This window comes from Nocardia sp. NPDC056952, assembly GCF_042674185.1.
GTDB lineage: Bacteria > Actinomycetota > Actinomycetes > Mycobacteriales > Mycobacteriaceae > Nocardia.
The window spans coordinates 852,393-907,408 of the sequence record NZ_JBHURA010000002.1 but is presented as its reverse complement, the minus strand read 5'-3'; the positions used below and the strand labels follow the sequence as shown (position 1 = coordinate 907,408).

General features: G+C 67.3%; 58 protein-coding genes and 3 tRNA genes (1 of these 61 only partly in view). 28 read left to right on the top strand and 33 right to left on the bottom strand.

All coding sequences use genetic code 11. The features are described 5' to 3' along the window. The 5 genes from ACFTS5_RS11455 to ACFTS5_RS11435 form a co-directional block, all read right to left on the bottom strand. Window positions 1-182: the 5' portion of a DUF5130 domain-containing protein gene (locus ACFTS5_RS11455; protein ID WP_378629927.1), read on the bottom strand. Its footprint begins 283 nt before the window's first position; only the first 182 of its 465 coding nucleotides appear in the window; it begins with the start codon at window positions 180-182; its stop codon lies beyond the left edge, outside the window. Beyond that, on the bottom strand, window positions 169-447 hold the full coding sequence (locus tag ACFTS5_RS11450) for a hypothetical protein (RefSeq protein ID WP_194829561.1): 279 nt from the start codon (window positions 445-447) through the stop codon (window positions 169-171). Before ACFTS5_RS11450 ends, ACFTS5_RS11455 begins: the two co-directional genes overlap by 14 nt. Window positions 448-521: 74 nt before the next feature. Then, on the bottom strand, window positions 522-2,123 hold the full coding sequence (locus ACFTS5_RS11445; protein WP_378629925.1) for a glycoside hydrolase family 13 protein: 1,602 nt from the start codon (window positions 2,121-2,123) through the stop codon (window positions 522-524). Window positions 2,124-2,330: 207 nt separating this feature from the next. After that, window positions 2,331-2,741 carry a globin gene (locus ACFTS5_RS11440; RefSeq protein WP_101464033.1) on the bottom strand — a complete coding sequence of 137 codons (411 nt, stop codon included), beginning with the start codon at window positions 2,739-2,741 and terminating at the stop codon, window positions 2,331-2,333. Continuing rightward, entirely contained in the window at window positions 2,729-2,887 is a 159-nt protein-coding gene (locus ACFTS5_RS11435) for a hypothetical protein (RefSeq protein WP_378630042.1), read from the bottom strand. The genes ACFTS5_RS11440 and ACFTS5_RS11435 overlap by 13 nt, the downstream gene beginning before the upstream one ends. Before the next feature lie 18 nt (window positions 2,888-2,905). On the opposite strand from ACFTS5_RS11435, the gene ACFTS5_RS11430 reads away from it, so the two are divergent. Then, entirely contained in the window at window positions 2,906-3,619 is a 714-nt protein-coding gene (locus tag ACFTS5_RS11430) for an HNH endonuclease (protein ID WP_378629923.1), read from the top strand. Window positions 3,620-3,636: 17 nt separating this feature from the next. Here the strand turns inward: ACFTS5_RS11430 and ACFTS5_RS11425 are convergent, their stop codons facing one another. Continuing rightward, window positions 3,637-4,206 carry a helix-turn-helix domain-containing protein gene (locus tag ACFTS5_RS11425; protein WP_101464034.1) on the bottom strand — a complete coding sequence of 190 codons (570 nt, stop codon included), beginning with the start codon at window positions 4,204-4,206 and terminating at the stop codon, window positions 3,637-3,639. Window positions 4,207-4,273: 67 nt separating this feature from the next. Between ACFTS5_RS11425 and ACFTS5_RS11420 the strand changes: the two genes are divergently transcribed. Both ACFTS5_RS11420 and ACFTS5_RS11415 read left to right on the top strand, forming a co-directional pair. After that, window positions 4,274-4,966, top strand: coding sequence for an AzlC family ABC transporter permease (locus tag ACFTS5_RS11420; RefSeq protein ID WP_378629921.1), 693 nt, complete (start codon window positions 4,274-4,276; stop codon window positions 4,964-4,966). After that, a complete protein-coding gene (locus ACFTS5_RS11415) occupies window positions 4,963-5,283 on the top strand; it encodes an AzlD domain-containing protein (protein WP_358068729.1) in 321 nt (106 codons plus the stop codon). The genes ACFTS5_RS11420 and ACFTS5_RS11415 overlap by 4 nt, the downstream gene beginning before the upstream one ends. Before the next feature lie 122 nt (window positions 5,284-5,405). Here the strand turns inward: ACFTS5_RS11415 and ACFTS5_RS11410 are convergent, their stop codons facing one another. The 7 genes from ACFTS5_RS11410 to ACFTS5_RS11380 all read right to left on the bottom strand — a co-directional run bounded on the left by ACFTS5_RS11410 (window position 5,406) and on the right by ACFTS5_RS11380 (window position 17,132). After that, a complete protein-coding gene (locus ACFTS5_RS11410) occupies window positions 5,406-6,080 on the bottom strand; it encodes a hypothetical protein (protein WP_378629918.1) in 675 nt (224 codons plus the stop codon). 4 nt (window positions 6,081-6,084) lie between these two features. Beyond that, window positions 6,085-6,510 (bottom strand): acyl-CoA thioesterase, encoded by a 426-nt coding sequence (locus ACFTS5_RS11405; protein WP_378630034.1) that lies wholly within the window; start codon window positions 6,508-6,510, stop codon window positions 6,085-6,087. A gap of 41 nt (window positions 6,511-6,551) precedes the next feature. Further along, window positions 6,552-11,438: an NAD-glutamate dehydrogenase gene (locus tag ACFTS5_RS11400; RefSeq protein ID WP_378629916.1), complete on the bottom strand. Its 4,887-nt coding sequence runs from the start codon at window positions 11,436-11,438 to the stop codon at window positions 6,552-6,554. A gap of 232 nt (window positions 11,439-11,670) precedes the next feature. Then, window positions 11,671-13,347: an energy-dependent translational throttle protein EttA gene (gene ettA, locus ACFTS5_RS11395; protein WP_378629915.1), complete on the bottom strand. Its 1,677-nt coding sequence runs from the start codon at window positions 13,345-13,347 to the stop codon at window positions 11,671-11,673. A 69-nt stretch (window positions 13,348-13,416) separates the two neighbouring features. Further along, window positions 13,417-13,983, bottom strand: a complete 567-nt coding sequence (locus ACFTS5_RS11390) for a single-stranded DNA-binding protein (protein ID WP_378629913.1) — start codon at window positions 13,981-13,983, stop codon at window positions 13,417-13,419. Between the two features lie 126 nt (window positions 13,984-14,109). Beyond that, window positions 14,110-15,087: a serine/threonine dehydratase gene (locus ACFTS5_RS11385; protein WP_378629911.1), complete on the bottom strand. Its 978-nt coding sequence runs from the start codon at window positions 15,085-15,087 to the stop codon at window positions 14,110-14,112. Then, window positions 15,084-17,132, bottom strand: coding sequence for a cytochrome c oxidase assembly protein (locus ACFTS5_RS11380; protein WP_378629910.1), 2,049 nt, complete (start codon window positions 17,130-17,132; stop codon window positions 15,084-15,086). Before ACFTS5_RS11380 ends, ACFTS5_RS11385 begins: the two co-directional genes overlap by 4 nt. A 136-nt stretch (window positions 17,133-17,268) precedes the next feature. On the opposite strand from ACFTS5_RS11380, the gene ACFTS5_RS11375 reads away from it, so the two are divergent. Then, window positions 17,269-17,342 (top strand) — tRNA-Arg (locus tag ACFTS5_RS11375). 100 nt (window positions 17,343-17,442) lie between these two features. Here ACFTS5_RS11375 and ACFTS5_RS11370 read toward each other — a convergent pair. Both ACFTS5_RS11370 and ACFTS5_RS11365 read right to left on the bottom strand, forming a co-directional pair. Further along, on the bottom strand, window positions 17,443-18,414 hold the full coding sequence (locus ACFTS5_RS11370; protein ID WP_378629907.1) for an antibiotic biosynthesis monooxygenase: 972 nt from the start codon (window positions 18,412-18,414) through the stop codon (window positions 17,443-17,445). Window position 18,415: 1 nt separating this feature from the next. Then, window positions 18,416-18,982 (bottom strand): nucleoside deaminase, encoded by a 567-nt coding sequence (locus ACFTS5_RS11365; RefSeq protein ID WP_378629905.1) that lies wholly within the window; start codon window positions 18,980-18,982, stop codon window positions 18,416-18,418. A gap of 376 nt (window positions 18,983-19,358) precedes the next feature. Between ACFTS5_RS11365 and ACFTS5_RS11360 the strand changes: the two genes are divergently transcribed. The 5 genes from ACFTS5_RS11360 (at window position 19,359) to ACFTS5_RS11340 (ending at window position 24,548) form a co-directional block, all read left to right on the top strand. Then, a complete protein-coding gene (locus tag ACFTS5_RS11360) occupies window positions 19,359-20,978 on the top strand; it encodes an MFS transporter (RefSeq protein ID WP_378629903.1) in 1,620 nt (539 codons plus the stop codon). A gap of 61 nt (window positions 20,979-21,039) precedes the next feature. Beyond that, window positions 21,040-21,582 carry an OmpA family protein gene (locus ACFTS5_RS11355; RefSeq protein WP_378629901.1) on the top strand — a complete coding sequence of 181 codons (543 nt, stop codon included), beginning with the start codon at window positions 21,040-21,042 and terminating at the stop codon, window positions 21,580-21,582. A gap of 275 nt (window positions 21,583-21,857) precedes the next feature. Continuing rightward, a complete protein-coding gene (locus ACFTS5_RS11350; protein WP_378629899.1) occupies window positions 21,858-22,721 on the top strand; it encodes an ABC transporter permease in 864 nt (287 codons plus the stop codon). Further along, window positions 22,714-23,547: an ABC-2 family transporter protein gene (locus tag ACFTS5_RS11345; protein WP_266298325.1), complete on the top strand. Its 834-nt coding sequence runs from the start codon at window positions 22,714-22,716 to the stop codon at window positions 23,545-23,547. Before ACFTS5_RS11350 ends, ACFTS5_RS11345 begins: the two co-directional genes overlap by 8 nt. Before the next feature lie 2 nt (window positions 23,548-23,549). Further along, window positions 23,550-24,548: an ATP-binding cassette domain-containing protein gene (locus tag ACFTS5_RS11340; RefSeq protein ID WP_378629897.1), complete on the top strand. Its 999-nt coding sequence runs from the start codon at window positions 23,550-23,552 to the stop codon at window positions 24,546-24,548. A 2-nt stretch (window positions 24,549-24,550) separates the two neighbouring features. Here ACFTS5_RS11340 and ACFTS5_RS11335 read toward each other — a convergent pair whose 3' ends face one another. Then, window positions 24,551-24,871 (bottom strand): hypothetical protein, encoded by a 321-nt coding sequence (locus ACFTS5_RS11335; RefSeq protein WP_378629895.1) that lies wholly within the window; start codon window positions 24,869-24,871, stop codon window positions 24,551-24,553. Window positions 24,872-25,204: 333 nt separating this feature from the next. Here ACFTS5_RS11335 and ACFTS5_RS11330 point away from each other — a divergent pair, with 333 nt between their 5' ends. Next, window positions 25,205-25,735, top strand: a complete 531-nt coding sequence (locus ACFTS5_RS11330; RefSeq protein ID WP_378629894.1) for a DUF4254 domain-containing protein — start codon at window positions 25,205-25,207, stop codon at window positions 25,733-25,735. Between the two features lie 4 nt (window positions 25,736-25,739). Here ACFTS5_RS11330 and ACFTS5_RS11325 read toward each other — a convergent pair whose 3' ends face one another. Genes ACFTS5_RS11325 through ACFTS5_RS11315 form a run of 3 tightly spaced genes read right to left on the bottom strand, consistent with a single transcriptional unit; the run spans window position 25,740 to window position 28,336 of the window. Then, complete coding sequence (locus ACFTS5_RS11325) at window positions 25,740-26,057, bottom strand: hypothetical protein (RefSeq protein WP_378629891.1); 318 nt, start codon at window positions 26,055-26,057, stop codon at window positions 25,740-25,742. Beyond that, window positions 26,058-27,206, bottom strand: a complete 1,149-nt coding sequence (locus ACFTS5_RS11320; protein ID WP_378629890.1) for a fatty acid desaturase family protein — start codon at window positions 27,204-27,206, stop codon at window positions 26,058-26,060. Between the two features lie 38 nt (window positions 27,207-27,244). Next, a complete protein-coding gene (locus ACFTS5_RS11315; RefSeq protein ID WP_378629887.1) occupies window positions 27,245-28,336 on the bottom strand; it encodes a ferredoxin reductase in 1,092 nt (363 codons plus the stop codon). Between the two features lie 143 nt (window positions 28,337-28,479). Between ACFTS5_RS11315 and ACFTS5_RS11310 the strand changes: the two genes are divergently transcribed. After that, window positions 28,480-29,127 (top strand): TetR family transcriptional regulator, encoded by a 648-nt coding sequence (locus tag ACFTS5_RS11310; RefSeq protein ID WP_378630033.1) that lies wholly within the window; start codon window positions 28,480-28,482, stop codon window positions 29,125-29,127. A 51-nt stretch (window positions 29,128-29,178) separates the two neighbouring features. Here ACFTS5_RS11310 and ACFTS5_RS11305 read toward each other — a convergent pair whose 3' ends face one another. Continuing rightward, window positions 29,179-30,516, bottom strand: a complete 1,338-nt coding sequence (locus ACFTS5_RS11305) for an MFS transporter (RefSeq protein WP_378629886.1) — start codon at window positions 30,514-30,516, stop codon at window positions 29,179-29,181. 109 nt (window positions 30,517-30,625) lie between these two features. Between ACFTS5_RS11305 and ACFTS5_RS11300 the strand changes: the two genes are divergently transcribed. Both ACFTS5_RS11300 and ACFTS5_RS11295 read left to right on the top strand, forming a co-directional pair. Then, window positions 30,626-31,180 carry a PadR family transcriptional regulator gene (locus ACFTS5_RS11300; protein ID WP_378629883.1) on the top strand — a complete coding sequence of 185 codons (555 nt, stop codon included), beginning with the start codon at window positions 30,626-30,628 and terminating at the stop codon, window positions 31,178-31,180. Then, window positions 31,177-33,207, top strand: a complete 2,031-nt coding sequence (locus ACFTS5_RS11295; RefSeq protein WP_378629882.1) for an FAD-dependent oxidoreductase — start codon at window positions 31,177-31,179, stop codon at window positions 33,205-33,207. Before ACFTS5_RS11300 ends, ACFTS5_RS11295 begins: the two co-directional genes overlap by 4 nt. A 241-nt stretch (window positions 33,208-33,448) precedes the next feature. On the opposite strand, the gene ACFTS5_RS11290 is transcribed toward ACFTS5_RS11295, so the two are convergent. Continuing rightward, window positions 33,449-34,609 carry a phosphotransferase enzyme family protein gene (locus ACFTS5_RS11290; protein ID WP_378629880.1) on the bottom strand — a complete coding sequence of 387 codons (1,161 nt, stop codon included), beginning with the start codon at window positions 34,607-34,609 and terminating at the stop codon, window positions 33,449-33,451. Window positions 34,610-34,718: 109 nt separating this feature from the next. Here ACFTS5_RS11290 and cmrA point away from each other — a divergent pair, with 109 nt between their 5' ends. Further along, entirely contained in the window at window positions 34,719-35,522 is an 804-nt protein-coding gene (gene cmrA / locus ACFTS5_RS11285; RefSeq protein ID WP_378629878.1) for a mycolate reductase, read from the top strand. A 142-nt stretch (window positions 35,523-35,664) separates the two neighbouring features. After that, window positions 35,665-36,954, top strand: a complete 1,290-nt coding sequence (locus tag ACFTS5_RS11280; protein WP_378629877.1) for a diaminopimelate decarboxylase family protein — start codon at window positions 35,665-35,667, stop codon at window positions 36,952-36,954. A 55-nt stretch (window positions 36,955-37,009) separates the two neighbouring features. Here the strand turns inward: ACFTS5_RS11280 and ACFTS5_RS11275 are convergent, their stop codons facing one another. After that, window positions 37,010-38,737: a helicase HerA-like domain-containing protein gene (locus tag ACFTS5_RS11275; RefSeq protein ID WP_378629876.1), complete on the bottom strand. Its 1,728-nt coding sequence runs from the start codon at window positions 38,735-38,737 to the stop codon at window positions 37,010-37,012. Window positions 38,738-38,934: 197 nt separating this feature from the next. Here ACFTS5_RS11275 and orn point away from each other — a divergent pair, with 197 nt between their 5' ends. The 3 genes from orn (at window position 38,935) to ACFTS5_RS11260 (ending at window position 41,101) form a co-directional block, all read left to right on the top strand. Beyond that, window positions 38,935-39,573: an oligoribonuclease gene (gene orn / locus ACFTS5_RS11270; protein ID WP_266298291.1), complete on the top strand. Its 639-nt coding sequence runs from the start codon at window positions 38,935-38,937 to the stop codon at window positions 39,571-39,573. A 55-nt stretch (window positions 39,574-39,628) separates the two neighbouring features. Next, window positions 39,629-39,701 (top strand) — tRNA-His (locus tag ACFTS5_RS11265). A gap of 89 nt (window positions 39,702-39,790) precedes the next feature. Then, complete coding sequence (locus ACFTS5_RS11260; RefSeq protein ID WP_378629875.1) at window positions 39,791-41,101, top strand: FAD-binding oxidoreductase; 1,311 nt, start codon at window positions 39,791-39,793, stop codon at window positions 41,099-41,101. 93 nt (window positions 41,102-41,194) lie between these two features. Here the strand turns inward: ACFTS5_RS11260 and ACFTS5_RS11255 are convergent, their stop codons facing one another. Further along, window positions 41,195-41,719, bottom strand: coding sequence for a CGNR zinc finger domain-containing protein (locus ACFTS5_RS11255; RefSeq protein ID WP_378629873.1), 525 nt, complete (start codon window positions 41,717-41,719; stop codon window positions 41,195-41,197). 25 nt (window positions 41,720-41,744) lie between these two features. On the opposite strand from ACFTS5_RS11255, the gene ACFTS5_RS11250 reads away from it, so the two are divergent. Both ACFTS5_RS11250 and ACFTS5_RS11245 read left to right on the top strand, forming a co-directional pair. Continuing rightward, entirely contained in the window at window positions 41,745-41,915 is a 171-nt protein-coding gene (locus tag ACFTS5_RS11250; RefSeq protein ID WP_378629872.1) for a hypothetical protein, read from the top strand. Window positions 41,916-42,024: 109 nt separating this feature from the next. Beyond that, window positions 42,025-42,369 carry a hypothetical protein gene (locus ACFTS5_RS11245; protein WP_378629871.1) on the top strand — a complete coding sequence of 115 codons (345 nt, stop codon included), beginning with the start codon at window positions 42,025-42,027 and terminating at the stop codon, window positions 42,367-42,369. A 69-nt stretch (window positions 42,370-42,438) separates the two neighbouring features. On the opposite strand, the gene ACFTS5_RS11240 is transcribed toward ACFTS5_RS11245, so the two are convergent. Continuing rightward, a complete protein-coding gene (locus ACFTS5_RS11240; protein ID WP_378629870.1) occupies window positions 42,439-43,647 on the bottom strand; it encodes an Ig-like domain-containing protein in 1,209 nt (402 codons plus the stop codon). Window positions 43,648-43,963: 316 nt separating this feature from the next. Between ACFTS5_RS11240 and ACFTS5_RS11235 the strand changes: the two genes are divergently transcribed. Continuing rightward, window positions 43,964-44,039 (top strand) — tRNA-Lys (locus tag ACFTS5_RS11235). A gap of 86 nt (window positions 44,040-44,125) precedes the next feature. Here ACFTS5_RS11235 and ACFTS5_RS11230 read toward each other — a convergent pair. Next, complete coding sequence (locus ACFTS5_RS11230; protein WP_378629868.1) at window positions 44,126-44,272, bottom strand: hypothetical protein; 147 nt, start codon at window positions 44,270-44,272, stop codon at window positions 44,126-44,128. Then, the gene (locus ACFTS5_RS11225; RefSeq protein WP_378629867.1) at window positions 44,269-45,300 is read right to left on the bottom strand and encodes an MFS transporter; all 1,032 of its coding nucleotides are present in this window, start codon (window positions 45,298-45,300) and stop codon (window positions 44,269-44,271) included. Before ACFTS5_RS11225 ends, ACFTS5_RS11230 begins: the two co-directional genes overlap by 4 nt. A 117-nt stretch (window positions 45,301-45,417) precedes the next feature. Here ACFTS5_RS11225 and ACFTS5_RS11220 point away from each other — a divergent pair, with 117 nt between their 5' ends. From ACFTS5_RS11220 to ACFTS5_RS11210, 3 genes are all read left to right on the top strand, one after another. Then, the gene (locus ACFTS5_RS11220; RefSeq protein WP_378629866.1) at window positions 45,418-46,389 is read left to right on the top strand and encodes a LysR family transcriptional regulator; all 972 of its coding nucleotides are present in this window, start codon (window positions 45,418-45,420) and stop codon (window positions 46,387-46,389) included. Window positions 46,390-46,885: 496 nt separating this feature from the next. Next, a complete protein-coding gene (locus tag ACFTS5_RS11215) occupies window positions 46,886-47,515 on the top strand; it encodes a transglycosylase SLT domain-containing protein (protein ID WP_378629865.1) in 630 nt (209 codons plus the stop codon). Between the two features lie 75 nt (window positions 47,516-47,590). Continuing rightward, window positions 47,591-47,929, top strand: coding sequence for a hypothetical protein (locus ACFTS5_RS11210; protein WP_378629863.1), 339 nt, complete (start codon window positions 47,591-47,593; stop codon window positions 47,927-47,929). 9 nt (window positions 47,930-47,938) lie between these two features. On the opposite strand, the gene ACFTS5_RS11205 is transcribed toward ACFTS5_RS11210, so the two are convergent. Further along, on the bottom strand, window positions 47,939-48,559 hold the full coding sequence (locus tag ACFTS5_RS11205) for a LysE/ArgO family amino acid transporter (protein ID WP_378629861.1): 621 nt from the start codon (window positions 48,557-48,559) through the stop codon (window positions 47,939-47,941). Between the two features lie 72 nt (window positions 48,560-48,631). Between ACFTS5_RS11205 and ACFTS5_RS11200 the strand changes: the two genes are divergently transcribed. Further along, entirely contained in the window at window positions 48,632-49,525 is an 894-nt protein-coding gene (locus ACFTS5_RS11200; RefSeq protein ID WP_378629859.1) for a LysR family transcriptional regulator ArgP, read from the top strand. A 5-nt stretch (window positions 49,526-49,530) separates the two neighbouring features. Here the strand turns inward: ACFTS5_RS11200 and ACFTS5_RS11195 are convergent, their stop codons facing one another. From ACFTS5_RS11195 to ACFTS5_RS11180, 4 genes are all read right to left on the bottom strand, one after another. After that, window positions 49,531-49,662 carry a hypothetical protein gene (locus ACFTS5_RS11195; protein WP_378629857.1) on the bottom strand — a complete coding sequence of 44 codons (132 nt, stop codon included), beginning with the start codon at window positions 49,660-49,662 and terminating at the stop codon, window positions 49,531-49,533. Window positions 49,663-49,685: 23 nt separating this feature from the next. Continuing rightward, entirely contained in the window at window positions 49,686-50,492 is an 807-nt protein-coding gene (locus tag ACFTS5_RS11190; protein WP_378629856.1) for an alpha/beta fold hydrolase, read from the bottom strand. 27 nt (window positions 50,493-50,519) lie between these two features. Continuing rightward, window positions 50,520-51,368: a hypothetical protein gene (locus ACFTS5_RS11185; protein ID WP_378629854.1), complete on the bottom strand. Its 849-nt coding sequence runs from the start codon at window positions 51,366-51,368 to the stop codon at window positions 50,520-50,522. Window positions 51,369-51,433: 65 nt separating this feature from the next. Then, the gene (locus tag ACFTS5_RS11180; RefSeq protein WP_378629852.1) at window positions 51,434-51,898 is read right to left on the bottom strand and encodes a MarR family winged helix-turn-helix transcriptional regulator; all 465 of its coding nucleotides are present in this window, start codon (window positions 51,896-51,898) and stop codon (window positions 51,434-51,436) included. A 71-nt stretch (window positions 51,899-51,969) separates the two neighbouring features. Between ACFTS5_RS11180 and ACFTS5_RS11175 the strand changes: the two genes are divergently transcribed. Further along, entirely contained in the window at window positions 51,970-52,947 is a 978-nt protein-coding gene (locus ACFTS5_RS11175; protein WP_378629850.1) for a pirin family protein, read from the top strand. Between the two features lie 134 nt (window positions 52,948-53,081). After that, window positions 53,082-53,378: an excalibur calcium-binding domain-containing protein gene (locus tag ACFTS5_RS11170; protein ID WP_378629849.1), complete on the top strand. Its 297-nt coding sequence runs from the start codon at window positions 53,082-53,084 to the stop codon at window positions 53,376-53,378. A gap of 67 nt (window positions 53,379-53,445) precedes the next feature. Here the strand turns inward: ACFTS5_RS11170 and ACFTS5_RS11165 are convergent, their stop codons facing one another. Continuing rightward, window positions 53,446-53,679, bottom strand: a complete 234-nt coding sequence (locus ACFTS5_RS11165; RefSeq protein ID WP_378629848.1) for a DUF3618 domain-containing protein — start codon at window positions 53,677-53,679, stop codon at window positions 53,446-53,448. Between the two features lie 75 nt (window positions 53,680-53,754). Between ACFTS5_RS11165 and bcp the strand changes: the two genes are divergently transcribed. Continuing rightward, the gene (gene bcp / locus ACFTS5_RS11160; RefSeq protein WP_101468144.1) at window positions 53,755-54,228 is read left to right on the top strand and encodes a thioredoxin-dependent thiol peroxidase; all 474 of its coding nucleotides are present in this window, start codon (window positions 53,755-53,757) and stop codon (window positions 54,226-54,228) included. Here bcp and ACFTS5_RS11155 read toward each other — a convergent pair. Continuing rightward, window positions 54,225-54,950, bottom strand: a complete 726-nt coding sequence (locus tag ACFTS5_RS11155) for a TetR/AcrR family transcriptional regulator (RefSeq protein WP_378629846.1) — start codon at window positions 54,948-54,950, stop codon at window positions 54,225-54,227. The two genes, bcp and ACFTS5_RS11155, sit on opposite strands and share 4 nt — an antisense overlap. Between the last annotated feature and the right edge of the window lie 66 nt (window positions 54,951-55,016).

Sequence of the window (55,016 nt, the reverse complement as noted above, 5' to 3'; positions counted from 1 at the left end):
TTGGTGGCGCGGGTCGCCTCGGTGAGCGCGTTGTCGAGGGAGATGCGCTCATGATCGGTGAACGGCACCTCGTCGAACACGGTGCCGGGCTCGTGCACACCGGACACACGGCCGCTGCTGGTGAGGGCGAACCCGTGCGGCAGGTCGGCCTCGACCACCGCGGGCCAATTAGAACTTGCCACTTGCCCGGCCTCCGATCAGCTCCGCATGCGCGGTTTCGAGAGCCGCATGACTGCCATGCGGCTCGGCGGTGTGGTGCCCCGCCGCGGCGGTCACCTCATCGGTAGCACTCCACAGCACCGGCCGGTGGGTCCACTTCTGCCCGAGTGCGAAGTGGGCCGGCTTCTCACCGGGGAATGGCTTACCGAGATAGGACAAACCCGCGATCGCGAAGTAGATCGCGGCCGGGATGCCGACGAAGATCAGCACTGTCTCGAGAATGCTCACGCACCAACGGTAGACGATGCTGTGTAGTAGTTCATCCTCCGGCTGGCAGTTCCCGCACCGCGTGTCCGGCGCGGCTACACCAACCAGGCCGCCGCGTTCGGTGGCAACCGGTCGTCGGCGACCGGAGCGCTCGACAACAGCACCTCCCCCGGCGGCAGCTGGATCGGGCCGTCCGAGGCGTTGAGCACGCAGATCAGCCCGCCCGGCCGACGGAAGGCGAGGCAGCCGTCGGGACTGCCGTACCACTCGATCCGCTGGCCCGCGAACTCCGGCCGGGTGGCACGCAGGTCGATCGCCAGCCGGTACAGCGACAGCGTCGAGTGCAGGGTTTCCAGCTGCGCCTCGACGGTGCGATCGGCCCAGTCGGCCGGGATCGGCAACCACGGCGTGCCCACGGTGAAACCGAACGGCGTGGTCGGGCCTTCCCACGGCATCGGGACCCGGCAACCGTCACGCCCACGTTCCTTGTGGTTCGTGCGCTCCCACACCGGATCCTGCAAGACCTCCTCGGGCAGGTCGTCGACGTTGGGCAGGGCCAGTTCGGCGCCGTTGTAGATGAACACCGCACCGGGCAGGGCGAGTTCGACCATCATCATCGCCCGTGCCCGCGCGACGCCGGTCCTGCCGCCGCCGTATCGAGTCACCTCACGTTCGATGTCGTGATTGGACAGCGTCCAGGTGGGCGGGGCGCCCGCGTCGGCGACCGCGTCGAGGGAGTGCGTGATCGCGTCGTGGACGCCCTGCGCGGTGAAGGGAGTCTCGGCGAGGCGGAAGTTGAACGCCAGGTGCAGCTCGTCGGGACGGACGTATTCACCGAAGCGGACGTTGTCGTCGACCCACACCTCGCCGATCGACACCGCGTGCGGATAGTCGTCGAGCACCGTGCGGATGCGGCGGTGGATGGCGTGCACGCCCGGGTTGTTGAAGCGGGGATCGTCGTCGTCGTGGACGAGCATCTTGGTCTCGACCCGGTCCATGTCGGGCAGGCCCTCGGGTTTGGCCATCCCGTGGGCGACATCGAGGCGGAAACCGTCGACGCCACGGTCGAGCCAGAAGCGCAGGGTCTTCTCGAAATCGTCGGCGACCTCCGGGTTGTCCCAGTTCAGGTCGGGTTGTTCGGGCGCGAAGATGTGCAGGTACCACTGTCCTGGAGAGCCGTCGGGTTCGGTGATCCTGGTCCAGGCGGGGCCGCCGAAAATGCTCGGCCAGTTGTTGGGTGGCTCCTGCCCGTCCTTGCCGCGACCGTCCCGGAAGATGTAGCGAGCCCGTTCCGGGCTGCCCGGAGCAGCCTCCAGCGCCTCGGCGAACCACGCGTGTTCGATGCTGGTGTGGTTGGGCACCAGATCCATCGTCACTTTGATCTCGCGGTCGTGCGCCTCGGCGATCAACTCGTCCAGCGCCCCCAGCCCGCCGAAGAGCGGGTCGATATCGCGCGGATCGGACACGTCGTAACCACCGTCGGCCTGTGGTGACCGCATCACCGGACAGATCCACAGCGCGTCGACGCCCAATAGCTCCAGGTATCCCATCTTCTCGCGTACCCCGCCCAGGTCACCGACACCGTCACCATCGGAGTCGGCGAACGAACGCGGATAGACCTGATAGAACACGGCGGTTTTCCACCACGGAGCGGTGCTTGCTTCCCCCGGCACCGGCGAGGCAGGTGTCTGTGTCACACCCGCAATATTGCCAAAGATCGCCCGCAATATTCATGCGGGGCGAGACTTTCTGCGAATCCGGCAAATCACCAGCGTTCGCCACGCCACAGCGAAACATCGTGGTAAAGGGCGGCATCGATGCGAAACCGGGCGGCCATCTGCTGGTCATCAGCGAACAGCGGGCACCCGTAGGCTCAGGTGAGCCCTAATAGGGCTCTCGTACCGCTACGGAGCGTTTTGCAGGGAGGCCGCTGCCATCTGGAAGTAGTCCAGCAGGGCTTTGCGGTGTTCGTCGTCCAGGATCGACGGTTCGATCTCACCGACCGCGATCCGCATGCACCGCATCCAGGCGTCGCGCTCGAGCGGCCCGATGACGAACGGATTGTGGCGCATGCGCAGCCGCGGGTGCCCACGCTCGTCGGAGTAGGTGCGCGGCCCGCCCCAGTACTGTTCGAGGAACATCCGGAACCGGCGCTCGGCCGGACCCAGGTCCTCCTCCGGGTACAGCGGGCGCAGGATCTCGTCGGCCGCGACCTCGCGATAGAACACCGACACCAGGCGGCGAAACGTCTCCGCGCCGCCCACGGCTTCGTAGAAGGAGGTCGTTGTCTGCTCACCGGAAGTCACGCGCTCCATTGTGCCCCGATCACCACGGTCACGAACGCGCTGCCCTTCAACCACAGTTCATCCGGAAGTTTGAAAAATAGCCGTGCAATACCGCCGGAACCATGGTCAACTGGGGTCAGTATCGGCCCCAGATACCACATGATCCTGCCAATCATGAAATTGAGGTCAAGAGGATGAAGCAGCGACCGAGCGCCCGTTCACACGAGGCGCGCACGCACCGACAACTCCAGCCCGCCGACGTCCACAATCGTGGCTCGGGGGCTGTTCCGCTGCATATCCTGTCCGATCACCATCCGGGCGCACACGGTCTTCACGACCTGCCGCATCTCCCCGCGCCTCTGCATCTCGCCGGAGACCACGACGCCGCCGCATGGCGCAAACGCCGCGTCCTCCTCCTCAACGCCACCTACGAGCCGCTCACCGCGCTGTCCGCACGTCGCGCTGTCGTGCTGCTGATCTGCGCCAAAGCAGACGCCGTCCACGACAATCCCGAAGGACCGGTCCTGCATTCCGCGGGCTCCGAAGTAGCGATTCCGTCCGTCATCCGCCTGCGCACCTATGTGCGGGTGCCCTACCGCGCCCGCGTGCCGATGACCCGCGCCGCGCTCATGCATCGCGACCACTACCGATGCGGGTACTGCGGCGGCAAGGCCGAGACCATCGACCACGTGATCCCCCGCAGTCGCGGCGGCGAGCACTCGTGGGAGAACTGCGTCGCCAGCTGCGCCCCCTGCAATCACCGCAAGGCCGACAAGATGCTGGCCGACCTGGGCTGGCACCTGCGCCACCCGCTGGTCTCGCCCAAGGGCCCGCATTGGCGGCTGCTGTCCACCACCGCCGATCTGGATCCGATCTGGTTGCAGTACCTCGGCGAAGGGGCCGCCTGACACCGCGCTCGATCGGCTCAGGCGCTCTCGATGACCATCGTCGCCCACGTCCCCGGCTCGAGAGCTTCGAAGATGTGGGGAAGATCGCCCAGGTAGCGGATGTAGTCGCCGGGGCGCATCTCCACGGGCTCGTCCGCCGGGCCCGCCATGGCGCGGCCCGCCGCCAGGACGACATGCTCGACCACGCCGGGGCTGTGCGGATCGGAGCGACGGGTGTGGCCGGGTTCGGCCGCGATGCGGTACACATCACAGCGCGTGTGTGACTGGCCCGCTGCGAGCAATGTCACCCGATAGTCAGCATCAGCAGAGGGGACGGGCGCACCCTCGTCGGCGCGAATCACCTGAACATTGGCCCGCGGCGGATCGAGCAGCCGGGAGAACGGCATTTCGAGTGCGACACACAGCGCCCACAGGGTTTCCAGGCTGGGATTGCCGGTGCCCGATTCCAATTGCGACAGTGTGGATTTCGCGACTCCCGCCCGATGAGCGACCTCGGTGAGCGAGAGACCGGCGCGGGCGCGCTCACGACGCAGCGCCGCGGCGATCACCGCCTGGGGCGGTCCGACGACGGGGTCCTGCCGGTCCATCTACGCCTCCTGAGGGCTGGCGATACCGCGTTGACTTTACCCACCCCGTGCGTTCAATATAAACAACATGCGTTCGATTTGGCGAACACTCGACCGGAGAACCGTGGCTGCCGTAGCCGCGGCGTGCCTTGCCGTCGGCCTGTTCGGTGTGTCCTATGGCGCGTCGACGATCGCGGCCGGGTTCCCGATGTGGATGCCGATCGTGATGGCGGTCACGGTGCTGGCAGGCGGATCGGAATTGCTGTTCTTCGGGATCGTCGCGGCCGGCGGTAGTCCGCTGGCGGCGGTGGTGGCCGGACTGCTGCTCAACGCGCGCCACCTGCCGTACGGATTGTCGGCGCCCGAGGTGTTCGGGCGCGGCTGGAAGCGAGTGCTCGGCATCCACGTCCTCAACGACGAGTCGGTCGCCTTCGCCACGGCCCCCGGTGATCAGGAACGCAAACGCGCCGCGTACTGGGCCTGCGGTATCGGCGTCGCACTGTGCTGGCCGCTGGGCGCCACCCTCGGCGCGGCACTGGGTTCGCTCGTGCCCGACACCTCGGCGCTCGGCTTGGACGCGGTGTTCCCCGTGATCCTGCTGGCGCTGATCCTGCCCGCCCTGCGCGATCGGGCGACATTGCGCCCGGTACTGGTCGGCGCCGGATTGGCCGTGTCGGTCGCGCCGTTCGTTCCAGCGGGGCTTCCGGTGCTGATCGCCCTGGGCGGACTGGCCTTCGCCCTGCGCCCACCGGCCCCCGCCGCCGAGCAGGCAGCCGCATGAACGCGCCGTATCTGCTGCCCGCCATGTTGGCGCTCGCCGTGGGAACCTACGCACTGCGATGGACCGGCCCCGCGATGCGCCATCGGCTGCGGCTGTCCCCCAGGGCAATCCATCTCCTGGACACCGGCGCCCTCATTCTGCTCGCGGCACTGGTGGCAACAGCCACGCTGCCGACCGGCTCCGGCCACTTGGGCATCGCCCTACCCGCCGGTGTCGGTGTGGGCGGAGTCCTCGCGTGGCGGCGCGCCCCTCTACTCGTCACCGTGCTGGCAGCAGCCACGACAACCGCTCTGCTACGCCTAATCGGCGTGCACTGACCGCCGAGCGACCGCACTGCCGACCACGCTGTCCACCCATGACCGCCACGTTGGCACTCCCAGCCCGCGCCGCGGCCCCTCGGGTGCGGGGTTACCGCACCCGAGACCCTGATCCGCCCAACTCAACTGGGCGACAACGGAATTCCGCCACCCAACCGGCGCGCGACAGACCCGTACCGGGCATCCAACCGCAACCACGTCCGAGTAGTCCGCACCCGCACCAGCTCCGACGGCTGAATCCGACGCGACTCCGCCTTCTCCCCCGCGTGCGGAATGAAATCCATCGCAGTGAGCGCGAAGACAACGCGCATCGGCACCTGCACCTCGAGATCACCGGCCCCGGTAACCGTGAGAACCGACTGGTCGAGAAGAGACGCGGGCGGCCCTTTGGGCCCGCCGTGTTCGCGCGCCACATCCGCGCCACGTTCAGCCAGCTCCACCAGGGTGCGCGCCGGAACGTCATCCACATGCGAAAAGCCATCGGTCGGTGGAAGGGCACCGCGCCAGGCGGAGTCCATCGAGTAACCGAGGTCGATCGGATGACCGGTACCCAGTCCCGCGAGCACCGAGTCCGCACCGACGGTGACATCGTCGACACCGAGTTCCGCGGTGATCGTGCGTACCGCCAGAGTCTCGAACCCCGTCGCCACCCACGCGGATACGAGACTGGATCCACGCCGCCGCAATCGGACGACAGCGGCCGGGTCCAGCCGGAGGGCACGGCCGAGGAAGGTGGCCAGGTTCTCGCGTTCGGCCGGGTCGGGCGTGTGGAGCACCCGCTGTTCGGAGGAGCTCACGAAATCAGGCCCGCCACAGTGTCAGGTAGTCGCGTTCGGTCTCGCTGAGCCTGCGCAGCCGCTGGGTGTCGATGTCGAACGCGGCGAGCTGGGTGGTCGCGATGACCGCGGGCGGCGAATCAGGGGCCGCGCCGTTGGCCCGCACCTCGTAACCGATGGTGAAATCGACCGCGCGCAATTGCTTGACCCACATGGCGATGTCGAGCGGGGTGTCCTCGTGCCGCAACTGCCCGCGGTACTTCACATGCAGGTCGACCAGCACACACCCCTGCCGCCCCATCGACGCCGTCGGCTTGTCGTCGTCGAACAGCCACGGAATCCGCGCCTCTTCCAGCAGGGTCACCATCCGAGCGTGGTTGACGTGCTGGAATACGTCCATATCCGACCAGCGGATCTCGACCTTCGCGTGAAAACGCTGCGGCAACACCAGCTCCGGTGCGGGCGTGGCGGTGTTGCCGTTCGGCGAACTCGTCACCGTGGTACCTCCGATTGGGCGCCCACCCCGCTCACCATGCTCCGCACCTGTCGCGCGGCAACCGACAGTGTGGCGAGGTCGTGGGTCCCGGACTCGAACAGTTCCGACAGTGCCGCGCGCGCACGGCCCAGCCGGGACTGGTTCTTCGACTCCCAGTATGCAATTTTTTCGTCGGGAGTTTCTTCTGGGTCACCCGCGGACAGCACATCGAGGGTGAGCGAACGCAACGAACCGTACATGTCGTCGCGCAGCGCGAGCCGGGCCAGCGCGTGCCAGCGATCGCCGCGTTCGAGATGGCTCACCGCCTCGAGCAGCCAGTCGATCTTGAGGTGATCGTTGAGCGCGTAGTACAGGGCGCCCACCTCGGCGCCGTCGCGATCGGTGATGTCGGCGATGTCGACGATGTCGAGCAGCGGGAACAACCCGAGCAGCCCGAACACCTCGGTGGCCAGGTCGGTCGGCGCGCCGCGGGCGATCAGCTCGGCGGCGCCCTGGGTGAGGGAGGTGACATGGTGCCCGCGCAACCAGCCCGGCACCTGCGGCGCCAGTTCCTGCACCCGGCGGTGATAGCGGTTGATCTCGGCGCCGACCGCGATCGGCTGCGGCCGGTTGCTCAGCAACCAGCGCGATGCGCGGTCCAGCGTCCGCTTGGATTCCAATTCGAGCAGGTCACAGACTCCGGCGGCGGCATCGGCGCCGCGGATGCGCGACCACACGTCATGGAGCTGGAAGATCTCGGTGGCCGCGGCGAACGCGCGCACCGTATCGGTGGTGGTGGCGCCGACCTCTTCGTTGAGGCGGTGGGCGTAGGTGATGCCGCCGTAGTCGACGACCTCGTTGACGATCATCGTGGTGACGATCTCGCGGCGCAGCCGGTGCTTCTTGATGGCGGCGCCGAACTGTTCCCGCAGCGGCGTCGGGAAGTACAGGGGCAGCTTCCTCGCGAAATAGGCGCTGTCGGGCAGATCGGTGTCGAGCAGGTCGGCCTTGAGACCCAGCTTCACGTGCGCGAGCAGGTTGGCCAGCTCGGGTGAGGCGAGCCCGGCGCCCTCCTCGCCACGGCGAGCCAGCTCGGCGGTCGACGGCAGCGCCTCGAGCTCCCGGTCGAGGCCGCGTCGCTGTTCGAGGTCGGCGATCACGCGACCGTGCACATTGAGCATCTGGGGTGCGTCGGTGCGGGCGATACCGATCAAGGTGTTCTGATCGACGTTGTCCTGCAACACCATTCGAGCGACCTCGTCGGTCATCGAGGCCAGCAGCGGGTTGCGGTCGGCGGGCGCGAGACCACCCGCGCTGACCACGCCGTCGAGCAGGACCTTGATATTGACCTCATGGTCGGAGCAGTCGACGCCCGCGGAGTTGTCGAGTGCGTCGGTGTTCATCTTGCCGCCCGCACGGCAGAACTCGATCCGGCCGAGCGCGGTGGCCCCCAGGTTGCCACCTTCGCCGATCACCTTGACCCGCAATTGGTTTCCGTCGACGCGCACCGCGTCGTTGGACTTGTCGCCCACCTCGGCATTGGATTCGGTGCTCGCCTTCACGTAGGTGCCGATCCCGCCGTTCCACAGCAACTGCACCGGTGCGAGCAGGATCGCGCGCACCAACTCTGGCGGCGAGAGCGTCTGCACCGAGTCGGGCAGGCCGAGCGCCGTCCGTGCCTGCGGCGAGATCGGCACCGACTTCACGGTCCGCTCGAACACCCCGCCGCCCTCGCTGATCAGGCTCCGGTCGTAGTCGGCCCACGAGGATCGCGGCAGCGCGAACAACCGCTCACGTTCGGTGAAGGAACTCACGGCGTCGGGGTTCGGGTCGAGGAAGATGTGCCGGTGGTCGAACGCGGCGACCAGCCGGATGTGCGGCGAGAGCAGCATGCCGTTGCCGAACACGTCACCGCTCATGTCACCGACGCCGACCACGGTGAATTCCTGGCTCTGGGTGTCGATGTCCATCTCACGGAAATGGCGTTTGACCGCTTCCCACGCCCCCTTGGCGGTGATCCCCATCGCCTTGTGGTCGTACCCCGCCGAGCCACCGGAGGCGAAGGCGTCGCCGAGCCAGAAGCCGTAGCGGGTGGCCACATCGTTGGCGATATCGGAGAAGCTGGCGGTGCCCTTGTCGGCGGCGACCACCAGGTAGGTGTCGTCGCTGTCGCGGCGGACCACGCGATCGGGCGGCAGCACCGCGCCGGTGGCCAGGTCGACATTGTCGGTGACGTCGAGCAGCCCGGAGATGAAGGTGCGGTAGCAGGCGACGCCTTCGGCGATACTCGCCTGGCGGTCGACGGCCGGGTCACCGATCGGGGCGGGCGGACGCTTCACCACGAAACCGCCCTTGGCGCCGACCGGCACGATCACCGCGTTCTTCACCGCCTGCGCCTTCACCAGGCCGAGGATCTCGGTGCGGAAGTCCTCGAGCCGGTCCGACCAGCGCAGGCCGCCACGCGCCACCGAGCCGAACCGCAGGTGCACGCCCTCGACCCGCGGCGAGTACACGAAGATCTCGAATTGCGGTCGCGGCTTGGGCAGTTCGGCGATCTCGCGCGGCTCGACCTTCAGCGCCAGGTAGTCACGTGGGCGACCGTCGTCGTCGAGGACATAGTTGTTGGTTCGCAGCGTGGCCTTGATCAGGCCGAGGATGGCCCGCAGGATGCGGTCGGCGTCCATGCTGACCACCTCGTCGATCCCGGCCCGCACCCGCGCCTCGAGCTCGGCGGCGGCCTCGGCGGAGACGATGGCCGGATCGAAGCGGGCGGCGAACAGGTCGACGAAATCGCGCGCGACCTCCGGATGGGCCAGCAGCACGCGGGCGATATTGACCTGGGAGTACGGGAATCCGGCCTGCTGCAGGTATTTCGCGTACGCGCGCAGGATCGCGACCGACCGCCACGGCAGGCCGGCACGCAGCACGAGTTCGTTGAGACCGTCGGCTTCGGCCCGGTCGTACCAGACCGCCTCGAAGGCATCGGTGAACCGGGTACGCAGGGCGTCGAGCTGGCCGGGGGCCTCGAGCAGTGCGGCGTCGAGATCGCCGCCCAGTGCGTTGCGCAGCAGCTCCGGACGAGCCTGCAAACCGAAATCGTAGATCCAGCGCTCGGTGCCGCCTTCGTGTTCGAGCTGGTAGGGCCGTTCGTCGACCACCTCGACACCCAGGCTCTGCAAGACCGGGAGGACCTGGCTCAGTGAGACACCGGAACCGGCGATGTAGAGGCTGAAGCGCCACGAACCGGGCGCCGCTTCGGGCCTGCGATAGAGGTGCTGCCTGATGCCGCCTTCGGTGAGTCGCTCGAGGCGCACGATGTCGGCCAGCGCGCGGGCGGGCGCGAAGTCCTCTTTGTAGCTTTCGGGCAGCGCCTCCGAATACCGTTTGACCACAGCGGGATCGAGCACGGTGGAAGAGGCGACCGCGTCACCGATCCGGTCGTCCCAGGTGTGACTGGCCGCGTTGAGCAGGCCCTGCAGACGCAGCCGGTTGTCCTCTGAGGTGTCGGGTCCTGCCTCGCCGGTGGACTCGGCGGGCATCATCACCGTGAAATACACACTGGCGAGCTCACTTTCGCTCACCCGCGCCGAGTAGTCGATATCCACGCCACCGAGTTCGGCGACCAGGATCTCCTGCATCTCCAGGCGTACGGCGGTGGTGTAGCGATCGCGCGGCAGATACACCATGCAGGCCACGAAGCGGCCGTAGCCATCGCTGCGCAGGAAGAGCCGGACCTGCCTGCGCAGGCCGACGCCGAGCACCGCGACGGCGGTGCGGCGCATGGTCTCGGTGTCGGCCGAGAACAGTTCGGTGCGCGGGAACGACTCGATCACCTCGAGCATCGCCTGCCCGGAGAAGGAGTCCTTGTCGAACCCGGCGCCCTCGATCGCGGTCCGCACCCGGCGGTTGATCACCGGGATGTCGAGCACGTTCTCGTGCACCGCGCTGACGGTGAACACGCCGATGAACAGGTGCACACCCACCTCGGCGCCCGTCTCGTCGACATCGGCGACACCGACGAAGTACGGGTACACCGAGCGGTGCACGGTCGCGCGCACCAGACCCTGGGTGAGCAGCAGCAACGGGCGGTCTTCACCGTTGATGGGCACTTTGAAATCGGTGCCGACATCGGGACGGAGCACACCCAGGCTCGCACCGGGCACCACGGTGGACACCGTGTGGCCGTCCTCGACGCCGCGTCGGTAGCGGGCATAACCCAGCAGGGTGAAGTTGCCCGCGGCCAGCCACCGCAGCAGCTGGGCGCAATCGGCCACATCGACGGCGGGGAACGGCGTGGAGCCCTGGGCGGCGGAACGGTCGAGCGCGTCGGCGAGCGAACTCTGCACCGCGGCCATGGCCTCGGTGTCGTCGATCACCTGGCGGACGTCGTCGATCACCTCGGGCATGGTGCGTTCGATGTGATCGAGCTGGGCCCGGCCGGTCGACGGGTGCAGCTGCAGGTGCATCCACGATTCGGTGAGCCCGGTCGCGCCGTGGCCGTCCACCTCGTGCGCCGCGGCGCCGGTGAGGTGGCCCTTCTCGTCGCGGACAACCTCGAAGATCGGGTGGATCACCTCGGAGACGCTCACCTGCATCCGGCCCAGCGCCGCGGTGATCGACTCCACCAGCAGCGGCATGTCGTCGGTGACGACCTGCACCGCGGCGCCCATCCCGGTCCCGTCATCGGGATGATGCACTCGCACGCTGGCCTTACCCGGCATCCGAACGGCGGCCAATTCCATGTGGTGCCGGAAGATCTGGGTGATTCCGGGGATCGGGAAGTCCACGTCACCGGCATCGACGTGTCGGAAATACGCCTCCTCGAGAGTCGCGAGATCGCCGCGCAAGCTCTGCGGCATTCCCGCGGCCCACGCCGCGCTGGAGATTTCCGACGAGACCGTCATCGTTTAGCCCACTCCCATGGATTGTGGTTCGCTTCGATTTCGCAACGCAGGTGACGCATTTTCGAGACTAGCTCCGGCTACTCGAACACGCTGAGGGAATTCGGGCTTGCCGCGCCGGTAACTTGCGGAATGCTGGGTGAACGACGGGAGCACCGATCGGCACAACGCCGACGGCCCGGCGGAGCGACCGTTCACAGATCGTTCCACCGGGCCGTCGTGCGGGCCGCGCGTATCAGTCGCGCGTCAGCTTGCGGTGCGTAACACGGTGCGGGCGAGCGGCTTCGGCGCCCAAACGCTCGATCTTGTTCGCCTCGTACGCCTCGAAGTTGCCCTCGAACCAGTACCACTTGGCGTCATTGTCGTTGTCGCCCTCCCACGCCAGAATGTGGGTGCAGGTGCGATCGAGGAACCACCGGTCGTGGGAGATCACGACCGCGCAGCCGGGGAACTGATCGAGCGCGTTCTCGAGCGAACTGAGGGTTTCGACGTCGAGGTCGTTGGTCGGTTCGTCGAGCAGGATCAGGTTGCCGCCCTCCTTGAGGGTCAGCGCCAGGTTCAGGCGGTTGCGCTCACCACCGGAGAGCACACCCGCCGGCTTCTGCTGATCCGGCCCCTTGAAGCCGAACGCGCTGACGTAGGCGCGCGAAGGCATCTCCTGGTTGCCGACCTGGATGAAGTCCAGACCTTCGGAGACGACCTGCCAGACGTTCTTCTTCGGGTCGATGCCTCCACGGTTCTGGTCGACATAGCTCAGCTTGACCGTCTCGCCGACCTTCACCTCACCGCTGTCGGGCGATTCGAGACCGACGATGGTCTTGAACAACGTCGTCTTACCGACACCGTTGGGTCCGATGACGCCGACGATACCGTTGCGCGGCAACGTGAACGACAGATCCTTGATGAGCTGACGGTCGCCGAAGCCCTTGTCCAGGTGCGACACGTTGACCACGATGTCACCCAGTCGCGGACCCGCGGGGATCTGAATCTCCTCGAAGTCCAACTTGCGGTGCTTCTCGGCCTCGGCCGCCATCTCCTCGTAGCGACCCAGTCGAGCCTTGTTCTTGGCCTGGCGGGCCTTGGCGCCGGACCGCACCCAGGCCAGCTCGTCCTTGAGGCGCTTCTGCAGCTTCTGGTCCTTCTTGCCCTGGACCTCGAGACGCTGTGCCTTCTTCTCCAGGTAGGTGGAGTAGTTGCCCTCGTAGGGGTAGGCACGCCCACGGTCGAGCTCGAGGATCCACTCGGCGACATTGTCGAGGAAGTACCGGTCGTGGGTGACGGCCAGCACGGCGCCGGGGTAATCGGCGAGGTGCTTCTCGAGCCAGAGCACACTCTCGGCGTCGAGGTGGTTGGTCGGTTCGTCGAGCAGCAGCAGATCGGGCTTGCTCAGCAGCAACTTGCACAGCGCGACGCGGCGGCGCTCACCACCGGAGAGGTTGGTGACCGGCGCGTCCGGCGGCGGGCAGCGCAGCGCGTCCATGGCCTGCTCGAGCTGGGAGTCGACATCCCAGGCGTCGGCGTGGTCGAGGAACTCCTGGAGCTTGCCCATTTCGTCCATGAGCTCGTCGGAGTACTCGGTGGCCATCAGTTCAGCGATCTCGTTGAACCGATCCAGCTTGACCTTGACCTCGCCGAGGCCCTCCTCCACGTTGCCGCGGACGGTCTTCTCCTCGTTGAGCGGCGGCTCCTGCTGCAGGATGCCGACCGTGGCGCCCGCGCCGAGGAACGCCTCACCGTTGTTCGGCCGGTCCAGTCCCGCCATGATCTTCAGCACGCTGGATTTACCCGCGCCGTTGGGACCCACCACACCGATCTTGGCGCCGGGAAGGAAGTTCAAGTACACGTCGTCGAGGATGACCTTGTCGCCGTGCGCTTTGCGAACCTTGATCATCTGATAAATGAACTCAGCCATACGCGGAAGCCTATCGGTGGGAGAAACGGGGACGGGATACGGAAGGGTCGAGTGCCGCGGAAACGACCCTCATGCGTCGACCTGCTCGGCACCGTTGGTGCTCGACACCACGTCCGGCGATCGCGCGGGGACAGGATCCGCCACGGTCGTACAGGCTACGGCAACGGCTTCGGCGGACGCATACCCGGTGGCAGCGTCGTCGGCCTTCGGTAGGGCAGCGCCGCGGGGGTCGGAAATATTCCGCACCGTCGCGTGCGGCAGTGATCGCAGGCCCTCGGACCGGCGGACAACGCTCGCGTGGCAGCGCGCCAGATCGGGCCCGACCGCCACCGCGCGCATCTCCAGATCCCGCCGCTCGGTTCCGTCCTTGCCGCGGTACTCGTGCGAGCGGAGTTGCCCGTAGGCGATCACCGGGTCGCCGCGGTGCAACGATCGATCCACCCCTGCCACCAGCCTGCGCCAGCACGAGACCGTGAGATACAACGTGCCGTTGTCGGTCCACTCCCCTGTTTTGACGTCGAATCGCCGCGAATTGCTCGCCATCCGGAACGTGAGCATCTGCTCACCGTTGCTGAGATCGCGCCGCATCGGATGGGTGATGACGGTCCCGATCACCGTCGCGTGTGCCTCGTACATCGTGCTCGCCCCCGCTCGAATCCACCGTTATCGCTCTGACCACCCAAGAATGACCTGGCGAACGGGGGTGTGGGCGGCGCGCAGTGAATCTGTGGATGAAGCGGGCAGTTGTGGACAACGCCGGTGTCAGAGCACGGGAAGCTCGGTGTTCGCTCCGCACAGCACCACGATCGGCCGTACGCCGGGCTCCGGCGTGTACACACCGCTCTGCACGGCGGCCAGCGCGGCGGCGCCTTCGAGCTCGACCACCACGCGGAACTCCCGCCAGAGGTATTCGCGGGCGGCGGCGACCGCGTCGTCGGCCACCGCGACCGCGGGCATCTGGTGCCGCTGGGCGATATCGAAGGCGATATCGCCGACCCTGGTCGCGCACAGCAGCTCGGTGGCATACGAAGCCACGTCGATATCGACCGGCGCGCCCGCCGCGAGTGCCGCCGAGAGCACCGGTATGTGCTCGGATTCGATGCCGACGATCTCCCTGCGCTTGCCCAGTGCCGCCCCGAGGCCCGCGATCAGCCCGCCGCCGCCGACCGCGGCCAGCACCGGCGGCCTGCCGCGCACCTGTTCTTCCAGCTCGAGCCCGATGACGCCGGCGCCCGCCACCACCGCGGGCATGTCGTAGGCATGCAGATGGTCGGCACCGCGCTCGGCGGCCAGGGTGAGCGCCCGGCGTTGAGCCTCGGCGTACGTCGTTCCGTGCCACAGCACTTCGGCGCCGTGCGCCCACATCGCGGCCACCTTGGTGTGCGGCGCGGATTCCGGCACGACGACCGTGCATTCCTTGCCGAGCTGTGCCGCGGCCAGCGCCACCGCGATGCCCGCGTTGCCCGCCGAGGCGACAACCACATGGTCGGTGCCGCTGTCGACCGACAACAGCGCGTTGAGCGCGCCACGCACCGTGAATGTGCCGCCGTGCTGCAGGAATTCCATTTTCAGTGACACCGGCACCGGCCCGTTCGGCCCGTCCACACTCGTGTGGAACACCGGTGTCTTGCGTACCCGCCCGGCCAGCCGCCGCCGCGCCGCCCGCACATCGGTGCGCAGCACCCGCACCGGTTCGGCCCGCTCGGTCGATTCGCTCGACGGCACACCGAATCCGCTCACCGGCGGACCTCGCCGTCACGCCGCGCCAGCTCGGCGTACATCGCGTTGTAGGCGGTCAGGTCGGCGTCGTTGTCGCGATCGGCGGCCCGGTCGGTGCGCTTGGCCAGCTTGGTGTCACTGCGCGACCACTGGATCAGCAGGGCGAGCATCACCACCACCAGCGGCACCTCACCGCTGGCCCAGGCGAAACTGCCGCCGTTGCGCTGGTCGGCGAGCAGGTCGATGTTCCAGCCGAGGTCGAGGGTGCGATAGAACCAGTCGCCCAGCACGGTGGTCATGCTCATCAGCGCGATGCCGAAGAACGCGTGGAAGGGCAGCGTGCCGAACACCATCGCGAGCTTGGTCAGCGGCGCGACCTCGCGCGGCTTGGGATCGATGCCGATCACCACCCAGTAGAACAGGTAGCCGCTGAGCAGGAAGTGCGTGTTCATCATCAGGTGGGCGGCGTGCGAGTCGACATAGGTGTCGAAGATTCCGCCCAGATACAGCGCGTAGAACCCGGCGACGAAGATCAGCGACGCCACCACGGGCTGGGTGAGGAACCGCGAGACCGGGTTGTGCACGGCTGCCAGAATCCACTCGCGTGGCCCCGGCACACCACCGCGGCCCGCGGGCGGGAGCGCGCGCAATGCCAGGGTCACCGCGCCGCCGAGGGCGAGCAGGATCGGCGCCAGCATCGACAACGCCATGTGCGCGCCCATGTGCACGCTGAACATCGCCGGCGCGTAGCGCCCGACCCCCGACGACGTGGCCAGCAACAGCACCAGGCAGCCACTGCACCAGGCGATGGTCCGCCCGACCGGCCAGGCATCGCCGCGCTTGCGCAACCGGTGGACGCCGAGCAGATAGAGCGCGGCGAGCACGATCGCCAGGGTTCCGAAGATCAGGTCGAAGCGCCAGTCGAACAGCAGGCGGCTCACGGTCGGCGGGCCCGCGAGGGTGTAGCCCAGCTCCACTTCGACCGGCGTCGGCACCGCGGTCGGTGGCGGTGGCGGGGTGCGGCCGAGGCCGACTGCCAGGCCGATGGTCGCCGCGAAGATCAGCATCTCCACGCCGGCGAAACGGACGAGCGCGCCGCGGTCGCGCGAATCGGCGGCCAGCGCGGGCAGCGCGGCCCGGCGCTGCAGGTAGCCGATGGCGCCCAGCACCAGCAGCGCGGCCGCTTTCGCGAGCACCAGCCTGCCGTACGTGGTGGTGAACAGGTCCGAAACGGGCACCCGCACCCAGGCATTGACGACGCCGCTGAGGCCGATCACCACGATCGAGACGGTCGCGGCCATCGAGAACCGGCGGGCGGCGACATCGGTGTTCGCGCCGCCACGCATCGCGTGCGCCAGCACCGCGATCAGCCCGCCCACCCAGACCGAGGCCGACACCATGTGCAGGATCAGGGAGTTGGTCGCCACGTCGTGGGAGCCACCGGAGGACGAGTGCCCGGTCAGCGCCAGCGGCATCATGGTCACCAACGCGCCTGCCAGCAGCACCGGCGTCCAGCCCCAGCGCAACGCGCACCGGCAGCCGATCGCCACGATCAGCGCGAACAACACCGTTGTCCGCCAGGCTCCCGCTACCTCGACCTGCGTGATCACCGGCCACAGCACTTCGGGTCGCCAGATGGCACTCACCGGCTGACCGGTCGTATCCGACACTGTCAACGGCACCAACAGCGCCGCGCTCGCGGCCCACACCAGCGCGGCGTCGGAGGCTCGGCGCACCGCCCGATAACCGCCGACCTCGAGCAGACCGCCGTCGCGCGGGGGCAGCAGGAACGCCGCGAACAACAGGGAGCCGACGGTCATCGCGGCGGCCAGATCGGCCACCGCGCGCAACGCGGGCAATCCATATGTTGTCAACGCCCCCGGATCGGGTATACCGAGCAAGCTGAGCGCGTGCGCCGCCGACAACCCGACCACCATGGCCGCGACAACCGCGGCGATACACCCGGCCACGACGCTGAGTACACCGAACGGCGCCGCCGGACCCGTATCCGCCGGCGGTCCGCCGTCGACGGCGGGTCCAGCGGTGGGGTCCTGCGATAACGACATGACAACGAGGGTAGTTCGACGTGCCCGGCGACGCCCCGAGGGGGCGCTCACCCGAGCCTGCGCTCGACGATCCGGTCGGTCGCTATACTTTTCGAGCTGGACAGCGTGGCCGACTTCGGCCAAGGTTGATGCGACTGCCTCCGTAGCTCAGTTGGATAGAGCAAGGGCCTTCTAATCCCTAGGTCGCAGGTTCGATTCCTGCCGGGGGCGCAACGCGGCCCTGACCTGCACGAACATTAGGTCAGGGCCGCCACGGGTTCCGAGCTTGACGCCTACCAGCCAGGGACTTTTCGCATCGGCGGGGACGACGTCACGGAAGCGTCCAGAACACCCGCGTCACCAAGTAGAAGAAGATCGCGGCGAGTGTCAGGAAACCCACCGAGCAGGCGAGACCCGCCAGGTCGGTGCGGGGGTCGGGGCGAGGGCTCGATCGCATCCAGAATCCCAGCGCGCGGGTGACGACCGGCATCACCACCCAGGTCAGCAGGCTGACCGACAGGATGTTCCCGACCAGCAGGCTGATCCACAGCTGCGCGCCCGGCCAGATCTCGGCGATGATCACGGTGAGGATCACGACCGTCGGATACAGCCCTACCAGGACCGACAGGGCCGTCTTCCACGACGCCGGACCGCCGTCCTCGCCGGTCTGGCTCGGCGGAAACCACGACCCGTAGGGGTTGGCGATCCGGTGAACCTCGAAGTCCCGGAAGTCCGGCGCTTCCTCGAGCAGGGCCTTGCGCTGGGGCGATTCGAGCCAGTGGTCGAGATGCTCGGCCGAAGCGAAGGAATAGATGATCGTCCAGTCACTCTGGACTCCGGGGATCGGCCGGTGCAGCCCGGATCCGCGAAAGCCTCGAAAAGTCCGTTCGACCTCGGTCATCCGGTCCTGCCACGCGATGAATTCCGTCTCGCGTCCGGACGCCACGGGGTGCGAGACGACGACAGTCGCTACCTCCTCGTCCGGCTCGTCGACCAGCACATGCTGCGTCGACGGCCGCTCGAAGAGCGCGGTTCCGCGCGCGAGAAGCTCTTCCCGGGTATCACTGGCGAGCCAATGCTTGAGGTTGACGATGTCGTCGAACCGATACACGACCGACCAGTCGGACCGAGCGTCACCCGGTGGCGTCACGTCGGCGCCGAGGAATCCCGGAAAGGCCGCCGCCGCGTCGTTCACCTCCGCCTGCCACCGCCGGAACTCGTCCTCGCGGCCGACACGGGGCTGCTGAGTGATGACCACCGTCGCCGCGGCGGGCCTCGGCGACGGAGCCTTCGAGGCCGTCATGTCAGTACGGGTGCTTGTCGGCCTTCTCGGCCCAGGTCTTGTACGCTTCGGCGCCCAGATCCCTGCGGAACTGTTCGATTTTCACGGACCGCTCGGGCAGCGGCCTCGTGAAGTCTTCGTATTGATACGCGTCGTCGAAGCCGATTTCGCTGGTGTCCGCCAGATCGCTCGCGAAATGCACGGCGTCGAGACGTGACCAATAGATTGCGCTCATACACATGGGACAGGGCGCGCCGCTGATGAATATCTCCATCCCCATCAACATTCTCGCGCGTTCCGGAACCTTGTCGGGAGATCCCTCGGGTCGCGGGACCAATTCCAGCGTCGACTCGTTCTGGTGCCCTTTGGAAATACTCGGAGCCTCGCCGTTGAGTACCTGGGTCGCCTTGCGGATGGTTTCTATTTCGGCGTGTGCGGTGGCATCACCGGTGAGCAGCACCCGATTCTGCCCGCGCGCGACGATCACTCCGTCCTTCGCGATCACGGCGCCGAACGGTCCACCCCAATCGTTGTCGACAGACTCTTTCGCCAGCCTGCATGCCTCTTCCATGAGTTCATCCGGTGTCATAGGTATTGCACCTCGAATTGTGGATCGGACGTACTTGACAGGCACACGGAATATTCTTCCGGCGCCACACCTGACAGCTGTTCGATGCCGTCGCGGCGACGACCGCACACGCAATTCAGCCTCTGCCGCATATCGAATCTACCTCCGGCCCGACCGCTGCGGAACAGCGTGCGCAATGGCGACGCATTTGCCTGGTTTCGGACACCGCTCCGTGTCCTGGAGCAAGGAGCGGCCGACAGCGACCATGTCGAGCGGTGTTCGCCGACTCACCCTTTTCGGGTGAGCCGCGACCGCTGCCGGTGTGTGACGCTGACTGTCGTCCACACCTTCGCCCTGGTCGCAGAAGTGAGGCCCTGATGCCCGGGAACACTGGCTCATGAGTTCGAGCGGCCCGTCGAAAGCAGTGGCCGCCGGATCCGGTCTGGTGCTGCTCGTACTGGCGTCCGGCCAGTTCCTGATGACGCTGGACAGCTCGGTGATGAACGTGTCGATGGCCGACGTCGCCGAGGACCTGGACACCCCCATCACCGGCATCCAGACGGCGATCACGCTGTACACGCTCGTCATGGCGACATTGATGATCACCGGCGGCAAGGTGGGCACCGTCATCGGCCGGCGTCGAGCGTTCGCGTTCGGGCTCGTCATCTACGGCGTGGGTTCGCTCACCACCGCGGCGGCGCCGAACCTGCTCGTGTTGCTGATCGGCTGGTCGCTGCTGGAAGGCATCGGTGCCGCGTTGATCATGCCCGCGATCGTCGCCCTGGTCGCGGGCAACTTCGCGCCCGAACGCCGCAGCTACGCCTACGGTCTGGTCGCGTCAGCCGGTGCGATGGCCGTCGCCGCGGGCCCGCTGATCGGCGGTGCGGTGACGACGTTCGCGTCGTGGCGCTATGTGTTCGCCGGCGAGGCGGTTCTGGTCGTGGTCATCCTTGTCGCGCTACGGCGGATCGACGACGTCGCGCTGGCGAAGGTCCGGATCGACCTGCTCGGTTCCGTGCTCTCGGTGCTCAGCCTCGGCATGATCGTCTACGGCGTCCTGCGTTCGAGTGAGTGGGGTTGGGTCCAACCCAAACCGGGCGGCACCGCGCTCGGCGGGCTCTCGCCGGTCGTCTGGCTGTTGCTGGGCGGACTGCTGCTGCTGTATGTGTTCGCGCGCTGGCAGAACCATCTCGCCGAGACCGGTGGCGAACCGCTGGTCGACCCGGCGCTGTTCCGCAATCGCCAGCTCACCGGCGGCCTCACGATGTTTCTCGGCCAGTTCACCGTGCAAGCCGGGGTGTTCTTCACCGTCCCGCTGTTCTTGACGGTGGTCCTCGAGCTCGACGCTCTGCAGACCGGGTTGCGCCTGGTTCCGCTCTCGGTGGCATTGCTGCTGGCCGCGGCCGGAATACCGAAGATCTGGCCGCGGGCCGACCCGCGCCGCGTCGTGCGCGCCGGGATGACCGCCATGATCGTCGGCATCCTCTTCCTCGTGGCAGGCATGAATCCCGGCGCCAACGCGAGCGTGGTCGCCGTCCCCATGGTGTTGATGGGGCTGGGATTGGGAGCCTTGGCCTCTCAGCTCGGCGCGGTCACCGTGTCGGCCGTGCCGGACTCGCAGAGCGCCGAGGTCGGCGGGCTGCAGAACACGGCCTCCAATCTCGGTGCGTCCCTGGGAACGGCGTTGGTCGGCTCGGTACTCATCGCGACACTGAGCACCTCGGTCATCGCGGGGATCAACGACCACCCCGATGTGGCGCCCGCGATGAAACAACAGGCCTCCACCGAATTGGCCGCAGGTGTCCCCTTCCTGTCCGACACCCAGCTACGGGAGGTGTTGGGCGAGAACGCAGTCCCCGAGCAGCGGGCAGCCGAGATCCTCGACCTCAACGAGGCGGCGCGCCTGGATGCCCTGCGCGTCGCGTTCTTCGTCACCGCGCTGCTCGCCATCGCGGCGCTGTTCTGCACCGGGCGGATACCCCGGCGCCCGCACGGCGAATCCGATCCAGCGAACTGACCGAAGCACAACTCTCTTCCGCACAACCCACTGTCCGGCACTCACGAACAAGGAGAATCCGATGAAGATCAGAAACAGCGTCTGCGGGATCGCATCGATCGCGGTGGTTCTGTTGATGACCGCGGCGTGTAGCTCCGATGACGACTCTTCCGCACCGGCAACCACCTCGACCACCTCGACCACCTCGACCACCCAGGCCGACACCATGCGCAGCAGCGTCGCCGCGACCGCGTCGTCGATGATGAGCACGGTCCGCGATACCGCGGAGCAAGCGGTGCAGGACGCGATCAACACGGTCTTGGCTGCCGCACCGATCACCTTCGACGCGGGTAGTTCCGATCTCAGCGCGGCCGCCGTCGCGACGCTCAAAGCGGTAGCCGTCCCGTTGCAGGGCAACGACACCGAGATCCAGATCACGACCTACGCCGAGGATTCGAATATCGCCTCGGCCAAATCCCTGGCCGAGGCACGCGGTGACAACATCGCGGCCGCGCTCGAGGGCGACGGCATCGACAAGTCGCGCATCACGGTGAAGTCCGACGCGAATCCCTCCGACCCGGAGATCGACGCCAACGAGGCCGCGATCACGGTGGTCGACGAATAGCGGGCTGCCGCCGGCCTCTCAGACACCGCCGTGACCTGCACTGATGCCGGTCACGGCGGTGCGATGCCGGGGTGGTGGCCCGGGCCGGGTAATCTTTCGCCCCATGTGGATCATCCTTGCCATCTCCGTGGTCAGCTCGGTCGCCATCGCGATCTTGTTCGCGACGGGCTTCCCCAAGGACTGAGCATGTGCCGATAGCCCTGTGCGCGGCGGGCGTCGGCGATCCGTGCCGTTCTCGTCCTGATTCGTGGCGATCGGCCTAGAGTTGACTGATTGTGCGGGGCAATGTGGCGGGGGATGGTGGGCTTGCCTTCGCGGTGCGGCGACGTCGCAAGCCTGGGGCTTTCCGGGTGTATTGGACGCTGGCGCGGGCGGGATTCAAGCGGCAGGCCCAATACAAGCTGGCGATGTTCGCCGGGCTGTTCACCAACTGTGTGTTCGGGTTCGTTCGTGCGGCGGTAATGGTCGCGGCGGTGCGTGCCGCCGGTGATTTCGGCGGGTACGACGAGGGCACCATCGGGGCCTATGTGTGGTTGTCGCAGGCGTTGCTGGGCGCCACTCAGTTCATGGGACCGCAGATCGACCTGGTCGACCGGATCAAGTCCGGTGACGTCGCGATCGACTTCCTGCGTCCGATCGACGTGCAACTCGGCTACCTGGCCACCGACATGGGCCGCGCCGCCTGCACGATCCTGCCGCGCGGTGTCCCGAGCATCGTCATCGGCGCCGCCACCTTCGGTTTGTCGATGCCGAGTACGCCGGTGGCCTATCTGCTCGGCCTGATCAGTGTGCTGCTCGCGGTGGCCCTGTCGTTTCTGTGCCTGTTCGCGGTGGCGCTGATCGGGTTCTGGGTGGTCGAGATCCGCGGCATCCGGGTGCTGTACCAGATCGTCGGAACGTTCCTGGCCGGGCTTTTCGTCCCGGTGCACATGTTCCCCGACTGGTTGCGTGTCGTCGCCATGTCTACGCCGTTTCCCTCCATCCTGCAGGCCCCGATCGATACGCTGTCAGGGCGGGCCGCCGGGTCGGATGCCTTGATCATCGTTGCGATACAAGGCTTCTGGGTGTTGGTGATCGGACTGCTCGGCAGGGTGTTGCTGCGGGCGGGACAACGCAGGCTGGAGGTACAGGGTGGCTGAACCGGATTCCGCGCGCGTTGTTGCCGGGACCTGGTTCACTCCCTATCTCGCAGTATTGCGTTCGCGTGTGAAAGCACAGCAGGTGTACCGCCTCTCGTTCGCCACCGAGGTGTTCAGCGCCTTCCTGATCGGGCTGGTGGAGTTCGCCGAGGTGTGGGTCATCTTCCACAACGTGAAGACCCTCGGCGGCCTCGATGTGGATGCGGCGCTGCTGCTGTTCGGGCTGTCCAACACCTCGTTCGCGCTGGCCCAGGTCGCGGTCGGGCATCTGGATTCCCTGCCCTCGATGATCCGGATGGGCACCCTCGACGCGTATCACCTTCGCCCACAACCGTTGCTGTTGCAGCTGGTGACCAGTGACATCTCGTTACGCAGACTCGCGCGGGCCGCGGTCGCGGTGATCGTGCTCGGGATCGGGCTGTGGCGCAACGATATCGACTGGGGCATCGCCCCGGTTACCTTGATCGTGATCACCCTGATCAGTGGAATCGCGCTGTTCTGTGGCCTTTTCGTATGCGCGGCCGGACTACAGTTCTTCTTGATCGACGGTGCCGAGCTCACCAACAGCTTCACCTACGGCGGTTCGTTCGCCGCGATGCAGCCGGCCTCGGTGTTCCCGACACCGCTGAAACTGTTGTTCGGGTTCGCGATTCCCGTCGCGTTCACGGCATACGTGCCGACGATCGCCCTGCTCGGTCTGCCGGGCCCACCACTGTTGCCCGCGTGGTCGGCGTGGCTGACGCCACTCGCCGCGGCGTGGGTGTGGCTGCTCGCATCGGCGGCATGGCGGATCGGTACGAGGCACTATCAGGGAGGAGGGGGATAACGATGGACGAGCACGAGCACGAGCACCAGGATCCGATCATCGACATCGATGACCTCACCCGGCAATTCACCGTGTACCGCAAGAACGGCAGCCGCTGGCGCCGACATCGCGACACCATCACCGCCGTCGACCGGATGAGTTTCCGGATCGAACGCGGCTCGGCGGTCGGCTATATCGGCGCCAACGGCGCGGGCAAGTCGACGACCATCAAGATGCTCACCGGCATCCTGGTGCCGACCACCGGAACCGTGCGTACCTGCGGCCTCGAGCCGGTGCGTCAGCGTAAGGAACTCGCCTCGCGCATCGGCGTCGTGTTCGGGCAGCGTTCGCAGCTGTGGTGGGACCTGCCGCTGCACGAATCGTTCGCGATCCTGGCCGCGATCCATCGCCTCGATCCCGATATCGCCGACAAGCGGACCCACGAACTGGTGGAACAGCTGGAAATGGCCGACACCCTCGACACCCCTGTCCGCCAGCTCTCGCTCGGTCAGCGCATGCGCGCGGAAGTTGCGGCCGCACTGTTGCATTCGCCCGAGCTGGTGATTCTGGACGAGCCGACGATCGGCCTCGATGTGCTGTCCAAACAACGATTACGGGAGTTCCTGCGCGCCGAACGGATCGAGCGCGGCACCACGCTGCTGCTCACCACCCACGATATGGGCGATATCGAACGACTCTGTGATCGGGTGCTCGTCGTCGATTACGGCAGGCTGGTGTACGACGGTTCACTGGCCGGGCTCGGCGCCACCGTCGGCGCGCGCCGGGTACTGGTGGTCGACCTGGCCGCTCCCACACCGGATCTCGATGATCTGCCGTGTGGGGCACAGTTGCTCTCCAGTGAGGCGGGCGGCATGCGCCAGCGTCTGGCGTTCGACGCCGAGAAGACCACTGCCGCGGCTTTACTGGCGGCGGTGTCGGACCGGGCGCAGGTGCGCGATCTGTCGATCGAGGAACCCGATATCGAGGATGTGGTCCGCCGGATCTACGAGTCGACCCGCTGAATTCAGCTCGGTCCGTCCGGGTTTCCCGAGTACATGCTCACCTCGCCGCCCTCCCCCAGGAAGGCGTTGACCAGCATGATCCGCTGCGCGCGCAGTTCCTCGTCGTCCGGGGCGCCGGTGGTGATCGAAATCTGCGGGATGGCAGCCCAGTTCACGACGTAGCGCTCGGGGGGTCCGTCGTCGTCGGACAGGCGCGCGAGCCGGAACACCGACACCGCACGGCGTTCCATGAGGCCGCGCACGACATCGGCGATGCGCTCTGGGTCCTCCAGAGCGAACAGGAACCCGAAGGTCAGCTCGGGCGATGAGACGTAAGCGGGCACAATTATCGAGGTTAGTGCATTCGGCCCCGAAATGATTGCCGGAAATGTGCCACCGCGGTTACCCGGGAGTGCTCGCGGGGAGACCCGGCCGTAATGGTCGATAACAATTTCCGCCGACCACCGGGTTTGTACACCATACTATTGCGCGTCGGCGCCGAATCGCGCTTTCCTGAAAGGGTCCCGATTTCCCCGGGCCGTCTTCTCCACCCGCAGCGTCGCGGACTCTTGTCGACGTCCGGGCGGGGCTACGCCGGTGCCGGGGAGTGCACCCCACACCCGTCCTCCTCGGCTCTGGCGTATCCATGCACAACAGCGTTATCAGGGGGCGTGCCCATGCCGATCGATCACGGCCACCGTTCGGATGCCGCACAGCTGCCGACTCCTTCAGCGCTGTTGCGGGCCTTTCTGGAAACCGACCACCCCGACCCGACACCGCACCGGGTTCTCGACGCCGCCCGCGGGCTCGCGAGCTGTCACGATCGCCGGCGCAGAGTGCTGGAGCAGGCACGCGACCCCGCCGCGTCGAGCAGCACCGGCGCGGCGTGCGCGCGCCTGGTCGACGATATCGACAACGACCGCGGCGCGCTGATCGCCCGCATCGACGACTGGGTCGCCGCCCATGTGGAACACCGCGACGGCGCCTCGCTGCACACCGAGACCCTCGGCGCGGTGATCGACCGGATGGCGGCGAAATGGATCGACGCCCAGCAGGCCATCGCAGGACCGGCCCCAACGACAACGACACCACGGCAGCGGGAGGCTCGCACCCATCTGCAGTGGTGTCGTCTTGCCGAATTGACCGACGGCTACCGGGATCTGATCACCGATGTCACCGAGAACCGCAGGCGGTTGCCGGTGTGGTGAATCGTCAGGCCTTGTCGCCCGGTTCGGCGAACACGGGCGCCGGATCGAGATCGCCCTCGGCCGCGGCGTCGAGATCGACCGGGTCGGTCTCGACGTCGCGCGCCTTCGCGAACTCCGCCTCGGCCCGGTCCTGCGCCGCATCGCGACGAGCGGCAGCCGCGGCTTCTCGCATCTCGATCGCGTCGGTGACGAACTCACCGATCTCCCGAGCGACCTCGGCGACCGTTCCGGTGATCAGAGTCGCGATCTTGCCGACCCGCTGGGCACCGGAGGACGTCAGTTCCTGGACCAGATCCTTATTGCTTTCGAATTTGCCGACCATTTACACGCCCACTTCGGTTGCCTTCCGATTACGCATAACGATAACACCGGGCTTGGGCGCCCGATTCACGAAACGATCGGGCAGCGCGAGCTGGAAGATCTTGGCCCAGACCGAACCGATCTGCTTGGAGAAGCGACCGGTGTTGTAGGGCAGGCCGTACTTCTCGGCCAGCGCCTTCACCTCGGGCGCGATCTCCGGGTACCGGTTCGCCGGGATATCGGGGAACAGGTGGTGCTCGATCTGGTGCGACAGGTTGCCCGACATGATGTGGAACAGCCGCGAGCCGTTGATGTTGGCCGAGCCGAGCATCTGGCGTACGTACCACTCACCGCGGGTCTCGACCTCGGTCTCCTCCTTGGAGAACGTCTGCACACCCGAGGGGAAGTGACCGCAGAAGATGATCGAGTAGGTCCACACGTTGCGCACCAGGTTGGCCGCCACGTTGCCCGCCAGGGTCGACAGGAACAGCGGGCCGGTGAGCGCCGGGAACATCACGTAGTCCTTGAGGACCTGCTTACCCGCCTTCTTACCCTGGCCCTTGAGCAGCGGCTTGATGTCGGACCACTTGCGCTTGCCCTTGATGATGTTGTCGGCTTCGAGGTCGTGCAGCATCACGCCCCACTCGAAGAACGTCATCAGCAGGAAGGCGTAGAGCGGGTTGCCCAGGTAGTAAGGGTTCCACTTCTGCGCCTCGTCGATCCGCAGGATGCCGTAACCGATGTCGCGGTCCATGTCGACGATGTTGGTGTAGGTGTGGTGCATGTAGTTGTGCGAGTGCTTCCACTGGTCGGCCGGGCAGACCGTGTCCCAGTCGAATTCGCGGGAGTTGATGCCGCGCTCACGCATCCAGTCGTACTGGCCGTGCATGACGTTGTGGCCGATCTCCATGTTGTCGAGGATCTTCGACACACCGAGGGCGGCGACGCCGGCCAGCCAGAACGGCGGCAGGAAGCCCAGGTACATCAGGCCGCGGCCGGCGATCTCGAAGCCGCGCTGGGTCTTGATGATGTTGTAGATGTAGTCGCGGTCGCGTTCGCCGAGATCGTCGACGACGCGGGCGCGGATCGCGTCGAGCGCGGCGCCGAGTTCTTCGACCTGATCCGGGCTCAGGATGACCGGACCGTCTTTGCCTTCGGTGAGGATCGTCATGGCTGTATCTCCCCTTGTTGGTTCTGGGTATCGGTGGTCTAGAGCGCGATGTCGACGTCGCCGACAGGGGCGTTGATGCAGATCTGGATGGGCTTGTCGGGGTCGGCGTCGAGCTCGCCGGTACGGACGTTGCGGGTGCAGCCGGAGACCTTGGTCGCGGTGCAGGAGAAGCAGATCCCCATGCGGCAGCCGTATTCCGGGGTCAGGCCGGATGCTTCGGCCTGCTCGAGCAGCGTTGCTCCGGTGTTGTCGGCGGCGACGTCGCTGCCGGAGAAGGTGACGGTGCCGGTGGCCTCGGACGGATCGGTCGGGACCGTGGTGAGCGTGAATTCCTCACTGAGCACCCGGTCTTCGAGACCTTCGGCTTCGAAGATCGTCTTGACCGCCCGCATCAGCGGCGGCGGCCCGCACACGAAGGTCTGTGCATCGGCGTACCAGGGTGCGACCCGCTCGAGCTCCTCGTAGTCGAAGAAACCACTGCCGGTGGAGGTTTCACCGTCGATCACCGTGCCCGGCTCGACCGGGTAGCGGTACTCGATACGGAAGTTGGCGCGACGCTGCGCGATCGAGGACAGCTCGGCCCGATGCGGCACCATCTCGGGCTGACGCGCGTAGTGCAGGAAGGTGACCTGCCCGGTGTAACCCTCGGCGTCGAGGGTCCGCAACATCGACAGTACCGGCGTGATGCCGCTGCCGCCGCTGACCAGCAGCACCTTGTCGGGCCGCTGCTGCGGTAGGTGGAACACACCGGAAGCGGGCGCCAGGTCGACGACCATGCCGGGCTTGGCATTGGCGTGCAGGTAGTTCGACACCAGCCCGCCCGGGTGCGCCTTGACGGTGAGCTGCAGGTAGCGCTCGCCCTGGCTCTCGGGGTCGATCGGCGAGTAGCAGCGGGTGTGGCGCACGCCGTTGATCGAGACGCCGATCTGCACGTACTGACCGGCGGCATGGCCGCGCCACTGCCGCGAGGCGCGCAGGGTGAGGGTCACCGAGCCCGGCACCGCGTGCGAGACATGGGTGACTTCGGCGCGCAGCTCCCGGGCGGTGAGCCCGGGGTTGACGAGTTCCAGGTACCGGTCCAGCGGGTGCGGCGTCGTCAACGTCTGCACCAGGTCGATCAGTCCCACCATGTCGCGTTGCCCCTTTGAGAAGTCCTTCGACGTACGCTCCAAATTTCAGTGCACGTCTGTACACTCACCAGTGTGCCCGATGACCCCGGGCCACTGTCAACCGGCAATAATGTGAGGCGGACAACATCATGACGAAGGCCGCTATGGTGAACGGATGTATGCTCACCGATGTGACTGAGCAGGCAGGAACCCGCAACGAGCGCAAAGCGCATACCCGGGCAGCCCTCCTCGACGGCACCCTGGCCTTGGCCTCGGAGCGCGGATTCGCGGCATTGAGCCTGCGTGAGATCGCCCGTTCGGCCGGCATCGTGCCGACCGCCTTCTACCGCCACTTCGCCTCGCTCGACGACCTCGGCGCGACGATCGTCGACGAGGGCGTCACCGCGCTGCGGCTGGCATTGCGCGAGGTCAGGCGGAAACCGGACGCGCATCTGGCCGATACGGTCCGCTTCGTCTTCGAGCAGGTGCGCGCCAAACGCGCCCTGTTCGGCTTCCTCATTCGCGAGCGTCACGGCGGGCCTGCTCCGCTGCGTCAGGCGATCGCGATGGAGATGCAGCTGATCGTGCGCGAGATCGTCGCCGATCTGTCGCGCCTGCGTGCACTGGATTCGTGGAGCACCACCGAGCTGGAGATCGCCGCGGATCTACTGGTCACCACCGTGACCGACGGTATCGCTGCGTTCGTCGCGTCCACCCCCCGTGAGGAATCGGCGATCGTGGAGCGCACCGTGATGCAGATGCGCCTGATCGCGTTGGGCATCGCGGGCTGGGTACCCAAAAACGCGGATTGAACTCAGAGTACGGGCGTACACACAATTCGACGCCGCCCCACCGGTGAGGTGTCACATATCGGCGGATACCGCGCGCGACGGCGCACGCACCGGCAGCAGCACCAGCAGACCCACCGCCAGCACGACCAGAAGTCCGGCGATGCCGGCGCGGTCGCTGTGGAAGGTCGAGACGAACACCCCGAACAGGGCGGGCGCCAGGAACGACACCGCCCGGCCGGTCGTGGTGTACAGGCCGAACAGCTGACCCTCTCGTCCCGGCGGTGCGAGTCGGGCCAGGAACGACCGGGCCGACGCCTGCGCGGGGCCGACGAACACTGTGAGCGCGAGCCCGAAGATCCAGAACATCGTCGAGCCCGACACCATCAGCAGGGCGAGGCCGCACCCGAGCATCCCGACCAGTGACGCCACGATCACCCGTTTGGGCCCGATCCGGTCGTCGAACCGCCCGGCCACGACCGCGGCCGCCCCCGCGACGACGTTCGCGGCGATCCCGAACAGCAGCACATCGGCGTCGGCGAACCCGTACACCGTCACCGCGAGCACCCCGCCGAAGGTGAACACGCCTGCCAGACCGTCCCGGAACACCGCGCTGGCCAGCAGGAAGTACACCGTGTGCCGATCCTGACCCCACAGCTCCCGCACGTCACGCGCGAGCACCCGGTAGGAACCGAGGAAGCCGACTTTCGCGGCGCCGGGGTCGGCACCGGTGCGCGGCATCTCGGGGACCGCGAACAGCACCGGCAGCGCGAAGACGGTGAACCACACCGCCGCGAGCACGATCACGAGCCGGACATTGAGGCCCTGATCGGTGGGCATCGCGAGCAGGCCGCGGGTGTCACCGTCCCCGGCGAGGAACCCCGCGTAGCAGATCAGCAGCAGCACGATGCCACCGAAATAGCCCATCGCCCAGCCGAATCCGGAGACCCGCCCGACCGTGGCCGGTGTCGACACCTGCCGCATCATCGCGTTGTAGGGGACGCCGGCGAGTTCGAAGGTGGCCGAGGCGAACGCGAGCAGTGCCAGGCCGAGCCAGAGGTCGTGATAGTCGTCCCGGACGAAGAACATCAGCGACATCGCGCCGATCGTCAGCGCCGTCAGGGTCGCCAAGGCCCGTTTACGGGAACCGACCGCGTCGAAGTACTGCCCGCAGACCGGCGCCGTCAGCGCGACGATCAGTCCCGCCCCCGCCAGCGCCCAGCCCAGCCACGCACTGGCCGGTGTCGTCCCCGGCAGATCCTCGCCCACTTTGTCGGTGAGATACACCGAGAAGACGAAGGTCAGCGTCACGGCCTGGAACGCCGACGATCCCCAATCCCAGAGTCCCCACGCCAGCACCTGCCCGCGTCCGGCCGCCTCGCCGACGGTTTCGGCCGCGTTCACCTCGGTCATACGCCGAAGAGTAACGGCGAACCGGCACCCACGCCGTCTATTACATCCGCGCCGTCAGTTCATATGAACCTGGTTGCATAGTACCCAGTGTTCCGGATACTCTCGTGCCATGGCACTGGAGCACGCGCTACTGGTCTCGCTCACCGAGCGGGCCGGGTCGGGCTATGAGCTCGCTCGCCGATTCGACAAGTCGATCGGCTACTTCTGGAGTGCCACCCACCAGCAGATCTACCGGGTGCTCAAGCGGATGGAGTCCTCCGGCTGGGTCACCGTCGAATCGGTGAACCAGCAGGGCAAACCCGACAAGAAGGTGTACTCGGTGGCTCCGGCCGGTCAGGCCGAGATCGCCCGCTGGCTCGCCGAGCCCACCGACGCCACCCCCGCCCGCGACGAACTGGGCGTGAAGATCCGCGCCGCCGCGTACGGCGACATCGATGCCGTCTGCGCCGAGGTGGAGCGCCATCGCGGCCAGCACGCCCAGCGCCTCGACGAGTACCGCCTCAGCGAAAAGAAATTCTTCCCGGTGCCGGACCAGCTCTCCGGCACCGCTCTGCACCAGTATCTGGTGCTTCGCGCGGGCATCCGCGCGGAGTCCGGCTACCTCGAATGGTGCGACGAAGTACTGCAGGCCCTGCGACCGCGAAAAGGTGACGACCGCCCATGACTGCCTATCCCCATCTGTTCGAGCCCCTCGACCTCGGCCACACCACGCTGCGCAACCGCGTGGTCATGGGCTCCATGCACACCGGTCTGGAGGACCGCGCCTGGGACACCAACAAGCTGGCCGCCTACTTCGCCGAGCGGGCCCGCGGCGGTGTCGGCCTGATCATCACCGGCGGCTACGCCCCCAACCGCACCGGCTGGTTGCTGCCGCTCGGCGGCAAGCTCACCAACAAGACCGAGGCGTACCGGCATCGCACGATCACCAAGGCGGTGCACGCCGAGGGCGGCAAGATCGCCATCCAGATCCTGCACGCGGGGCGCTATTCCTACATGCCGACCAGCGTTTCGGCGTCGGCGATCAAGTCCGCGATCAACCCGTTCAAGCCTCGGGCGCTGTCGTCGAAGGGCGTCGAGAGCACCATCGACGATTACGCGCGCTGCGCGGGCCTGGCCAAGTTCGCCGGGTACGACGGCTGCGAGATCATGGGCGGTGAGGGCTATTTCCTCAACCAGTTCCTCGCACCGCGGGTGAACAAGCGCACCGACAAGTGGGGTGGCACCCCGGAGAACCGGCGTCGGCTGCCCGTCGAGATCGCCCGTCGCATCCGCGCCGAGGTCGGCCCCGATTTCATCATCGTGTTCCGGTTGTCGATGGCCGAGCTCGTGGAGAAGGGCCAGACGTTCGACGAGATCGTCGCCCTGGCACAGGAATTGGAGGCCGTCGGCGTCGACATCCTCAATACCGATATCGGCTGGCACGAGGCGCGGGTGCCCACCATCGTCACCTCGGTGCCGCGCGCGGCGTTCGTGGAGTTCACCGCGAAGATCGCGCGCAAGGTGAACATCCCGGTCTGCGCCTCGAACCGGATCAATATGCCCGAGGTCGCCGAGGAGATCCTGACCCGCGGCGACGCGGCGCTGATCTCCATGGCCCGCCCGCTGCTGGCCGACGCCGAATGGGCCAACAAAGCCGAGCAGAATCGGGCCGACGAGATCAACACCTGCATCGCCTGCAACCAGGCCTGCCTCGACCACGCCTTCGGCAACAAGAAGGTGTCGTGCCTGGTCAACCCGCGTGCGGGCAGCGAGACCACGCTGAACTTGCTGCCGACTCGGCGCGCCAAGCGAGTCGCCGTCGTCGGCGCGGGTCCGGCCGGGCTGTCGGCCGCGGTGAGTCTGGCCGAGCGCGGCCACCACGTCGACCTGTTCGAATCCGACGACAAGATCGGCGGCCAGTTCGACATCGCCCGCCGCATCCCCGGCAAGGAGGAGTTCGACGAGTCGATCCGCTACTTCCGCCGCAAGATCGACGTCACCGGCGTCACCCTGCATCTCGAGAAGCGGGTCACGGCCGAGGAATTGATCGCGGGCAAATACGACTCGGTGATCCTGGCGACCGGTGTGCGTCCGCGCATCCCCAACATCCCCGGTATCGATCACCCGATGGTGCTCTCCTACGCCGAACTGGTGAAGGAGGAGAAGCCGGTCGGCAAGAAGGTCGCGGTGATCGGCGCGGGCGGTATCGGCTACGACGTGAGCGAATACCTCACCGTCGAAGGACATCCCACGCTCAAGCTCGACGAGTGGAAAGAGGAGTGGGGCGTCGATTCCGAGAACGAGCAGGCTCCCGGCCAGCTCAAGGAGCCCAAGCCCTCCCCCGCGGCGCGCGACGTGGTGCTGTTGCAGCGCAAGTCGACCCCGTTCGGCAAGGACCTCGGCAAGACCTCCGGGTGGGTGCACCGCGCGGCCCTCAAGGCCAAGGGCGTCGAGCAGGTCGGCGGCGTGAACTACGACCGCATCGACGACGCGGGCCTGCACATCAGCTTCGGCGAGAAGCACGAGAACCCGCGCGTGATCGAGGTCGACAACGTGATCGTCTGCGCCGGACAGGAATCCGTGCGCGAACTCGAAGAGCCGCTGCGCGCCGCGGGTGTCGACCTGCACCTCATCGGCGGCGCCGACCTGGCCGCCGAACTGGATGCCAAGCGCGCGATCAACCAGGGCACCCGCCTGGCCGCTGCGCTATAGGAGCGCTGGCGCGCTCGAGCGCGCCCCGGGGGGGCCGCGTTTACCCCCCGGTGGGGGGGGGCGCGGCCGCGCCCGCAACGGCGGCTAACTCGCGGCCGGGCCGCTACGCCGCTGCGCGGCGGACCCTCCTCGAGGTCGGGTCGTGCGGGGCTGGGAGTGCGGTCATGGCGGACCATGGGTGTCGTCGGGGGGTGGCCGGGGTGAGTGTCGCCGGAAATACGGCCGGCGGTGCCGGGCGCGGTCAGCGCAGCGAGGCGTCGTGAATCACATCGCGTAGTTCGCGACCCTCTGCTGTCTCGTACCAGCGCAGGTGACCGAGAAGCCAGTCGTAGTAGGCGATTTCGGCGTTTCGTGGGTCGTGGGCGATGGTCAGGAAGTAGTCGATTTCGGAGAGTTCGTAGCCGATGTGCACGAGCGGGAGCAGGTCCGGGAGCAGGCGCTGTTCGGCGACCGACAGCGGTCGAACCGATTGATATCCCTGGATCAGCGCGGTGATCTGGTCTGCTCGGACGTGTGCGGGTCCGCCGTCACGCAGCGAAATCCAGTCGATGGCGGCGCGCTCGATGGCGGTGGCGAGGTCGAAGACAGCCGTCGTCCGGTCGGCCAGGCCGAAATCGATCACCGAGGTCACCTCGTGGTCGTTCCACAGCAGGTTCGTCGCGTGCCAGTCCCCGTGCGTCCACAGTGGCGCGACACCGGAAAGGTCGGCGTGAAACTGGGGAATGTCAGCGCGCCAGTCTCTCTCACCGAGGAATCGGGCGACCGACGGCCGTCGGGCGATGTGCCATTCGAAGGCGCGCGCCACGTCATTGTGCATGCTCGCCAGCAGCGGTCGCGCGGGTCGAGCCGGTGCATCGAAATCTGCTGCGGCCGAATGCAATCGGCCGAGCATCACCCCAGCGCTCCCCGCATCGTCACGGTCGCGATAGGGCGACCAGGAGAAGTCCGCGCGATACCGATCCTCCCCTATCCCCACCCGATGCACCTCGTAGACGAACGCGCCTGTCGCGCCGGCGCGGAGCCGGCCGGGCTCATCGCTCACCCTGGAGCCACGACCGAGGTCGTGGCTCAGCGGGGACAGCACCCAATCCCCCACGGTGGCACGCACTTCTGGCACCGGAATATCCCGAACCCGCAGGTGCCGGATGAACCGATGCTCCTCACCCAACGCCACCACATCGCGCAATCGTGCGGGCATCCGCTTCACCACGAGCCGATCCCCACCGTCCAACCGCACCCCCACCGTCGACGACAACGGCCGCGCACCCCGCCATTCGATCGCAGCGGGCGAACCGCCCCAGGTCTCGGCGACCGCGCGAGCGATCTCGTCGTCGGTGAGCGCGGGCCACGTCGGCTCGGCCAGCGGGTCGTCGCCCATCCCGAACACCTGCTCGTCAGCCATCGGTCCAGTATCGATGGTGGCGGGCCCGTCGACATCGAACCCTCACATCGCTCTGCCACCCGTCGATGCGGACACCGCACGGCCGTAGCCGATCCCCTAAGCTCCCCTCGTGAGCTTGCCCTCCCCCACTGCAGACAATCGTGCCGTCGTCACCGGCGCGTCCTCCGGCATCGGCACCGCGCTGGCCGCCGAACTGGCCGGGCGCGGCTATTCGCTGATCCTGGTCGCGCGCCGCGGTGAGATCCTCACCGAGCTGGCCCAGCGGTTGACCCTGGCCCATGGCATCACCGCCGAGGTCCGAGCGGTCGACCTGGCCGATCGCACCCAGCGGGCCGGCCTCGTCGACGAGCTCGCGGTTCGCGATATCGCCGTTCTCTGCAACAACGCGGGCATCGCGACGTTCGGGCCGGTCGCCGAGCTCGACTTCGCCTACGAGCGCATGCAGATGGAACTCAACGCCACCGCCGTGCACGACCTGACCCTGGCGGTGCTGCCCGGCATGATCGAGCGCAAGGCGGGCGGGATCCTGATCAGCGGTTCGGCGGCGGGCAATATGCCGATCCCGAACAACGCCACCTACGCGGCATCCAAGGCGTTCGCGAACACCTTCTCGGAGTCGTTGCGCGGCGAGCTCAAGGGCAGCGGCGTGAACGTCACCCTGCTGGCGCCCGGTCCCGTCCGCACCGAAACCCCGGCCCCCGAAGACCAGTCGATCGTCGACAAGATGGTCCCCGACTTCCTCTGGGTGTCGTCCGAGTACACCGCGAAGGTCTCCATCGACGCGCTGGCCCGCAACAAGATGCGCATCGTCCCCGGCCTGATCAGCAAGGGCATGAGCGTCGCGGGCAATTACGGCCCCCGGTCGTTCACCGCACCGATCGCGGGCGCGTTCTACAAGAAGCTGGGCGGCTGACACCTACGTCAGCAAGTCGTCAGGAACGGTCGCCGGGCGGTCAAGGACCCGTAAAGACCGAGTTCGGCCGGCCGCGAGCGGCGTAGTCCTTGAGGTGGCCCCGCCGTCCGAGTGCGGGGGCGTCCTCCTGGAGGAGACCACCGTGACGTTGCTCGATATCTTCCCGTCCCTGCGTGCGAGTGCGGTCCCCCGACTCGACCCGGCGGTGTGGCCCGCCGACACCCACTACGACGGTGACGGCCGGATCACCCTCGGCGGCGTGGCCCTGCACGACGTCGCCGACCAGTACGGCACACCGGTGCGCGTGATCGACGAGACCGAGGTGCGGGAACGCTGCCGCGCCTACCGCAAGCACTTCCCCGACACCGAGATCGTCTACGCGGGAACCGCGCTGATGCTGCGCACAGTGGCCCGCTGGGTCGCTGAGGAGGGCCTCGCCGTGCAGGTCGGTTCGACCGGTGAACTCGAGGTGGCGCTCGCCGCGGGCATCGACCCACGCCGGATCGTCCTGCAGGGCAACGGGGCTCCCTTCGACGAGCTCCGCGCCGCGGTAGGCGCGGGGGTCGGCCGCATCGTGGTCTCCACGCTCACCGAGATCACCCTGCTCGCCTCGCTCGTGACCCGCCCACAGCAGGTGCTGTTGCGGGTGGCGCCCGGAATCGAGGTGCCGGGCAGCTCGCGGTTCGGGTTCCCGCTCGGCAGCGACTCCTGCGCGGCGGCCGTGGCCCGGATCATCGCGCAGCCGAAGCTGATCCTGACCGGACTGCACTGCCACCTCGGCGCACAGATCCACGACCCCGACCTGTACGGCGAGGCGATCCGCCGGATGATCGCCGAGATGGCCTGGATCCAGGCCGAACACGGCGCCCTGCTGACCCATCTCGATATCGGCGGTGGGCACGCGGTGGCTCTGCGCGGCGGCGACGCCGAGCTCAACCTGCGCGAACTCGCCGACATCCTCGATGACGCGCTCGACGCGGGCTGTGCCCGACACCACTTCCCCCGCCCGGTCCTCGCGATGGAACCGGGGCGTGCGATCGTCGCGCGGGCGGGTGTCACGCTCTACCGGGTGCTCGCCGTCACCGAGGTCGCCGACGGCAGGTGCGTCATCGTCGACGGGGATACCGCCGGACGCGACGATGTGAGTGCGCTCGTGGTCAACCGGCATCCGGCCGGACCCCAGCTCGCCGCATCGGTCGCGAGCAGGCACGGTGCCGCGGGCCGGCTCATCGCCGCAGAGGTCCGGATTCCGGCGGATCTTCGTGCCGGCGAGGTCCTCGCGGTGCCGTGCACCGGTGCCTATCACCCGTGCGCGGCCGGATATCGAACAGCGGGCAGGCCGCCGGTGGTCGCGGTCGCCCACGGCCGCACCGAGCAGCTGCTCCGCCGCGAGACGACCGCCGACCTGCTGATGCGTGAGCTGGCGCGGTGACTGGCTGACCCGGGAGTCGTGGAGTGCGGCCCGCCGATCGACGGGCCGCACTCGCTCACCGGCGGCGGGTGCCGAAAATGCTGCGGCTGATCTCGCGCCCGGCCGCACTCGCCGCCGAACGGAGGAAACTCTTCACCGCCGGATTCGCCATGATCCGTTCAGCGGCCGAATCCTCGTCCTGCTGGGCCGTCGAGCGCCCTGGCGCGGGGGTGGATTCGGGTACCGGCTCGGCGGCCGCCACGCTGGCGAGCAGCATCTCGTAGGCCGATTCCCGGTCGATGCTCTGCCCGTATCTGCCCTGCAGCGCGCTCGACAGGGCCTTGGACTTGATCGCCTCGTCGCCGATGGTGTCCATCAGCGAGCGCGGCGGCGCGATCTTGGTCCAGGCGACGGGCGTCGGCGCACCGGTTTCGGAGAGCACGGTGACGATGGCCTCACCGGTGCCGAGCGAGGTGAGCGCCTCTTCCAGGTCGTACACCGACGACTTCGGGTAGGTGCGCACCGTCTTCGACAGCGCCTTCTGATCGTCGGGAGTGAAGGCGCGCAAAGCGTGTTGCACGCGGGCGCCGAGCTGGGAGAGCACCGGGTTGGGGATGTCGGTGGGCAACTGGGTGCAGAAGAACACGCCGACGCCCTTGGACCGGATCAGCTTCACCGTCTGCTCGACCTGCTGCAGAAACGCCTTCGACGCCTCGGCGAACAGCAGATGCGCCTCGTCGAAGATGAACACGAGCTTCGGCTTGTCCACGTCACCCACCTCGGGCAACGTCTGGAACAGATCGGCCAGCACCCACATCAGAAACGTCGAGAACAACGCGGGCCGCGCCGCCTGCTGACCGAGCTCGAACAGCGTGATCACGCCGAGCCCGCCCGCGGTGCGCAGCAGATCGGCCGGGTCGAGTTCGGGTTCGCCGAAGAACGTGTCGCCGCCATCGGCTTCCAGATTCACCAGCGACCGCAGGATCACCCCGGCGGTCTGCGAGGACACCCCACCGATGCCCTTGAGGTCTTCCTTGCCTTCGGGGCTGGTGAGGTGGGTGATCACCGCCCGCAGGTCCTTCAGGTCCAGCAGCGCGAGGCCGCGCTGATCGGCCCAGTGGAAGATCAGGCCGAGCGTCGATTCCTGGGTGTCGTTGAGGCCGAGCACCTTGCTGAGCAGGATCGGTCCGAACGAGGTGATCGTCGCCCGGATCGGCACCCCGATGCCGCCGGTGCCGAGTGAGACGAACTCGGTGGGGAACGCACCGGGCGCCCAGTCGGTCGCGCCGGTCTCGGCCGCGCGCGCCCGGATCTTCTCGGTGTCGCCCCCCGGCTCGCTCAAGCCCGACAGGTCACCCTTGACGTCGGCCATCACCACGGGAACGCCCGCGCGGGACAGATGTTCGGCGATGCCCTGCAGGGTCTTGGTCTTGCCGGTGCCGGTCGCACCCGCGACGAGGCCGTGCCGGTTCATCATCCGCAGCGGAATACGCACGCGCGCACCGGGATCAGCCACGCCGTCGACCATCACCGTGCCGAGTTCCAGTGCGGGTCCGCTGAAGGCGTAGCCCTCGGCGATCTGCGCGGCCGCGCCGGACGCCGTCGGATTCGAGGCGGATTCCTCACCCGCAGAATCGGATTCGCTGCCCTCGGCGGCCGGCTGACTGTCCGTGGCCGGTGTCGCGCTCGCCGCCGCGGCTTCCTGCTCGGCGGCCTCCGCGGCCGCCATGGCCTCGGCGGCGACTCTGGCCGCGTCTTCGGCCGCCTTGCGTGCCGCTGCCGCCTTCTCCTGTGGGGTGGTCATTCGCGCGTCCTCCGTCTGCTCACTGGCACGTACGCAAGAAATGCTCGAAACGTCTGCGGTCAATTCCAGGCAAACTGTATCCGGGCACGTCACCCGGTCGGCAAACATCCGGGGATGTCGTCGGCAAACCCGGTCCGCCTCGCCCACGCGACACACCTGCCGACCGGGTTCACGGGCCCACCATTAGGGTGACTCCCGTGTCAGACAAACTCCTGGTCTGGATGGATTGCGAAATGACGGGGCTCCGTCTCGACAGCGACAAGCTGATCGAGATCGCCGCGCTCGTAACCGACAGCGACCTCAACATTCTCGGTGACGGTGTCGACATCGTCATCCACGCCGACGACGCCGCCCTGGCCTGCATGCCACCGGTCGTCGCCACCATGCACGCGAAGTCCGGTCTGACCGAAGAGGTTCGGCGGTCCACCGTCACTCTCGAGCAGGCCCAGCAGCAGGTACTCGACTACATCCGCGAGTACGCGCCCACCGCGCGCACGGTGCCGCTGTGCGGTAACTCCATCGGCACCGATCGCGGTTTCATCGCCCGCGACATGCCGGAGCTGGACGCGCACCTGCACTACCGGATGGTCGACGTGAGCTCGATCAAGGAACTGTGCCGACGCTGGTACCCCCGCATCTACTTCGGTCAGCCGGAGAAGGGCCTGGCCCACCGCGCGCTGGCCGACATCAAGGAATCCATCCGCGAACTCGAGTACTACCGCCGTACCGCCTTCGTGCCGCTGCCCGGGCCGTCGACCACCGAGATCGCGGCGGCCGCCCAGGAGGCCACCGAAGCCGTGGATGTCACCGGTTCGAGCCATCTACCAGCGGATTAGGGGTTGACACTCCACACACGCTAATATCGACGGCGCCGGTGATTCACCGGTGATGGTGACCGTAGTTCAGTTGGTAGAGCACCAGGTTGTGATCCTGGATGTCGCGGGTTCGAGTCCCGTCGGTCACCCCGAAGAGAAGGCCCGGTCCACAAGGACCGGGCCTTCTTTGCTATCCGGACACATGTCACACTCGCGGCTCCCGCATCGTCTACTGGCTATGAGCATCAACGACCTGCGTACCGATATCCGGGGAAACGTTCTCCTACCGGGTGATACCACCTTCGATCTCGCCGCCCGTCCCTGGAACACCGCGATCGCCCAGTCGGTCGCCGCCGTCGTCGAGGTCGCCGATGCCGACGACCTCGCGGCCGTCGTGCGCTACGCCAACCGCGCGGGCCGTGCGGTGGTCACCCAGCCGACCGGCCACGGCGCGACCGGCGACATCGACGACGCGATTCTCGTGCGCACCACCGAACTCAACGCCGTCGCCATCGACCCGGCCCAGCGGGTGGCCCACATCGGCTCCGGCGCCCAGTGGGGCGCCGTCCAGGCAGCGGCCGCCGCACACGGCCTGAGCGGCCTTGCAGGCAGCAACCCCGTGGTCGGTGTCACCGGATACACCCTGGGCGGCGGATTCGGCTGGCTGGCCCGTAAACACGGTTGGGCCGCCGACGCGGTCCGAGCGTTCGAGATCGTCGACGCCGACGGCAAGCGTGGCCGGGTGAGCGCCGACTCCGACCCCGAGCTGTTCTGGGCACTACGCGGCGGTGGTGGCGACTTCGCGATCGTCACCGCGCTCGACATCGACCTGTTCGAGTTGCCACGGCTCTACGGCGGCCGGGTGAGTTGGCCGGCCGAGCGCACCCGCGAGGTGTTCGACGTGTTCACCGAACTCACCACCGATGCACCGCCGGAACTGTCGGTGTGGCTACAGCGCTACCAGATCCCCGGCGCCGCACCCACAGTCGCCATCGACTTCGCCTACCTCGGCGACGAAGCGCGTGGCCGCGAGCTGACCAGCCGCCTCGACACTGTCACCGGCGCACTCGTCGACACCCGCGCCACCATGACCCCCGACCGGATCGGCACCATCACCGCCGAACCCACCGAACCCGGCCCGTCGCTCTCGCGCGGCGAACTGCTCACCGACCTGGGTGACGCGGTAGTCAAAACGATCATCGACGCCCCGGTCGCGCCCCTGCTCAATATCCAGATCCGCGGCCTCGGGGGCGCGATAGCCGAACCTACCGGTGAACATGGAGCACGCGGCCCGATCACCGAGCCCTACGCCCTCTACCTGCTCGGCCTCGGCCTCCCCCACCTGATCGACGACGTCAAGGCAGCCTTCGGCACTATCGTCGACAACCTCGGCGCCCACGTCACCGGCAAGAAGCCGTACACCTTCCTCGCTCCGGGTGAATCGGCCCAGGCCGCCTTCGACACTGCCACCCTGGACCGCCTCCGCGAGATCAAGCGCAACCGCGATCCGCGAAACGTCGTGCGCGCCAACTTCCCCGTCCACAACTGACCACCGATCCGCGCCGTCCACAGCCGACGGCGCAGGTCGAGCGTGTTCGCCGGAGTGGCGAAGGGCACGGGAGTGAACGCCGCTGGACGGTTGTCAGGCGGTTGCGCGGTTCGCTCGGTGCCGTCGGACGGCCGACCGGTTCGCGCACGCCGGGCTACAGAAGCGCTGTCTGCCGTTGCGTGAAATGTCGGCGTACACCTGCGCGCACCCGTCGGCCTCGCAGGCGCCCAGACGGTCCATCCCGAGCCCGGTCAGGTGCAAGGCGGTGCCGACGGTGATCAATGCCGCGATCTGGCGGTCCGTCGCCACCCCCGGGTCGCGGAAATGTAGATGCCAGCCGTCGCCCACATGGTCGGTCAGGCGGGGCGCGGAGGCGTACTCGGCCAGCAACACGTTGAGCCGGGCCGCACGTTCGGTGCGATCCGCGCACTCCACCACACCCCGCCAGCGGCCCAGGAAGGCCGTTACCGACGCCAGATCGCCGTCGGACACCGGCGTGGACAGCACCAAGCCCGCCGCCGCGCAGCGTCGCGCCAACTCCGCGGCGTTCGAACACAGATCGTTGAGCAGGTCGACGCCCAGCAGCACCGGCTCACGCCCGTAATGGTTGTAATGCACAATGCCATTACATCAGACTCGAACCATGAACAGCCACCCCGCACACACCTGGCAGATCGAGTCACGCCACCGGACCAGCGAGGGCGTCGTGGCCTACCAACGCTGCCGCTGCGGCGCGCGCAGGGTGGTCGTCGACCACCTGAGCGTCGCGTCCGAGATCCATCGCGACGAACCGGGCCTGGCCGCCGCCGGATAACTCGCACCATCATGATGAACGTCACGTTTGACCGCTACACTTTGGACCGCTGCCCAGATGTGGGGCAGATCTCGCCATCGCGTCAGCGCTCGACCGGAAAGACCCCTTGATGAAGCGTTCCACCGTCGTCGCCGTCCTCGCGGCCGTCACCGTGCTCGGCCCCGTCGCCGGGACCGCCGCGGCCTCGCCCGGCCTGCCCCTCACCGACTTCACGGCGGAGACCCCCATCGGCGACTTCGGCCTGCCGAGCGATCAGCCCGAATCCGGTTCGGCGCAGAGCGGCTCCACCACCGGCGTCGAAACCACCGGGTCCTCCGGTACCGGCTCGGCCGGCCTGCCCAACCTCGACCGCCTGCTGTTCGGCGGCCGCATTCTGTGCGGCGCCTTCGGTAGCGCGCTCGCGGTCGCGGGCGAGGCGATGATGGACTGCAGCGAACTCCCCACCCCGCTCTGAGCGGTCCACGGACACAACGAAGGGGCACCGGAAAATCCGGTGCCCCTTCGTTTTTCGTGCGTCGCGCGCCTACGGAGCGTCGGCGTTGCCCGCCTTCCATTCCGGCCACGCGATGTTCCAGTCACCCAGCCCGTCGACACCGGACAGGGTGCCGCCGACCGTGTTCTTGATGACAGTGATGTCACCGCGCTTGGCGTTCTCGTACACCCAGCGCGCGTTCGCCGGACTCAGGTTCAGGCAGCCGTGACTGGCATTGGAGTAGCCCTGCTGCCCCACCGACCACGGCGCCGAGTGGAAGAAGATGCCGCTGTAGGAGATTCGCGTCGCGTAGTCGACCGGCGTGCGGTATCCGTCGGACGAGTTCACCGCCACACCGTAGGTCGAGGAGTCCATGATGATCTTCTCGTGCCGGTCGCTGACGATGTAGACGCCGTTGTCGGTGGGGGTGCTGTCCTTACCCATCGAGGTGGGCATGGTCATGATCACCTGACCGTTCTTCTCCACCACCACCTGCTTGGTGTTGTCGTCGGCGGTGAAGACCACCGCGTCACCGATGGTGAAGAACGAATGGATGTTGTCCTGGCCGTACAGGCCCTTGCCCAGGTCCTTGCCGTAGACGTTCACATCGATGGTCACCTTGGTGCCCGGTGTCCAGTAATGCTCTGGGCGCCACCGCACTTCGCGATTGTTCACCCAGTAGAAGGCGCCCTCGACAGCGGGCTCGGTGGTGATCTTGATGGCCTCTTGGGCGGCACGGCGATCGGGGATGTTCTCGTCGAACTGGATCGCGACCGGCTGACCGATTCCGACCACTTCGCCCTCACCGGGCAGCAGGTACGGCTTGGTCTGGCTCTTCGGCGAGCTGGTGGTGAAGCTCAGCGTCGAGGAGTTCGCGCCACCGAGCCCGATGGCCGAGGCCGTGAGCTTGTAGGTCTTGCCGTAGCCGAGCACCTCGGCGGTCGACCAGGAGCGCCCGTCCGCGGCCAGCTGACCCGCCACCGCGGTGCCCTGCTGGTTGGTCAGCGTGACGTCGGTGAACTTGCCGTCCTCGACCTGGAAGGCCATCGGCATGCCGGGCGAGACGCCGACCTGCCCGTCCTTGATGGTCGAAACGAGCTTCGGCTTGATGAGCTCGGCGAGGGGGTTGCGATCGATCGCCACCTCCACCCCGGTGCCCTCCGCGGCCGAGCAGGCCGACGCGCCGAGCGCGAACACCGCCAACAGCACCACTGGAACGATCGTCCGTAGCGACCGAGGTCGCCCCCGCTTCTTACCCATGTCAACCCCGTTTCCGTACCGACGCGATTACAGTGCGCCGCAGATCCCACCGACCCGAATCGCTAGAGCCATCCGTGTAGGCGGGGGGCGTTACGAACTCGACGTCTCGCCCATTCTGCCAGCTGGCCCGGCCGGTTCCAACGGGAAAGCCCCCGCGACACGACCAAGTCACAATCGTTAGATAGGTCCGGAGGTCGTCGGTGTTAACAACGCCAGATGTGCGGCATTGTTGCTGGTCAGCGCTCGATTTCACTTTCCGCCCCACGGCCTGCTAATGTTTGTTCCGCACCGGAGACGGGGCAAAGAACAAAGACATGCGCCATTAGCTCAATTGGCAGAGCAGCTGACTCTTAATCAGCGGGTTCGGGGTTCAAGTCCCTGATGGCGCACCACAACGAAGCCTCTGACCAGGTCCAACGGTCAGAGGCTTCGTTCGTTTCACCGCCAGGGATGGGCCGTCACCGTTCGGTGATCTCTCTCACGAGGGGGCAGAGGTCGCCGCTGGAGCGACGCGCTTGCTCTCGGCAGTGTCACGGCGCCATGCGGCAGCACTGACAGCGATACCGAGGACCGTGACAGCGGCGGCGACCAGGTACACGGCGCGCAGTCCGGCGGAGTCGATCACCCGCCCGCCGAACCAGCCCGCGAAGGCCGCGGCTGATACGCCGAGGCGTTGACCGCGATAGCGAGCGTCGGGGCCTGCCTCGCGGTGTTCAGGACACGCGCCTGCATTCCCGGGATCACCGAGAAGCCGAGTGCGCCCACCAGGAACACCATCACGCCGATGAGCACGATCTGGCCGCTCACCGCCCACATCAGCAGCAACGCACACGCCAGCAACGCGAGCAGACCGAGCTGCGCACGTTTCGGTGAGCGGTCGGACAGTCTGCCGCCGACGACGTTGCCCACCGTGGCGCCGAGGCCGTAGACGAGGAGCATCACCGCCACAGCGCTGGAGGCGAACGACGCGACATCGGTCAGCAACGGCGCGACATAGACGAACACCATCAGCACGCCCGCACTGCCGATCGCCGTGACGGCAATGGCCAGCGCAACGTCGCGATCGCGGAACACCCGCAATTCCGACCACGCCGACCCGCCGGCATTCGCCACCTCCGGGACCGAGCGCAGAACCAGCACCAAGCCGAGAGCACATACCACCGCAATCGCGAAAAACGGTGTACGCCAATCGAACCGATTGCCCAGCAGCGTCCCGATCGGTGCACCCAGCACCATGGCGATGTTCATCCCGAAGACCAGCTTCGAGACCGTGGACGCCTGCTTGTCCGGCGGCGAGGTCGAGGTCGCGATGACGATCGCGTTCGCGAAGAACGTGGAGGTGACCAGCGCGGTGACAACGCGGGCAACGAAGAGGAACTCATAGGAGGGCGCCAGCGCGGAGGCGACGTTGCCCGCCACCGCGATCACGAGCAGCACGCTGATCAACGGTTTGCGCGAGTAACGCGCGGTGAGCGCGGTGACGACCGGTCCACCGAAGATCATTCCGACGGCATAAGCGGTCACCAGAAGCCCGGCCGCCGAAATAGAGACGCCTAGTTCAGCCGCGACGTCGGGAAGGATTCCCGCGATCACGAATTCACCGGTCGTAATACCGAAGACGCACAATACGAGTGCGGCAACACTTTGTCGCATGATTCCTGTTTCTGCTAATCGATCGGTGGCGGCAGCGAAATAAACCTTGCCAGCCTGGGCGATGCCTCACAATGGTGTAACTATCAGGATCTCGCCGTCATCGATAGAGTGTGGGTTATGGATGGGACAGGCTCGAGCTTGCAGGGCGACGACCCCACACCCCACCAACTCCGCCTGCTGCTGGTTCTCGCCGAGGAGCTGCATTTCGGCCGGGCAGCGCGCCGCGTCTACCTGACCCAGCCCGCACTCAGCCAGCAAATCCGGGCACTGGAGCAACGATTGGGAGTTCGGCTCTTCGATCGAACCAGCAGACGGGTAGAACTCACTCCTATCGCGCTGGAATTGCTACCGCTGGCTCGTTCGATAGTGGATTCCTCGGAGCAGTTGAGAGAAATGGCGAATCACGCCTCGACAGAGGCGAGAATATTGCGGATCGGGGTATGTGAGAGTTTTACGGCACTCGGCCCGACCCGCCAGATCATCGATGGAATATCGACACGTTTTCCGGAACTGGGCCCTCGTGTGCAGGTGATCGACACGTTCACCGAGCAGTTGGCAGCGCTGGAGCGCGGTGACATTCATGCGGCGTTCGTCCACGTGCCTGTTCCGTCGCATCTGCACGTCGTGCCACTCGTGGTCGAGCGCCGGGTTGCCTGCCTGGCCGCTACGGATCCGCTGGCGCGACGAGAGTCGCTACGCCTGGCCGATCTCGCACACCATGCGGTCGTCACGATGGTGCCCGAGTCGTTCCCGGAGGGACGTGCGTATTGGACCGCCGACCCGCGGCCCGACGGCCGAGCCGTTCGCTATGCCACGGCCACGGGCACGACGTTCGAGTCGATGCTCGCGACCGTCGCACTGACCGGCGCGGTCGCCTTCGTCCCTGCCTCTGCCGCGCAGTTGTACCCACGCCCCGACCTGCGCTTCGTGCCGGTCGACGCACTTGCCGACTGCACTTTCGGCATCGTATGGCGTTCGAGCGAGGCGGACGAGCCCCGCATGGCCGGTCTGCGAGAGGTGATAGCCACGGTCGCCGGGCAACGGTCACGACGTCGTTATCGGACCGCCATGGACAATCCGGCAGATTAGCGCTCAGGCCCCGATTCGAACCGCCTCGAGCTGCGCAAACCCCCGCGAAACCTGATTCGGGCAAACTTTTTCTGTGACGGCCGCCACGCAGATCAGAGTCGCAAACCTCCTGCATACATAACGATTCTGCAACTGCCCGGCAATGAACCAAGATCGGCAACGTTTGCCGTTCAGGTTTCGTTCACCTTGCGTTAACCCGTCGTGACCATTCTGTCATCAGGTCACAAACGGACCTGCGGTTTGGTTAGCCCGGAAGTATCCAACCTCCGATAGCACCGAACAGCGCGTGGTCTCCCCGCAGCCAGCTGTGGAGCACCGTGCGGCGCCAGCGATGAACTGCCATCGAGCGTTCGTCCCCCGACAGTGTCGCACCTTCCCATACAGACAGAAACAACGCATCGCCTGACCGGCGTGTACTCCCGTGCGCGCTGCGCGATCCATCGCGCCCTGATGCAGGGCCTGCGTCGCCAGACAGAGATGAAGGAACAGAAAAGCAATGCTCAACAAAGACAAGCTCAGCACCGTTATCGGCCGTCGCTCGCGCCGTGAGGCGTTCACCGTGGCAGTCGCCGCGGTCGGTCTGGTCGCCGTAGCAGCGTCCTCCGCCGTCTCGTTCGCCGACGACAGCGTTCCCGAGCGTGCCGCCATGGTCGTCGAGCAGGCGGAGAACATCCCCGCCGTCGGCGCCGCCCCCGCCATCCAGGCCATCCCGGCGCCCGCGCCGCAGGCCGCTCCCGCCCCGGCACCGGAGGCCGCCCCGGCTCCCGATGCCGCCCCGGCCCCGATGCCCGAGGTGAAGTCCTACGAGGACAACCTGCACGGCTGGATCACCGAAGCGCTCGACATCATGGCCGCCAAGGGCATCCCCGGCAGCTACGAGGGCATCCACCGCAACATCATGCGCGAGTCGACCGGCAACCCCCAGGCGATCAACCTGTGGGACTCCAACGCCGCGATGGGCATCCCCTCCAAGGGCCTGCTCCAGGTGATCGACCCCACCTTCGCGACCTACCACGTCGAGGGCACCCCCTTCGACGTCTGGAACCCCGTGGCCAACATCGTCGCGGCCTGCAACTACGCGGCGCAGCGCTACGGCTCCATGGACAACGTCAACTCCGCTTACTGAGCAACCTGAGGGTGAACGCCCGCGCCCCGGTCATCGCCGACCGGAGCGCGGGCGTTCCGTCGTAGAATCGCCGTCGTGCCAGACAGCGCCGATCAGGCACCCGATCACGCGCATTCCGACGCGGCCACCGCCAGCCGCGTCGCCAAGGCCCGCCGCATGGCCGCCTACGTGTGGTCACGCGATATCCGCAGCGCCGAACTGCTCGCCCTGCCCGCGGCCACCCTGCGCAAGCTGGCCCGCGCCGCCGACACCAATCCGCCGAGCACCGGCGAGACCTGGCAGGTGGTCGCCGACCTCCTCGACCAGAAGGACGCCTGGGCGGCCCGCAACCCCGAGCACGCCGCCGCGGTGCGCACCCACGCCGACGAGAAGCTGCTGTGGGTCAAGCCCCCGGTGAAGCCGTGGGAGTCCTAGCGCCGCGCCTCAGGCGAGCAGCAGCCCGACGGCCAGCGCGAGCATGACCACGGCGATCAGCGAATCCAGGACACGCCACGCGCTCGGGCGCGCGAAGAGCGGACCGAGCCGACGGGCACCGTAGCCGAGGGCGCCGAACCACAGGACGCTGGCGAGCATGGCCCCCGCGGCCAGGAACCAGCGGTCGGGCGTCGCGTAGGTGCTGGCGAAGGAACCGAGCAGGACCAGCGTGTCGAGATACACGTGCGGATTGAGCCAGGTCAGCGCCAGACAGGTGAGCACGGACGCACCGACGGCCACCGAGGCACCCGCCGCGTCGGCGATCAGGGTCGACGAACCGAGGGCACGCCGGGCCGCCAGCAGCGCGTAGCCGACCAGAAAGGCCGCCCCCGCGTACCGGGCGATGGTCAGCACCGCCGGAAACGACTCGACGACCGCCCCGAACCCGGCCACGCCCGCGCCGATCAACACGATGTCGGACACCGCGCACACCGCGATCACCGGCAACACGTGCTGCCCACGCACCCCCTGGCGCAGCACGAACGCGTTCTGCGCGCCGATGGCCACGATGAGCGAGAGCCCGAAGCCCAATCCGGAGAGGGCGGCCGACGCCGCCGATGATGCCGTCACAGCTCTCGACGTTAAGAGGCCGTCAATTTTCAGTCCAGCTAATGATTCTTCACAACCATTAGAGTCACTTAAGTGGATTTCCAGCTGGACCAGTTGCGCGCCCTCAACGCCGTCCTCACCGAGGGCACGTTCGACGCGGCCGCCCGTCGGCTCAATCTCACCCCGTCGGCCATCAGCCAGCGGATCAAGGCATTGGAGGAATCGGCGGGACGCGTGCTGGTGCAACGCTCGAAACCGGTGTGCCCCACCGAATCCGGACTCGCGGTGCTGCGCCTGGCCCGGCAGGTGGAATTGCTCGCGGGCGACACCGTGCGCGAACTCGGCGATGCCGACCGCCCCGCCGACCGGCCGATTCGCATCCCGATCGCCGTCAACGCCGACTCCCTCGAATCGTGGGTGATGCCCGCGCTCGCGAGCGTGCCCGCCGGGATCACCTTCGACCTGCACCGCGAAGACGAGGAACACACCACCCGGTTGCTGCGCGACGGCACGGTGACCGCCGCGATCACCGCCACCGCCACACCGGTGCAGGGCTGCACGGTGACTCCGCTGGGCGCCATGCGCTACCGCCCCACGGCGACACCGCGGTTCGTCCGCACCTGGTTCCCCGACGGCCCGACCGCCGCCGCGTATGCCCACGCGCCCGTCGTGCACTTCGATCGCAAAGACGATCTCCAGTTCCGCCAGCTACGCCGGCGCACCCGGCGCCAGGTCGATCCGCCGGGTCATTACGTGCCCTCGTCGAGCGCGTTCGCCGACGCGGTGCGGCTCGGCCTCGGCTGGGGCATGCTGCCCGACCTGCAAACCGGGAAAGACCGCACCGCAGGCACTCTGGTCAACATCGACGGTGATTCCCACATCGATGTCCCGCTGTACTGGCAGCAGTGGAAGCTGCACTCCCCCGCCCTCGCCGCCGTCGCCACCGCGATCGCCGCGGCCGCCGCGTCAGCGCTGGCGACGAACTGACCGGCTCACGCGTCGTCGAGATCCGGGACCAGGCTCAGTCCCCACTGATTGGCGCAGTTGGTACACACCCACGTTCCGTTCATCTCCCGATAGGTGAACTTGTCGTCACAGGCGGGGCAGTTCGGCGAATCAGTCATCGAAGATCCTTGTGAGTGGTGAATCAGCTAGCAGCGGAGAGGAATTCGATCAGGATGCGGTTGACCTCATCGGGCCGCTCCAGATACCCGTAGTGCCCACACCGTTCGATCTCGGCATAGGTGGCCGTCGGGATCGCTTCGGCGACCTCCCGGCAGAACCGCGGCGGCACCATCTGATCATCGGCGAACCCCACCACCAAGCTGGGCACCGAGATCCCCCGATAGGCCTGCCGCCGGTCCTGCGACCGATCCATTCCCGCTTGCGCCCGGGTGCCGGGAGTTCCCTTCCCCGAGGTGAATTCGAAGATATCGAGCCACTCCTGCGCCTTGGCCGGATCAGCCAGGGTGTGTGGCGACAGATTGATCATCGCCTTGACTGCGGCCGCGTATTCCGGCGGCAGCTGAATCCCCTTGTCGAACAACGCCTGCTCGCCCTTGCTGAGGGTGCTCGTCACCGGATGCGGACGCGCGGTGGCGGCGAACATGACCGCCCGGCGCAGCAACTCCGGCCGAGCCAGCGCGAGTTCGGCGACGATCCGCGACCCCATCGAGGTGCCGACCACATGCGCCGGAGCCCCGAGGTGCTCGATCAGCGCGGCGGTATCACCGACCAGCTGCGCCATGGTGATCCCCGCAGCGGACTCCGATGACGGCGCGATCCCCCGATTGTCGACAGTGGCGACGGTGAACCCCGCCTTGACCAGGGCAGGCACCTGATAGGTGCGCCAGACACGTCCAGGACTCCCGCTACCCATCACGAGCAGGACAAGCGGTCCCGAACCGGTGACGTCGTAGCTGAGCTGGATGCCGTTGAGCGAGGCGATGGGCATATCTCAACGTACCGCCACGCAACCGCCTCAGTTCACCGCGGCGAAGTAGGCGGTGCGAACGGCGACAGTCGCGGGAGCGGGGAAGTCGGGTGCGCCGGATCCGAGTGGCCCGATCTTCACCAGCCAGGTGCTGGTCGAGGTGTCGATGGCGGTGCGGGCGGTGGACGGCTGGAGGACGACGTCGTTGCCGCCGTCGCAGGAGTAGGCCCCGACCAGACCGTCGGAGCGACCGCCCCAGGCGCCGCCGACGCGGATGCGGCAGTGGCGGCCGTCGGCCAGTTCGAGTGCCCACGGCTCGGGCGACGCGGTTTCGCCGATATCGGCGACCGGTGGGTCGACGGTATACCGGCGCAGTCCGCGCTGCCACGGATCGTTCGCGCACAGCAGGGATGCCTTGTCGGGGGCCGCCCAGCACACGTTGGCCGAGTCGGCGGACGCACCGCATTCGTAGACGCCCGCGGTGGTGGCCGAGCGGCTCGGCGACATGTGGGAGCAGTCGAGGACGCCGACCGGCGTGGGGTCGGCCAAGGTGAAACCGTTGACCGGCTGACCCGCGGCGTCGACGGCGACCAGCGAGACGACATCGGTCGCGACCGGTGGCCGGGGCGCGGTGGTGCCGGGGAGGCTGCTCGGTGCGCCCTGACCGGTCGGGCGAGGGCCCGGCGTCGTCGGGTCGACGGTGATCACCGGCGGCTGAACCGGGGCGGTTGTCGGACCGCCCGCGCCGGGCAGTTCGGTGGCGGGCACACCCGAACCCCACGAGCCACCTCGGGCGGTCGTCGTCGCCGGTTGCGCGGTGCCGTCTTCGGTCGAGCATCCCGCGACCGACAACGCACACAGCATGCCCATTGACACGATGAATCCGGCTGCCTTCATGCCACCACCCCTGCGTGCGAAGTTCGAGCCCTGTCTACTGCGCATCGGGTCGGTGGCCTGAATCGTTAACCGGCCGAATCGCTTCGGGCCTCACTCGCCGCGATCACCTTGCCCGCCAGCGAGCGGATCGCCGTGCTTTCCGCGTCGGTCATCCGGTCGACGAACAGCTCCCGCACCAATTCGACATGCTCGGGCGCGGCCTCGCGCAACACCGTGCGTCCGGCCTCGGTCAGCGACACGACGATTCCGCGCGCGTCGTCCTCGGCCTGCACTCGATCGACGAGTCCGCGAGCGGCCATCCGGGCCACATGCTTGGACAACCGGGACTTGTCCCAGCAGACCTGGGCGGCCAGGTCCTTGGCCCGCAGGCATCCGTCGGGCGCCGCCGACAGCGGGACCAGCAGCTCGTAGTCGGCCATCGACAGTCCGTATTCGCCCAGGCCCGCGGCCAGGACGGCGTCGAGTCGCTGACGCATGAGGATGTAGGACTGCCATGTCTGCTGCTCTTCTTCGGACAACCATCTGGGCACGGGAATGATTCTAGGACTCTGTTGGTTGACATGGAAACCAACTGCCTGTCGAAGCTCCCAGGAGGCACCCCATGCCAGCTATCACCGTCGACGACATCATGGTGCTGCCCCGGCTGCCCCGTCCCGATGTCACCGAGACCCAGCGACCGGTCCGCCAGATCGTCACCGCCGCGCGCCAGCAGGAGGGCGCCGGATTCGAGGTGACCCGGCCGTTCCCCAGCGTCGACCTGCGCTCGGCCGACCCGTTCATCCTGCTCGACCAGATGGGCCCGGTCGCCTACGAGCCGTATGCGGCCAAGGGCGCGCCGTGGCACCCGCACCGCGGCTTCGAAACCGTCACCTACATGCTCGACGGCACCATGGTCCACCACGATTCCCAAGGTGGCGGCGGCGTCATCGGCGAGGGCGACACCCAGTGGATGACCGCGGGCTCCGGCATGCTGCACGACGAACTGCCCGAGGAGAAGCTCGTCATCTCCGGCGGCACGTTCCACGGAATCCAGCTGTGGGTGAACCTGCCGCGGGCGAACAAATTCGCCACCCCGCGCTACCAGGACCTGCGAGCGAGCGAACTGACCCTGGTGAGCTCGCACGACGGCGGCGCGCTCGTGCGCGTCATCGCGGGTGAGTTCGCCGGTTTCTCCGGCCCCGGTTCCACCTACACCCCGATCGCCTACGCGCACGCCTCGCTCGTCCCCGGCGCCCAGCTGGAGACGCCGTGGCCGAAGGACTTCACCGCGATGGCCTATGTGCTGTCGGGCAGCGGCACGGTCGGCGTCGATCGCAGGCCGATCAGCGCCGGGCAGCTGGTGGTCTTCGGCAAGGGCGACGCCCTCACCCTGACCGCCGATCTCACCCAGCACAGCACCACCGGCGACCTCGAGGTCCTGCTACTCGGCGGAACTCCGTTGCGCGAACCGGTGATTCAATACGGGCCGTTCGTGATGAACACTCGGGAGGAAATCATCGAGGCGATGGAGGATTTCAACGCGGGTCGCATGGGCACCATCCCGGCCGAACACCTGACCGGGCGCAGACTGGGTGAATAACCGACCGAGACTCCCGGCGAATCCTCGGGTCGCGTGCGGTTGACAATCGGTCGCCCCGTCACAAAGGTGGACGGGGCTACCGGCCACATCGTGGCCGTGACCACACCCGAACCGCAGCAGACATAGAGGAATTCATGAACGTTCGTCGGCTCACCGTCAGCCTTGCCGCCGTAGGGCTCGCCCTGATCGCCGCTCCCGTCTCCCACGCCGACCCGGTATCGGGCTCGGCGGGCACCGGTTCGTCCAGCTTCGACTCCATCCTCGGCGCGACCGGCTCGGCCAACCTGGTCCAGTCCGGCTCGGCCGGTGGCGCGTTCCGCAGCTGCGACGACGCGATGGCCGCAGGACGCGCGCCGCTGTTCCGTGGCGAGCCGGGCTACTCGCCGCACCTCGATCCCGATGGCGACGGCCTGGCCTGCCCCACGCAGTAAAGACAGAAAAAACACCCGATGTGACTCGTTGGCACATCGGGTGTTTTTTGTTGTCCGGCCGGCTGATTCAGCGGCGGAAGATCTTGATCAGAACCAGGCCGGCCACGAGGGCGCCCGCTCCGATCAGCGTGTATTTGACCTTCGGCTCGTTCAACTTGGCGACCACCATCGTCTTGGTGTCTTCCGCGATCCGTTGCGGATCCGCGCGCACCGCCAGTTCGTCGAGCGTGGTCGCCAACCGGGTACGCGCGATCTCGATCTCGCGTTCGATCCGGTCGGTGTCGTCCTTGGCCACCGTCACCTCCAGGTATATGTCTGCTGCTCGTCACCGAGTCTATCCATGCGCCTCGCGGACCCGGTCGGTTACCGTGCGGTGGTGACCGACAACCATCGCCTCTCCCCCGGAGACACCGCCCCCGAATTCACGCTGCCCGACGCCGACGGCAAGGACGTGTCGCTGTCGGATTACCGCGGCCGCAAGGTGATCGTCTACTTCTACCCCGCCGCCAGCACCCCCGGCTGCACCAAGCAGGCCTGCGACTTCCGCGACAACCTGGCCGAGCTGGGCGGCGCGGGCCTCGAGGTGCTCGGCATCTCGCCCGACAAGCCCGCCAAGCTGGCCAAGTTCCGCGACAACGAGGGCCTGACCTTCCCGCTGCTCTCCGACCCCGAGCGCGAGGTGCTCAAAGAATGGGGCGCCTTCGGCGAGAAGATGATGTACGGCAAGACCGTGACGGGCGTGATCCGCTCGACGTTCGTGGTCGACGAGCAGGGCAAGATCGAGGTGGCCCAGTACAACGTCCGCGCCACCGGGCACGTCGCGAAGTTGCGCCGCGACCTGTCGGTCTAGTCGCCGAAGGTGGCGATGAAGACCTCGTAACCGTCGAGCAAACGGGCGAGGCCGAACTCGAAGTCGGCTCTCTCCCAGTCGATATCGTCATCGTCGAACGCGGCGTTGGAGAGGGCGGCCGACACCGAGGGGAAGCGCTGCGGGTCGAGCACCCTGGCCATCACCGAGGCGAAGTCGCCGCCCTCTTCCTCCTGGAGATCCCGGAGGAACCGCCGTTTACCGACCACGAACATCGACACGTTCATCACCAGCTGGAGCTTGATCGGCTCCGGCACGGCCGCCTCGGCGAGAACCTGCAGCGCGGTTTCGAGCCAGGCCATGTTGTTCGGCCCCATCGGCGGCCGGCTCAGCGGGATGTCCAACCACCACAGATGACGGCCGAGCCGCTCGAACTCGGCCAGCGCCCACTGCTCGAGACCGACCCGCCACGGCGTTCCCGCGGCGATCTCGGGCGGGGCCCCCACCACGCGATCCATCAGCAGGTCGACCAGCGTGTTCTTGCTGTCGACGTACCGGTACAGCGACATCGCGGTGAAGCCGAGCTGCTTGGCGACCCGATTCATCGACAGCGCCGCGAAACCCTCCGCATCGGCCACTTCGATCGCGGCGTCGAGGATCTGATCCAGGGTGAGCCCACGCTTGGGCCCCCTGCCGCCGGGCTGCTCGCGCCCCCACATCAGCTCGACCGCTTTCGGTAGCGCCATGTCGCCGGACGTCGTCATCTGCCTCCTCTGCTCGTCTCGACTCTAACCCGCGCGCTCTTGCGCTCAAGAACTGTTTAGCCTATA

Excerpts from the sequence above, each read along its gene's own strand:
- ACFTS5_RS11440 (WP_101464033.1), bottom strand. The coding sequence starts at position 2,741 with ATGGAGCGCGTGACTTCCGGTGAGCAGACAACGACCTCCTTCTACGAA.
- ACFTS5_RS11435 (WP_378630042.1), bottom strand. The coding sequence starts at position 2,887 with ATGATTGGCAGGATCATGTGGTATCTGGGGCCGATACTGACCCCAGTT.
- ACFTS5_RS11430 (WP_378629923.1), top strand. The coding sequence starts at position 2,906 with ATGAAGCAGCGACCGAGCGCCCGTTCACACGAGGCGCGCACGCACCGA.
- ACFTS5_RS11425 (WP_101464034.1), bottom strand. The coding sequence starts at position 4,206 with ATGGACCGGCAGGACCCCGTCGTCGGACCGCCCCAGGCGGTGATCGCC.
- ACFTS5_RS11420 (WP_378629921.1), top strand. The coding sequence starts at position 4,274 with ATGCGTTCGATTTGGCGAACACTCGACCGGAGAACCGTGGCTGCCGTA.
- ACFTS5_RS11415 (WP_358068729.1), top strand. The coding sequence starts at position 4,963 with ATGAACGCGCCGTATCTGCTGCCCGCCATGTTGGCGCTCGCCGTGGGA.
- ACFTS5_RS11400 (WP_378629916.1), bottom strand. The coding sequence starts at position 11,438 with ATGACGGTCTCGTCGGAAATCTCCAGCGCGGCGTGGGCCGCGGGAATG.
- ettA (WP_378629915.1), bottom strand. The coding sequence starts at position 13,347 with ATGGCTGAGTTCATTTATCAGATGATCAAGGTTCGCAAAGCGCACGGC.
- ACFTS5_RS11390 (WP_378629913.1), bottom strand. The coding sequence starts at position 13,983 with ATGTACGAGGCACACGCGACGGTGATCGGGACCGTCATCACCCATCCG.
- ACFTS5_RS11380 (WP_378629910.1), bottom strand. The coding sequence starts at position 17,132 with ATGTCGTTATCGCAGGACCCCACCGCTGGACCCGCCGTCGACGGCGGA.
- ACFTS5_RS11370 (WP_378629907.1), bottom strand. The coding sequence starts at position 18,414 with ATGACGGCCTCGAAGGCTCCGTCGCCGAGGCCCGCCGCGGCGACGGTG.
- ACFTS5_RS11365 (WP_378629905.1), bottom strand. The coding sequence starts at position 18,982 with ATGACACCGGATGAACTCATGGAAGAGGCATGCAGGCTGGCGAAAGAG.
- ACFTS5_RS11360 (WP_378629903.1), top strand. The coding sequence starts at position 19,359 with ATGAGTTCGAGCGGCCCGTCGAAAGCAGTGGCCGCCGGATCCGGTCTG.
- ACFTS5_RS11355 (WP_378629901.1), top strand. The coding sequence starts at position 21,040 with ATGAAGATCAGAAACAGCGTCTGCGGGATCGCATCGATCGCGGTGGTT.
- ACFTS5_RS11340 (WP_378629897.1), top strand. The coding sequence starts at position 23,550 with ATGGACGAGCACGAGCACGAGCACCAGGATCCGATCATCGACATCGAT.
- ACFTS5_RS11330 (WP_378629894.1), top strand. The coding sequence starts at position 25,205 with ATGCCGATCGATCACGGCCACCGTTCGGATGCCGCACAGCTGCCGACT.
- ACFTS5_RS11325 (WP_378629891.1), bottom strand. The coding sequence starts at position 26,057 with ATGGTCGGCAAATTCGAAAGCAATAAGGATCTGGTCCAGGAACTGACG.
- ACFTS5_RS11320 (WP_378629890.1), bottom strand. The coding sequence starts at position 27,206 with ATGACGATCCTCACCGAAGGCAAAGACGGTCCGGTCATCCTGAGCCCG.
- ACFTS5_RS11315 (WP_378629887.1), bottom strand. The coding sequence starts at position 28,336 with ATGGTGGGACTGATCGACCTGGTGCAGACGTTGACGACGCCGCACCCG.
- ACFTS5_RS11310 (WP_378630033.1), top strand. The coding sequence starts at position 28,480 with ATGGTGAACGGATGTATGCTCACCGATGTGACTGAGCAGGCAGGAACC.
- ACFTS5_RS11305 (WP_378629886.1), bottom strand. The coding sequence starts at position 30,516 with ATGACCGAGGTGAACGCGGCCGAAACCGTCGGCGAGGCGGCCGGACGC.
- ACFTS5_RS11300 (WP_378629883.1), top strand. The coding sequence starts at position 30,626 with ATGGCACTGGAGCACGCGCTACTGGTCTCGCTCACCGAGCGGGCCGGG.
- ACFTS5_RS11295 (WP_378629882.1), top strand. The coding sequence starts at position 31,177 with ATGACTGCCTATCCCCATCTGTTCGAGCCCCTCGACCTCGGCCACACC.
- ACFTS5_RS11290 (WP_378629880.1), bottom strand. The coding sequence starts at position 34,609 with ATGGCTGACGAGCAGGTGTTCGGGATGGGCGACGACCCGCTGGCCGAG.
- ACFTS5_RS11275 (WP_378629876.1), bottom strand. The coding sequence starts at position 38,737 with ATGACCACCCCACAGGAGAAGGCGGCAGCGGCACGCAAGGCGGCCGAA.
- ACFTS5_RS11260 (WP_378629875.1), top strand. The coding sequence starts at position 39,791 with ATGAGCATCAACGACCTGCGTACCGATATCCGGGGAAACGTTCTCCTA.
- ACFTS5_RS11250 (WP_378629872.1), top strand. The coding sequence starts at position 41,745 with ATGAACAGCCACCCCGCACACACCTGGCAGATCGAGTCACGCCACCGG.
- ACFTS5_RS11245 (WP_378629871.1), top strand. The coding sequence starts at position 42,025 with ATGAAGCGTTCCACCGTCGTCGCCGTCCTCGCGGCCGTCACCGTGCTC.
- ACFTS5_RS11240 (WP_378629870.1), bottom strand. The coding sequence starts at position 43,647 with ATGGGTAAGAAGCGGGGGCGACCTCGGTCGCTACGGACGATCGTTCCA.
- ACFTS5_RS11225 (WP_378629867.1), bottom strand. The coding sequence starts at position 45,300 with ATGCGACAAAGTGTTGCCGCACTCGTATTGTGCGTCTTCGGTATTACG.
- ACFTS5_RS11220 (WP_378629866.1), top strand. The coding sequence starts at position 45,418 with ATGGATGGGACAGGCTCGAGCTTGCAGGGCGACGACCCCACACCCCAC.
- ACFTS5_RS11215 (WP_378629865.1), top strand. The coding sequence starts at position 46,886 with ATGCTCAACAAAGACAAGCTCAGCACCGTTATCGGCCGTCGCTCGCGC.
- ACFTS5_RS11195 (WP_378629857.1), bottom strand. The coding sequence starts at position 49,662 with ATGACTGATTCGCCGAACTGCCCCGCCTGTGACGACAAGTTCACCTAT.
- ACFTS5_RS11190 (WP_378629856.1), bottom strand. The coding sequence starts at position 50,492 with ATGCCCATCGCCTCGCTCAACGGCATCCAGCTCAGCTACGACGTCACC.
- ACFTS5_RS11185 (WP_378629854.1), bottom strand. The coding sequence starts at position 51,368 with ATGAAGGCAGCCGGATTCATCGTGTCAATGGGCATGCTGTGTGCGTTG.
- ACFTS5_RS11175 (WP_378629850.1), top strand. The coding sequence starts at position 51,970 with ATGCCAGCTATCACCGTCGACGACATCATGGTGCTGCCCCGGCTGCCC.
- ACFTS5_RS11170 (WP_378629849.1), top strand. The coding sequence starts at position 53,082 with ATGAACGTTCGTCGGCTCACCGTCAGCCTTGCCGCCGTAGGGCTCGCC.
- ACFTS5_RS11155 (WP_378629846.1), bottom strand. The coding sequence starts at position 54,950 with ATGACGACGTCCGGCGACATGGCGCTACCGAAAGCGGTCGAGCTGATG.